The following is a 57,671-nucleotide window of genomic DNA, read 5'->3' on the forward strand; positions in this document are numbered from 1 at the left end:
TATAGTCACATATACAGCCTTTTCTTTGAGTTTTTCCACAACTTCATCCAAGCCATCATAGTTAAACTTTGTCAAATGAGTGTGTTCTTCTGCCCAAAGAAATTCTTCTCTATCTCCTGAACGAATACCAAACTGATATATTCTTCCGTCTCCCAAAAAGTCCCAAGTTCTTCTCAATACATTTGCATGGGAAAGCTTTTCTCCAAAAAAAGTATCTCTAAGATCTGTGTGAGCATCAAAGTGAAGCACATATATATCTTTATGTTTTTCATATACCGCTTCAATAGCTGGATATGAAACCAAATGGTCTCCTCCTATCATCATAGGAATCTTTCCATCTTCTACTATCTCTTTGGCAAATTCTTTTATGACTTCCATGCTCTTTTCTGTATTCCCTATAGGTAAAACTAAATCTCCTACATCGCAAATTTTGGTGTCTTTTAAATCTTTATCTAAATAAGGGCTGTACATTTCAAGACCATAGGACTCATTTCTCATAACCGAAGATGCAAAACGAGTCCCAGGCCTAAAAGATGTTGTACCATCAAAAGGTGCTCCAAAAACTACAATCTTTGCTTCTTCATAATCACTATCAAGCCCTAAAAAAGTGTGAACATTTTTAGCTTTATCCACAATAAACCATCTCCCTATTATATTTTAAAACAATACTAAAGACCTATTTACAACTTTTACTATATTCATATATAATATCCATTGTGAAAGACTTCCAAGTGGTCTTTCTTCCCCGTAAAGAGCGTGCTTTTAGCAAGCTCATTTCCCTATTTTTAAAAATACCGACTGTTAAGGTCGGTATTTTTTCATTCTATAACAACTATCGAGCCATCAGGAACATTGTCATAAATATATTTAGCCACTGCAATAGGAAGTCTTATACAGCCATGGCTAGAAGGTTCTCCTAATTTCTTAGCTTCTTCTTCTATAATCCTTCCATCCTCTGTGAATGGAACTGAATGAAAAAGATATGAACCTTTAAATCCTACCCAGTATTTCATTCCTTGCTGAAATCTAGGTACATAGGCCCATTCCCCTCTTCTATCCTTTTCAATTTCAAAAATTCCTTTAGGTGTAAATGAGTCCCAAATCCCACTGGAACCTTCATTTTCTAGTATAAGTTCTCCTTCATTGTATATGTATATAGTTTGATCCGATTCATCAAATTTTATGAACCAATCTGAAGAATTTTCATCATATTTATGTGGAGGTATGGCTCTGGTTCTTACATACCTAGAATCAGCGTATCCTATTTGTCCATCTTTTAATTTGACTTTAAACCAGCCAAATGGAAGTGTTTCCAATAACTCTAATTTTTCATAATTATCTAGTACAGCAATAGTTCTGCTTTCTTCATCTTTTTCACTGTGGATTTTTATCTTCCCATCTTTTTCTGAAGTATTTAGTGCTTCCCCTTCATATTTTGTTTCTATTTTTCTTTTGATTCTTTCCTCTTTTTCTGAAGATCTATTGGTTGTAATAATAATATCATCTTCCATTTTTGTACTATCTACAGCTGTAGCTTGTTCCTTTTCTCCAAAGTTATATTCTATTAAGACAATACTAGAAATTGTCGTGATTACAGCAAATAAAACGATAACTCCCTTCTTTTTCAAAACATCATCACCTTGTCCTCTGTAGTTTTTACTAATTATATCACAAAAATAAAGTGAAAAAAAGCAGCAAAGCTGCTTTTTATTCTAACAAATGCTTATTTTTCTTTCTTCTCCATCACATATAGTTACTTCAACAGTTTCTGTCAATATATCTGAATAGGTATACGATACTCTCCTAACGCTGTCATATTGATTCGAAATCTTTACGACAAATATACTTGGATATGCACTTTCCAATATTCCCTCCCGTACAGTAGTTTTTTTTCTGCCTTTGTTAGCCTTCAATATGACCTTCTTCCCCACTGAATCTTCTACATCCTTTTTAATCTTAGTCAAAGAATTCTTTTCTAACAAAGTTATCACCTTCCCTAAATTTTTCCCCTCAATAGGGGTTAGAAGGAGTGCAAGGGACACTCATAATTGAAATTATAACATGAGTTGTCCTTTTTGTCAAATAAATTATTATACTACTAATGCATCTACTTGTCAATTGTAAAAAAGCAAAAACTAATATTCAAAATATTCTAAAATGCCCAATGTTATACCATAAGACAACTTTTTTATAAAATTTTCTTCTAAAAAACATTTTTCTTCTTCCAGATTAGATAAGAACCCAAGTTCTATCAGCATGGTATTTACACCTATGCTCTTTAAAAGATAAAAATTTCCTTCCTTCACTCCTCTGTTTACTACGCCAATTTCTTCTAAATTTTTAAGTAGAATTTCCCCCATTTTTCTACCTTCTGCATCTTCCCCAAAACAATATATTTCACAGCCTTTCATATTTGACTTAGGAAAATAATTCATATGAAGTGAAATAAAAAAATCTGGTCGAATTCTATTGGCCATTTCTGATCTCTTGCTCAAAAGCACTTCTTCATCCATTTCCCTCGTAAGATAAACTTCTCCACCCAATGTTTCTAATTCTTCTTTCAATATTTTTGCTACTTCAAGAACAATATCTTTTTCTTTTGAGCCCAATTCTCCCATATGACCAAAGTCCTTTCCACCATGACCCGGATCTATCATTATAGTTTTCCCATAAAGAGGATTTGCTATACCTGGAAGAGAATATTTTTCTATCTTTACTCCAGTATAATAATACTTAAGTATATCTAGAAAAGAATATCCTCTATTGGCAAGCTCGTTCCCACCATATTGACAAAGTCCAAGTCCATCACCTTTTCCCTTTGAAGTAAATCTTAGATATAGGGGAGTCATATAAAATCTTGTCGAATTCAAATGAAGTCCCTCCATTATTTCCTTACCGCTAAAAACTTTTCCTCCTACATTTATACTCAATACTCTATTTTCTTCATCTCTTACAATATCCTCAAAAAACCCCTTTATTTCTCCTTTAGAATAAGGATTGTCTAAATGAAATTTGACTTTTAGTGCATTTTCAATATCTTCAATGGAAAAATCTTTTTCTTCTATTAAATTGGGTGAGTTTTGACAATAAAGACAAAGCACTTTTCTTAGATAATTGACTTCATTTTTTATGACATTTTCTGAATTTTCCGTGCTTCCTCCACAAGTATCATGGTATCTGGCCATTATAGGTTTACCTTCCATAGTTATAACAAGTCCTTTCGTCTCCTCAACAGCCTTTTTTATCTTTTCAATATTTTCAATATATTTCTCACTCCACATTTCTTTAAGTTCCCATTCAGAGTAAAATCTATAAGAACTATAAACAGAATTGGATTTATCAATTTTCAAATACTCTCTAACCATATTAGTCCTTGCGATAACAGCTTGTGCCTTTAGACACTCTATATGAAAATCTATATCAATCTGTGAGGGAAGCAATTTCTCAATTATCTCTTCAAGGGGTTTTTGGAAAACTTCTTGTTTTTCTATATAAAACATAAAATTCCCCCTTTTTAAACCGGTATTAATATATCTTATGAAATTTAGATTGTATAAGTGAATATTGTGGTATAATTATATTGTCACAAAAAGGGGGTATTTTACATGAAGGGTACAATAGTATCTGCTTGGATAAAAACTTGCAGAAATATCTATGGAGATGGGTTGACAGATGAAGCCATGAAAAAATATGGTATGAGTCCAGACAAGATATTTACTCCTATGGAAGATATTGATGACAAAGTTTCTATAGGAATTGTGGACTACATAGCTGAAAAGACTAATAAAACATCTTTTGATGTATGGAAAGAAATGGGCAGAAATAATGTTTTGACTTTTTCCTTGGATTATCCAGCTTTTTTTAGATACAAAAACTTATATTCATTTTTAAGAGCTATGTATGATATCCATGTAGTAGTCACAAAGAGAATTCCAGGAGCAAAACCTCCTATACTACATGTTGAACCAATAGAAAGTAAAAAGGCTTTAATGACATATTCTTCACCTAGAGGAATGTTTGGATACTTTGAAGGAATGCTCACAGGTGCCAGCGAATTCTACAATGAAAAAATAGAGATAGAAACCATAGAAAAAACTGAAGATTTTATGAAGATACATATAACTTTTCCTGAAGAAATTTACGAGCACAAAGACTATAAGTTAAACAAAGCTTTATCTTTTGGCTTTGTTAAAAACGTGGAAACAAAAATAGGAATAGCATCACTACTTTTGATAGGTATACCTTATGTAATACTATCAAAATTTGTAGAAGAAAATATCCTATTGCCAACAACCTTAGCTTTATCATTTTTAGTTCCTTTTTTAATAAGTAAAGGACTATTCGCTCCGATAAAAAGTATTTATAAGACCCTTGATGAAATGGAAAATAGAGATATTTCAATTGAAAATACAATTTCTACAAAGGATTTCTTTGAAAATATAAATTCAAAACTCAATAATATAAAAGCAAATATAAAATCGGATTTTGTCGGATATAAGGGAACTACTGATGAGTTAAATGTATTTTCAGATAAATTCAATGATATCTCTACAAATATGGGCTATACTTCTAGAGAAATATCTAATGTTGTGGAACAAGTAGCAGAAGGTGCTGTAAGTCAAGCAGAGGAAACTGAAATGACTGCAGGACTTTTAAATGATAGCATGAATTCATTAAACGATATAACAGAAAAAGAAAACGTGGGAAAGGAAGATTTAGAAACAGCAGTTTTGAAACTAAATAAAGGCTATGAAAATTTACAAGACACTTCTAAAAGTCTTAACAATATCCTAGGTGAATTTTTACAAGTAAAAGAAAATGGTATCAAACTTCAAAATAGAGCAAAGGATGTAACTAAAATAGTGGAAACTGTTGAAAACATTTCTGATAAAACCAATTTACTTGCCTTAAATGCCAGTATTGAAGCTTCTAGAGCTGGTGAATATGGACAAGGCTTCACTGTAGTTGCTATGGAAATAAGAAAGCTCGCTGAAGGCTCTAAAGAAGCTGTAAAAAACATTAATGACAATTTAGTCACCTTTATAAATGAAATTGATGGCTTTGTAGAACAAATTGAAGAACAATATACTACTCTTGAAAAAGAAAACAATAGTCTTTCAGGTATTGCCAATGAAAATTATACTACTGTAACATCTATACAAAATGTATCTAACTTGATAATTGATTTGATTGAGAATTTGAACAATGAAACAAAATCTTTAAATACTATATCTTCAAATATTGAATCTCTTGCTGCTATTGCAGAAGAAAACTCTGCTTCTTCAGAAGAAGTAAGTGCAAATGTAGTCACTTATACGGAAGAGTTAAGCAAAATGATTGAAAATATAAAAGAATTCAAGAAAGTTTCCGAACAATTTGGAGAGGATTTAGAAAGATATATTGTGTAAACTCATAAATTCACAAAAAGTGCTAGGTTTTTATTGACCTAGCACTTTTATATAGTCTACTTCTGGATCTTCTGTTCCTTGAAGTGAACTATTTTGTTTTTTGAGCATAACTATATAATCTATCATATCTTTTGAAATACGTTCTCCAGGTATGACAATTGGTATCCCCGGTGGATAAACCATTATGGACTCTCCACTTATTTCACCTTCTGCTTCTTCTAATTTAACTATCTTTTTCCTGCTATAAAAGGCTTGCCTTGGAGACACGATAAGTTCTGGATTTTCCAATACAGAAATTTTGTCAAAACGTATTTTGAAATTATCTTTTCTGTATTTTTTAGAAATATCTTTTAAGGCTTCTACCAAAGCATTTACAGATTCATCACTATCTCCAAAACTTATAAGAGCCAATATATTGAATACATCCCCCATTTCAACCTGAATATTGTATTCATCTCTCAATATATTGTACACTTCAAATCCTGTAAGACCCAATTCTGATACATTTATGCCCAATTTGGTTTCATCAAAGTTAAATACTCCTGGAGTTCCTATAAGTTCTTTTCCAAAAGCATATAATCCGTCTATTTCATTTATCTTTTCTCTTGCTTTTCTTGCAAGCCTCAAGGTCTCAGAAAGAAGTTCCTGACCATGAATAGCTAAAGTTTTTCTAGCTATATCTAAACTGGCCATGAGAAGGTATGAGGCACTAGTGGTTTGAGTTAAGCTGAGTACAGTTCTAACAGTTTTTTCATCTACTAGACCTTCTTTTATGAGAAGCAATGAACTTTGAGTAAGGGAGCCTCCAGTTTTATGCATACTTACAGCACACATATCTGCTCCCAATTCAATAGCATCATAGGGAAGTTCATCATTGAATCTAAAATGAGCTCCATGAGCTTCATCTACAAGAACTGCCATACCATATTTGTGGGCAATTTTAACTATGCTCTTTATATCAGAAGTAGCTCCATAGTAAGTAGGATTTATCAAAAATATAGCTTTTGCATCAAAATTTCTCGCTATGGCTTTTTCTACATCTTCAATAGAAACTCCCATGGCTATTCCAAGCCTTTCATTTATTTCTGGCTGAATATATACTGGAATAGCACCACTTAATATCAGCCCATTTATAGCAGATTTGTGAGCATTCCTAGGCATTATTATTTTATCTCCTGGCTCGCAAACACTCATGATCATAGCTTGTACTCCAGATGTCGTCCCATTGACTAGGAAAAATGAATGGTCTGCCCAATAAGCTTCAGCTGCTAAATCCTCCGCTTCCTTTATAACTCCTATGGGATTATTTAAATTGTCTAATGGTTTCATAGAATTTACATCTATTTGCAATACCTTGTTTCCTACAAATTCCCCAAATTCCTTGAGTCCCACTCCATGTTTATGCCCAGGAACATCAAAAGGTATGACATTTCTCTCTTGATATGCTTTTAGTGCATCAAACAATGGGGTTTTGTTTTGATTAGATACCACTTGCCACTCCTCCAGTGTGAAATAAATTTAAATATGCAAAATCAATGAAGCTATAGTGAAATAAACTGTTAGACTCAATGCATCCACTATAGTTGTAATAAGTGGACTTGCCATTATAGCTGGATCTATTTTTAATTTTTTGGCTGCAATAGGAAGTATACCACCTATTACTTTTGAAGCTATGACAGTGAAAAATAAAGTCACAGATACTGTCAAGGCGATATAAATATTAACTTTTTCTATATAATATATTCTCAAAAAATTCACCAAAGCTAGTACTATTCCTACTATGATACTTATCCTGAATTCTTTCCATACGACTTTCCCTATATCTTTAGGATGCACTTCACCCAAAGCTAAACCTCTAATCACCAATGTAGAAGATTGACTTCCTGCATTTCCTCCAGTATCCATGAGCATAGGTATAAAAGAAGCCAAGAGTACTGTAGACTGAAGTACATCTTCAAATCTTGTTATAATTCTCTGAGTAAAAGTAGCTGATATCATTAAAAATAACAACCATATTATTCTATGTTTGGCTAAGCTAAAAACATCAGTATCTAAATATTCATCTTCTGATGGAGACATGGCAGCCATTTTTTGAAAGTCTTCTGTGTTTTCCTTGTCTATAACATCCATTATATCATCAACAGTTATAATGCCAGTAAGTCTATTTTCTTTATCTACTACTGGAAGGGCTATAAAACCATATTTTCTGAAGAGTGCAGCTACAGTTTCTTGATCGTCATGAGTATTTACATATATGACATCTCTGTTCATGATATTTTTTATACTCTCATTTTCTTCATTGACTACAAGCTTTCTTAGAGAAACTATTCCTTCTAATTTTCTATTGGAATCTGTTACATAGCATGTATACACTGTTTCTTTAGAAAGACCCGTTTCTTTTATATGAGCTAATGCCTCTCCAACTGTCATTTCTTTCTTTAAGTCTACATACTCAATAGTCATAAGACTTCCAGCTGAATCTTGTGGGTAGTTTAAAAATTGATTTATACGCTTTCGTTCTTCTTGATTTGAATTTAGCAATATCTTCTTCACAACATTTGCTGGCATTTCCTCAAGTAAGTCAATCATATCATCAAAGTACAATTCATCTATAATATACTCCAATTCTTTATCCGTGATACAACCAACTATTTCCTTTTGTTTATCTACTGGAAAATACGAAAACACATCTACTGCTACATTCTTAGGCAACATTCTAAACAACATAAGTGCTATAGCTATATCCAATTCTTCCAATATTTCTTCTATGTCTATTGGATTCATCTGAATAAGCTCTTCTCTCAACTCGCGATACTTCTTTTGTTCTAATAGCATTTCAATTTTTCTTTCACCCATTAAAAATCCCCCCTTGGAAAAACCATAAACAAAAGTGATGAATATGGTTCTTCCCTTTTAGTATTAAGTTTTCTACTCGGACTACCAGATAAGGGCCCAGAATCCATTTTCATCACCTCCAATTTAATTCTTCCATAGGTGTGGATATATTATACTATATTTATAGACTATTCTATTATAGTAGATTTTTCAACATTTTTTTTAAATATCCTCAATTATTTTTTCTCCAATAGCTTTGTATATTTTACCAACTGGAGAGTTTAAATCTACTACTGGTGAAATACCTTTATCACTTCCCTCTCTAATTTCTTTAAGTAATGGAATCTCACCTAAAAAGCTTACATCTAATTCTCTACTTAATTTTTCTCCCTCTCCGGAGCCAAATATATAGTGTTTTTCACCACATTTATCGCATTGGAAATAAGACATATTTTCTATAACTCCAATTATATCGGTATTGGTCTTTTGAGCCATAATACCCAATCTCTTTGCTACACCCTTAGCCGTAATCTGTGGAGTTGTCACTATTAAAAACCTGGCATCTTTTACTTCTTGCATGATGCTAAGTGGTATATCTCCAGTTCCTGGAGGCAAATCCAAGAGCAAGAAATCTAATTCACCCCAATATACTTCATTCATAAACTGTTCAAGCACTCCTGAAAGAACTGGTCCCCTCCAAATAAGTGCTTCATCTTCTTCTACTAGATTGCCCATAGACATGATTTTTACTCCATGAGTTTCTATAGGAAGGATAGCTTGCTCTCCAATGGCCACTGGTCTCACACCTTTTATGCCCATTATCTGAGGTATGCTGTATCCTAATATATCTGCATCTATCAGCCCTACTTTATATCCCATATTTGCCAATGTTATAGCTAAATTGGCTGTAACAGTAGATTTTCCTACTCCACCTTTTCCACTTCCAATAGCTAGTATAGTGGTATTTTCAAAAGAATTTAAAGAATTTTTTTTCTTCCCAAATAGGGCTTCTTTTTCCTTATCTGACATTTCACCAAATTGAACTTTTACGCTTTTGACTCCTTCTATTTTTCCTACTTCATTTAGAATATCTTCTTTCATCTTATTTTTCAGCGGACATCCTATAGTAGTCAATGCAACTACAACTTCAACATTTCCGTTATCTATCGAAACATCCTTAATCATATTTAGTTCTACTAAATTTCTATTGAGTTCAGGATCATATACATTTTGAAGTGCAGCATATATTTGATTTTTGTCCATTTTCTAACCTCCTCATCTAATGTTTACGGTTTTGCGACAGCGAGAACCGTCCCCGCTGTCGCAGCAGTTAGTAACACCTTAACTCTATTATATCCAATACAATAGAAAAAAGATAGGCAAATACCTATCTTTTTAGCAATATGAACCTCCGCGTCCTGCTGTGACTTGGAAACCTCTTCTCAACCAGTTGTTTGAATAATCAATATTGAATTCATCAAAATTGTTGACTATATCTTGATCTAGCACAAATGTGAAATCATCTACTTTAACTATGCTATCATCATCTTTTTGCTCATCCAGAGCTAATCCAAAAGTTGGACCACCTCAGCCAAGACCCGCAACATAAACCCTTAGAGGTTTATTTAAATTATTTTTTGATTCTAAATATTTTCTCAATTCTTCTCTTGCTATCTGAGTCAATTCTATATTCATAGTTTTCCTCCTTTTGATTTTCTATACTATATATACCCCCTGTGGGTATCTTTAATCATATTATATATTATATTTTTTAAGCTGTCAAACACAAATAAACCCTCCAGCTAAAAATTTAGCTGGAGGGTTTTCACTACATGGCTCTTCCGGGAATAATAGCATCTAAAATACCTATGATTAAAGCTCCTATTATGGCTCCCCATACGGATATGTTAAATCCAGGAACTATAAATTTTGTAACATATAATATGATTGCTGAAATGATAAAACCTGTAATTCCTCTCCCAAAAGGCGAGGCATCTACTCCTGCAATCTTTTGTATAAAGTAATCAAGAAGAGCAATCACAATAGATGCTATAATGAGACTCCATATTCCATTTATTGAAAATCCCGGAGTAAGTAGTGCTGCTACTCCCACTATTATGGCAGTGATAAGAATTCTTAAAAGTACTTCTCCTACACTAGTATTTTTAGTGTCTTTGGTTCTGTTGTTGTTGTCATTATTATCCATATAAACACCTCCTGTTATAAATAATCTCCACATTAATTTTTTTTATGCAAAAAAAATTAAATATTTTTAAAAATATGTGGAATGATAAAATTGGGGGTATAAACAGTATATGAAATATGTTAATATATAATATAGTTTTATAAGATTTTAAAGGAGGCCAAAAAAATGGAAATAACAAAAGATATGTTGATAGGCGAAATAGTTCGCAATAAACCAGAAGCTATTGAAACTCTTTTGAGATTTGGTATGGGTTGCATAGGTTGCCCATCAAGCCAAATGGAATCACTAGAAGAAGCAGCTATGGTTCATGGTATAGATCTTGAAGAACTTCTAAGAGCTTTAAATCAATAAATGCAATGAAAAAAAAGAGCTATTGAAAATTTTCAAATAGCTCTTTTTGTTAAAATAATCTTTTGGTAAAACCAAAAGGTTATTTTCCATAATATGCTTTTAGCATGAATTTTTCAGCATCTTCATAAGTAGGTACTTTTGCCGCAAATTGTAATCCCCCAGAATTTATAGAAGTTTCTATATCTTCCTTCATAGCTTCCAAATATTCTTTTTCACCTATTCCCATTTCACTAAAACTTGGTGGTATTCCTACAGATTTATTTAATTCAATTATTTTTTGGGCTAAAAATCTAGCATACCCTTTTTCTTCTTTATATCCTAAAACTTTGGCCAATTCAAGATAAAATGGATGTTCTTCTGTGAATTCAATTGTATAAGGAAGAAGTATTGCACAAGTAAGTCCATGGGGAATATTTAATTTGGGTCCTACTTGATCAAAAATATGAGCTAAACCTGTTCCTGCATTGTTTATTGCTATTCCCGCTAAATAAGATGCTATATGAATTTTTTCTCTTGCTTCTTTAAATTCTTTTGAATCTTTAGCTCCATTTATTGATGTTGGCAAATACTTGAATATATCTAAAAGTGTTACTAAAGATATTCTTTGAACTATTGAATTATTCATATTACTTGTTGCTGATTCTAATGCATGAGTGAAGGCATCCATCCCGCTATTAGCTGCTACATGTTTAGGCATAGTACACGCCAGTTGTGTATCTAATATGGCTAATGTTGGTAAAATATTTTGGCTTATTATTAATTTTTTCTCCATTTTTTTCTTATCTACTACTACAGCACAGCTACTGGTTTCAGAACCTGTTCCACTGGTTGTAGGAATAGCTATGAGTATAGCTTTATTTCCCAATTTAGGCACTGGATTTGGAAGTATTACATCATCCCATTTAAGATTTGGATATTCATAAAATATCCAAATAGCCTTGGCACTGTCCATTACAGAACCACCACCTATGGCTAATATGCAATCTGGTTTAAAATCTATTACCTCTTTTAATGGCTTTTCAATATCTTCCATATGAGGTTCTCTTTTTATATTTCCAACTATTCGCCATTCTTTGCCTAATTTATCAAATTTGTCTGTTATAGCATCTACCACAGACTGTTGACTTTTCCCTCCCATTAAGATAGCTATATGGTTTTTTTCTATCTTTTGCAAATGTTCTATAGTACCTTCTCCAAAAATAGCATTAACACTATAAAAATTTTTCAAATTCATGTATTCACCCCATTGCCAAATATTTTTATTCTATTAAAATATATATAGGTGTTTTTTTATATATTGTGAGATTATATGATTTAATCATATAATCTCACAATTCTTTTTATTTTTGAGTAACAATAACTCTATAAGAATCAGGTTTAACTGCTAATTCAAAAGCAGCCTGAGCCTCTTCTATTGGATATTTAGCTGTAATTAATTTTTCAGGCACTATCAATCTCTTTGACAACAATATTGATGAAGTTTGGAAAGATTTGATAGTAGGGCTTACTGCACCAGTAATTTCTACTTGTTTGCTATGAAGCCATTGAGGGCTAACTTCTATTGGTTTGTCTGGATGTATTGAACTATACATTACTACTCTTCCCAATTTCCCAACTGCATTTATTGCTTGTTGTGCTACTGCTGCAATAGGTGTAGTATTGAATACTACATTTGCACCTTTTCCTTCAGTCAAACTCTTAACTTTCTCTACAAGATCTTCTTTTGTTGGGTCAAAAGTTGCATCTGCTCCTAATTCTTCAGCTATTTTTCTTCTTTCAACACTTGGTTCACTCAATATAACTCTAGCTCCTCTAAGTTTACATACCATTACATGAAGTAAACCCATGATACCTGCACCTATTACCACTACATCTTCTCCCAATTCAACTTTCCCTTGTTCTACACTATTTACTACACATGCCAAAGGTTCAGTTAAAGCACCATATTCAAAAGGTAAATCATTAGGAAGTTTGAATATTTCTTTTGGGGTCACTACTAAATATTCTCCCAATCCACCAGGCCCCCAAATTTCTTTGTGTTTGTCAACTACTGGTTTACCTGCTTCTATACACATATTTTCTTTGCCTTGTCTACAATAATAGCAACTTCCACAAGAATATAGAGTTCTTAATGATACTTTTTGTCCTATTGGATATTGTTCTAAATTTATTCCTTCTCCTACTTCTTCAATAACTCCACTCATTTCATGACCACCTAAAAATGGTAGAGGCATTTTTAATACTCCTGAAAAAGTTCTTTGTTCCCAAGTACATAGAGCACAAGCTTTTATATTAACTAATATTTCTCCTTCTCCTGGAGTTGGTTTTTTCACATCTAACAATTCTACTTTATTTACTTCTGTTATGACTGCTGCCTTCATTTTTTGGTTCATACTATTACCTCCTATATTTAAAGAAGTTTCAAAGCTTCTTCTACTTCTGCATTTTCATGAACTATAGCATTTATTGCTGCACATACTTTTCCTGGGTCAGGACGTCTCCATATATTTCTACCAATGATAACACCTCTTGCTCCTGCATCCATAGAATCCTTAATCATTTGCAATAAATCCCTATCTTCTTTTGCCTTACTTCCTCCGAGAACTAATACAGGTTTATAGCAACCTTCTACAACTTTTTTGAAAGATTCCTTATCTCCTGTATAATCAGTTTTAATAAAATCTGCACCTATTTCTGCACCTAATCTACAAGCAAAAGCAACATTTTCAGGTGTTCTTGAATCTTCAGCTGGTTCAAATCCTCTTGGTAGCATTTCTGCACCTATAGGCATATTCCATTCATTTGCTTCTGCTACAAGTCTTGCTAACCCCTTTAATGTTGTATCTTCGTTGCTTGCTCCTGGAAATCCCATACAAAGCATTCCATCAGCACCAATTCTTAAAGCAGTTTCTACTGAATAAAGAACTTCTACACTTTTGTCTCTAGTCTTTGCAAGTTGTGAAACTCCACCATCTGCTCTCAAGATAATGCCTAAATCACCTATTTCTTTTTGATAACTTGTTACTATTCCATAGGTAGTCAATATTGCATCTATGCCACTTTCTTTACATTTTTCTATTATTTCTCCTGTATTATTTAGCTCTGGCAACACATTGAAAGCACCACCATGATCTATTGCTAAAACTATCGATTTGCCATCACTTTTAAAAATATTGTTTAATCTTCTTTTCATATTTGCAACCTCCTAATATATAAATTTATTTATTACACTAAAATATTTTCAAGATACTTCCTACAGCACCTATAGCCATAATATAAAGCATTACTTTTACAGGGCTTTTGCCTTTTTCAAGTTGTTTATATGTCCAAAGAGTCAACAATAAAGGCAATAAGCCTGGCATAACCATATCAAATAAATCTGCTTGTAGCCCTACTGCTGTCTCTCCTATCTTTATTTCTATAGGAGTAGTTATGTTGACAAATTTACCAGTCAAAGCACCGATGACTGTACAGCCAAGAATACCCGCAGCTTGAATTACATCATTAAATACTCCACCGCCTAGTATTTGTTCAACAGCACTTCTACCTAATTTATAGCCTTTCATCCATAAAGAGTAGCTTAACCAGATAATCACAACTGAAATAAGAACCATATATAATATAGGTCCCATCAAATTTCCTTCTTTACCCAATCCAACTCCAAATGCTAGCAATATTGGAGTGATAACCCCTTGGGTCAATGTATCACCTATACCTGCCAAAGGCCCCATTAAACCTGTTTTTATAGAATTGATAGCATCATCAGATATTTCTGCTCCATTTGCTTTTTCTTCTTCCATAGCTATAGTTATTCCATGAGTCAAAGTACCTATAGTAGGATTGGTATTGAAAAAAGTTAAATGTCTTTTTAATGCCTGTGCTTTTTCTTCTTTTGTATCATATAATTTATCTATTATAGGACACATAGAGTGTGCAAATCCACTAGCTTGCATTCTTTCGTAGTTGAATGATGATTGAGCAAACGTTAGCCATCTGAACCAAGATTTTCTTATATCCTTTTTAGTTAATTTCTTTTTTCTTTCAACTTCTTTCACTTCATTATTAGCTGGCAACTTCATTTCCCCCTTTCTTTAATCTCATATGAATATAAGCAAATACTGCTCCAAAAAGTCCTATGGCTACAATATCTAATTTTAAATAAACAGTTAATAAAAATCCTAAGAAGTAATATGCCTTATTATCACCTTTAAATATTGATTTCAAGTTCATTGCAATGCCAAGAGCCGGCATCATTCCTCCAATAACTATTAGGCAATGCAGCACATTTTGTCCTAAAAAATCTAACAATGACTTTATAGCAGTTGGTCCATATAATGCTGCGAAAAATACTGGGAAAAATGAAACAATAAATAAAAACAATTGTGATGGAACCACATCCATAAATGCAACTCCTTTTACATTTCCTTCTTCTGCATATTTGTCAGATTTGTGAAGGAAGAACGCATTTACAGTCATTTTTGCAAACCATATTATAGTACCTAGCATACCTACAGGCACAGCCAATGCAAGAGCCGCTTCAGCTTCAATACCAGATGCTATAGCTATAGCAGTCCCTAAAGTACCTGCTAAACAAGGATCTCCAGGTAAAGATGCACCCGCTGAAATAAACCCTAAATACATCAAGTTAACAGTGGCTCCAATTATAGTTCCTTGTACTGGATCTCCTAATACTAGCCCCACTAAGAAACCATTAACCAAAGGCCTATATACAGTGTAGAAACCTACTCCAAACAACCAAGTAGACGTTCCTAGATAATATATAAGTCCTATCAATATTGCCTGTAATACAGAAATCTTCACTGTCTTTCCCTCCTTATTTTAATTATTTGAGACATTTTTCTATTGGCTGCGGACGATCATCTGGAACAATATGAATATTTACTTCTACGCCCTTGTCAATAATGTTTAATAAAGATTGTCTTTCTTCTTCAGATATGGATATATTTTTGTAAAGTCTCTTTCTTCCAGGAGCAGCTCCTATTCCTCCAACTATCATTTCTTTCAAATCTACTCCATTGTTTAGTAACCCTTCTACTGTCTTTGGTACTTTTACAAGTATTAGTATTCTTTCATTTTCTGGTGAAGGTTGCTTAAGAACCTCTGATGCTTGATTTACATCATAAACTTCAACTGTTATTCCTGGAGGTGCTGCCATCGTAAGAACCGTTTTCATAAAATCGTCCTTTGCAACTGTATCATCTACAATTATTATTTTTGTAGCTTTTGTGTGTTTAACCCAAGCAGTCATTACTTGTCCATGTATTAGACGGTCATCAATTCTCGTAAGTACAATATTTGCCATAATATCACTCCTTTTGTATTTTTCTAATTTGCATTTGCTAATATTTCATTTAAATCTTTAATGCCTTCTTTTCCAGCTTTAAAGGCTTTTTCTGCTAAATCATTTAAATCAAGCTCATCCCTCATACAGAAAAGTTCTAAAAGCATGGGTAAGTTCACCCCTGTAATGGCCCTAAAGTTTAAATCCTTCATATTTATTATGGTTGCATTTGTAGGACTACCTCCAAACACATCAGTTAGCACCAATACTCCATCTCCATCGTCCAACTCTTTTATATTTTTGTTTATTTCTTTTTTTAAATCTTCTACATTGTCTCCATAATTGAGAGTTAGAGTATTTACATATTCTTGCTTTCCAACTATCAACTCAGCACTTTTAAGTAGTTCTACGCTTAATTTCCCATGAGTTACTATTAACACTCCTACCATGTCTTCCCGCCTTTCCATTGTTGTATTTTTTTATTTCGACTATCATTATTAATTGCAAATCTAATGCCAACTTTTGTGTCATAAAAAAAAGCCCTGCTTTTACAGCAAGACTTCCTATTTCAACCTATCTGTGTCATTCCATATTTATGTGTGTTAAATAAATCTATTATATATCCTATTTCTGTGTCAGGTACATATATGCTAAAAGATTGTTCTATTATCTCCATAGCTTTTTTTATAGTATTATAAAGTTCTACTTCTTTCTCAATCAAAATATCAATTTCCTTATAATACAAAGATTCTTCTAAAAAAATCCTCTCTATCATGCAACTACAATGAACAACATAACTTACCTTAAGACAATCATCAATTGGAATGTTTTCCTTATTGACTATATAATCAAAAGTTGCCTTAATTATAGTATAGGTTTTTATAGGATTTAAAAATACCAATACTCTTTCCAACATCTCTATGTACATATTTTCTTCGTCTTCAACGAATATTTTTTCTTCACTAAAATAATTATGACTTTTAACATTATCTCTATTAAATTCTTCTTCAAATATTATATTATTTAGTTTTTCCAATCCCTTGCCTAAAACAATTTCATCTACTGATATAAAAGGAATTTCTACTTTAGGATTCATTGAACCTACTATAGCCAATATTTTTTTCGAATTCTCTTTAAGTTTATCTATTCCATCATTGACTTCATTCATATTTAAAGGCACTAGTTCTATTTTTTTATCTTTGATTGTAGGAAGATTATTTTCTACTAGATTAGCTATCTTAATAGCTGAACCTTGCCCTGTTATACAAACTGTCACAATTACTAATTCTTCTGTATTTAACTCTTCTACCATATTATCTATTACATTTCTTCCTATATAAGGGCATATTATATCTAGTTCTTTAGTCAACTTTTTCAATGTCATTTCAGGAAGCATGCACTTTCTCACAACTTCAAGAACTAAAGGTGTAGAAACCATCTCAATAGAGTAAGTTTCTATCCCAGTTTTTTGGGTTATTATTTCTGAAAAAGCAGTCAAGCTTCCCATATCCACAAGCAATATTACCCCTTTCCCTTCATCTACTGCTTTAACCATTTGAGTAGTTTTTTCTAGTACATCTTGTACTCTTGCATCTAAAGGCATATCTACTGCTTTACAAAAATTTGTTCCTAAGAGTTCATTAACCACAGCCGCCATACTGGTTGCAGTACTATTCCCATGAGATAGCACTATACACCCAATTCTTTTATTGCTGTTATTTCCTTGAGAAAGAGCAGTTAAGAACATAGTTAAAAAACCAACCTCTTCTAAAGGTATAGATAAACCCAATTCTTCCTCCACTATCTTCATCATCAGCCTTGCTACCTTAAATTCTTCTGGATTATTTAATACTATTTGATTTATTTCTTCACTATAATTTAATTTTCCTTCACTAAGTCTTTCTATTAGGGCACCAAAATGAAGTGTTAATCCTATCACCATATTGTCATTAAACTTCTTATTTAACTTTTTTTCTGCAGCATCTACAGCCATTACAGCAGCATTATAAATTCTAGGACTCACTATTTTAAACAGTTCTTCTTTTTCCGGAAAACCTTTTTCTGTGTTGGATTTTTTTAGCAAGTTTTTTAAATATCGCTCTATTTCGCAACTTATTATTTCGTTTATCTCTTTAAGAGAATAGCCATTTTTTAAATAATCATTATATTTTTCTGTTATTTCTCGGTAAAGATTATCGGATATCTTATAATTATCTATGGATACAATTTTTTCTTTATCATAATCAGTAAATAAATAAAAGTCCTCTATACTAAATCTCATCAAATGAATTATTTCATTTCTCCTTCTTTCAATATCTAAAAGGCCACTATATATATAATCTGGAAGAAGTGGTGTATCAATTTCTATCTCTTCTTTATTGAAAGTCTTAAATTCTAGAAAGCCTCTGGCACATAAAAGCTGAATATCAGCTTTTAATTGTCCTATATTTCCTTGACAATCATAAAGCAAAAGAGCTTCCATCACATTTTTATATACTTTTATTGGCACCTTTACATTACCTACTTCATCCTTGAAAAATTGCACAATTAATTCAAAACGCTCCGTTATAGGTCTCTTATATAAAGAAGGCAATTTTATAACTACAGGGATCCTTCTTAAGAATGTCCTCAACAAAGTAGACCCTATATCTTCAGTAGTAGCTCCTATGATTAAAACATTTGCTTTCCTGAAACTTTCCGTTTCCCCTAATCTTCTGTACTTGTTCTTATCCATCAATAAAAAGAGCATCTCTTGCCCTTCTGGTGACAATCTATGTATCTCATCTAATAAAATTATTCCTCCATCTGCTTTTTCTATTAGTCCTGCCTTATCTTTATCAGCTCCAGTAAAGGCTCCCTTCATATGCCCAAACAATTGAGACAAAATAAGTTGAGGATTTTCTGCATATTCTGAACAATTAAATATTACCAATTCTGCATTCTTCTTTATTCTTCCATTCAGTAAAGCATATTTGTACATCAGCTCTGCAAAAGTAGTTTTACCTACACCCGTAGGACCAGTAATTAAAGTATGAAGTCCTCTTGGCGGATAAAGTATAGCAGCCTTTGCTTGTTTAATAGATAATTCAAGGCTTCCTTTTGCTCCTATTATCTTTTTAAAAGGATCTTGTCCAATTTTGTCATTATCTTTATCTTTTTCGTTATATTTTTCTTCATTCAGAATTGTTCCTAGTTCCTCAAAGGACTCAAATACACATTTTTCATCGAATTTCTTTTTTGTAATTTCCTCTAATATTTCCTTATCAACAAAATATACAGGTCTGCCTAATATTTTTATTACTTTCTCTTCTTTAACTAAATTGTTTAATTCTCTACTCACATTTGCCCTTTCTATCTTAGTTAGGTCGGAAATTTCCATAGCTTCAAAACCAAAAAAACCTTTTTCTATATCTTCAAAAGAAATGTCTTTTGAAATTCGCTTTAGAGTTTCATATACTATTTCTTTTCGTGTCATTTTAGATATCCATCCTTCCAAGGACAAAATTTATTTATTATATACTATATTAGCACATTTTTCGACAAAACAAAAAGAGGGAGTCATTCACTCCCTCTTTTTGTTTTCTTTTTCAATTTTATTTGTTAAGTAATTGTTCTAGTCTATCTCTGTCAAATCCAACTACTTCTTCACCATCTACAAATATTACCGGTACTCCCATATGCCCCATACTCATTAGTTCTTTTCTAGCTTGCATATCGGTTTGAACATTTTTTTCAGTATAACTTATACCCTTTTGAGCAAAATATTCCTTTGCTGCCACGCAATGTGGACATGTATTTGTTGAATATATAACAACATCTGCCATTTTAATTCCTCCTTAAATTTTTCTCTATATACAATATACCCCCTACAGGTATATTTGTCAAGTGGAATCATCCAAGAGCTCTATCTATTTTTTGCTTGTCAAAGCCAACTATCTCCCGCTTATTTATTACTATTACAGGAACGGTACGATATCCCATGGCTAGTAACTCTTGTTTTGCTTGAAAATCTTTGTGCACATTTTTTTCATTGTACTCTATGCCCTTTTCTGAAAGGTATTTTTTAGCCTTTATGCAATAAGGACAAGTATCTGTAGTATATATTGTTACATCTCTCATAAAAAAGACCCCTTTCAGTATTACTAATCATTTTTATAGTACCCCATAATAGAAGTTTTTAATCAAATGCAATAGAACTAAAGTATTATATTATATGATAAAAGGGTATTATTGTGATATAATGGTATGATGAGAAATATGAAAAGGGTTGATTTAAATGATAAAAAACTATATGGAGATAATAGTTTCTGAAGTATTGGATGAAGTAATTAAAAATTATGATATTTGCAAATGTGAAGACTGCATAGATGATATAAAATCTATTGCCCTTAATAATTTATCGCCGGTATATTTTCTCGCTTCTGATGATGAAGGCGAAAAAAAAGCTTTTTTATTAGATAGGCAAAGAAGAATATCAGTTTTAGCTAAAGTAGCAGAAGCAGCAGAAATAGTCATAAATAATGATCATAACAAAAATAAAAATGAGGGCTAATTTTTACCTCATTTTTATTGATGCTTGACATGATCTAATCCTTGATTGAACAATTCCAATACATGATCATCATCAAGAGAATAGATGACCATTTTCCCTTCTTTTCTGAATTTCACCAATTTTAAATTTCTGAGTATTCTTAAATGATGAGATATAGCTGATTGAGTCATGTCCAAAAGTTGAGCTATATCACATACACACAATGGTGTTTTAGAAAGTACATATATTATATTAAGCCTTGTAGGGTCGGACAAGGCCTTAAATGTCTCTGAAAGCCGAGTTATTTTTTCTTCCTCTAGTAAACTTGATTTGATTTCATTGAAACTATCCACATCTATAGCACTAACATCACATATTTCTTTTTCTTCATTGGTTTTTTTCAATTTTGTCGTTGCAATATATGCAACTGGCCTCCCTTCAAAAGACTTTATATAATTATATCATATTTTTTCAATAATATGGAGTCATAGGGTTTATTGGAAAAATGACTTTGCCTGTCATAGAATTTATATACAATACCCAATAGCCTATGCCATCTGCAGATTCAAACCAAGTATTAAATCCAGTAACTCCTCTATAGGGATGTTCTAAAGAAGTAAATGTTCCAGGTATTCCATACATATAATACTTTATATCATTATTTTCTCTATATAATCCAAATAAATAATGGTTATATTTAGCTATAAGTTCTTGGCAAGTAGTAGCATTGGGCATGAAAGGATAGACATTGTACATATTTGAAAGATAATTGTAGTATGGCAAAAATCCCCTATGTATATCCGCTCCATCATATTCTATTCTCCACCAATCATATCCTTCTAAATTGGCATTAAAAGGCTTTACATAGGGAAAAAACCTCAATATGTTTAAAACATAGTTTGACATTTGATTTTTATAACTTAATTGTTTTATATACTCAATATCTAAATCTTCTCCATATTCAAATTTTGTTTCTACATTTTGAAATGTTTCCTCTGGAACTTCTTCGTTTTCTATTTCTGTATTTTCAACTATTTCCTCTACTGCTTTTTCATCTCTCAATAATTCTTCTTTTGCTACTTCTTCGATTTCTTGAATTTCTCCTACTTCTTCTACCTTTTCTTCTACTTCTTCTATTATCTCTTTTATTATTTCTTCTTCTACTTCTTCTAATACCCGTGGCTCCGGCAATTCTTCTGCTGGCCCTACTTTTTCTTCTTGATAAACTTCTCTGCTATACGAATTCTCATCTATTTGTGAAATGTATTTTGATAAAAATTTATTCTTTTCATCAATGTATCCAGTGAGTAATACATTTTTGTCCTTTCTAAGAACTATAGCACTATATTTGTCAATAGAATATTCGTCATCGCCTACATTTTTGGGATTAAAAAGTATTTCTAAATTTCCTTTTCCTCTGTCATCTGTAAAAATTCTCCCTATTTCTTTCTCTATAAAATCCTGATCATTTACTCCCACTAAATAAACTTTATAAAAATTTTCTTTCTCGCTTCTGTCTATATTTATGGACATCTTTCCCTTGTTCTCTCTAATTTCCAATAGTGCATGACCCTTAGGTTTTAAACCAAGTATGCTACTTAAATCATCTCTTAGAATAACAAATTTTCTAGTATATATGAATTCCAAAAAAATCCCCCCTTTTAAATCTTATTATTAATATATGAAAGAAGGGGGGATTAGTGAACTAATCTTTGCAAAATCTTCAATATTTAAATTTTCTGCCCTTTGTCTAGGGTCCACATCACACTTAAGCAGTATATCCTTTAATTCTTCTTTTTCCATTCCAAGACCAGCTGAAAGGGAATTTAATATAGTCTTTCTCCTCTGTGAAAATGAAGCCTTTACAGTTTTAAAAAAAGTTTCTTTATCTTTTAATTGAATTCTTTCACCTCTAACTTTAAGACGAATGACAGCAGAATCTACATTGGGTTTAGGCATAAATACCGTTTTGGGAACATTTAAGACTATTTCTGCTTCTGTATAATAATTTACAAATACAGACAACGAACCATAATCTTTGCTCCCTGATCTTGCACTCATTCTTTCTGCTACTTCCTTTTGAACCATGACCAATATACTATCAATATCTATCTCTTCTTCTAAGAGTCTTGTGATAATAGGAGTAGTGATATAATAAGGGAGATTTGCTACAATCTTTATGCTCCCACCATCAAATTTTTCTTTAAACAATTTAGACAAATCAATTTTAAGTATGTCTCCATGAACTATTTCTATGTTTTCATACTGACTTAAAGTGTCATCAAGTATAGGCAAAAGATTTTTATCCAATTCTACTGCTACTACCTTTTTTGCTCTAATACCTAGTTCTTCTGTCAATGTACCTATTCCAGGGCCTATTTCCAACACATTGTCTGTGGAATCTATATTTCCTTCTTCACATATTTTCCTAACTATATTCCCATCTATAAGAAAATTTTGCCCAAGGCTTTTAGAAAAACCAAAACCATATTTATTTATTATCTCTTTTACATAGCTAGGGGAATACAATCTTTTGTCATTCATTCTTTACTTCCATCCTCTCCAGTGCTTCTATGAATTCTTCTCTCGAAACTCCATAGTTGTTTAATCTATTTAAAAATTGTTTGGAATTTGCATAGCCTATACCAAGTATTCTACCCAATTCTTCTCTTTTCTTTCTTGAATCTTCTCCCCCTGCCAATCCACATATGATCATGTCTTCTTTGGAAAATTCATTTCTCTTTTCCGTCATAACAGGTCTAGCTTTTTCAAGAGCCTCAAGAATATCTTCACTATTTGCATTTTCTACTCCAATATCGCCTTTTTTCATGGCCTTTCCCTTTGGCAAAAATGCATGTTTGCAATTTTTAAGTTCTTTTGATATTTCTCGTCTTATTTTATCTCCTGCAAAATCTGGATCAGTAAGTATTATAACTCCTCTTTTTTCTGCTATAGTTTTCAAATTTTTTAAAAACTCCTTATTAAAACCATATCCTCCGGTAGCTATGACTTCCGCATCTACTGCGGCTTTTACAGCTTGAATATCATCTTTTCCTTCTACTACGATGACTTCCTTTATCAAAACAATCTCCCCTCACAATTTCATTTGATATTAAACAATCTCTTCGCATTTTCACTACTTGCTTTAGCTATTTCCTCAAAACCCACACCTTTTAGTTCCGCTATCATACCTGCTACATACCTTACATACAAGGGCTCATTTCGCTTTCCTCTGTGAGGTTCTGGAGTCAAATATGGAGAATCAGTTTCTATAAGTAATCTATCTAAAGGCACGTTTTTTGCCACTTCTTTAGGAACTTTTGAATTTTTAAAAGTAACAGGACCTGCAAAAGAAATATAAAATCCAAGTTTTATATACTCTTGAGCCATTTCTAAACTTCCTGAATAGCAATGCAATACTCCTCTTAAATTGTCAAAAGCTTCAGATTTTATTATGTCATAAGTATCTTTAATAGCATCTCTTGAGTGAACAATAATGGGCAAATCCATTTCCTTAGCCAATTGGATTTGTCTTTTAAACCATTTCCTCTGAATATCTCTAGGAGAATTGTCATAATAGTAGTCAAGGCCTATCTCTCCTATAGCTACTACCTTTTCTCTATTTCCCAAAGCTCTTAATGCTTCTATAGTACTTTCATCCATTTCTTCTGCTGAGTGGGGATGAACCCCCACTGCAGCATATATATTTTCATATTCCTCAGCCAATTTAACTGCTTTTATACTACTTGAAAGATCATCACCCGGGTCTATTATAAGAGATATATTATTTTCCTTTAAAGATTTTATAACTTCTTCTCTATCCTTGTCAAATCTTTCATCATTTAAATGAGCATGACTATCTATAAGCATATTTTCAACTCCCATTAACTTATTGTAGCTCCAGATGGTATATCTTCTAAGGTACTCACCAATGTAAGTACTCCATCTTTTTCTGCCGCCAATACCATTCCATAAGACTCTACTCCCCTAAGTTTCACAGGTTTTAAGTTTGACACAAGTACTACTTTTTTACCTACTAAATCTTCAGGGCTATAGTATTTTCTTATACCTGATACTACTTGCCTTGTTTCTTCTCCTACCTTCAATTGTAATACCAAAAGTTTATCTGCATTTGGATGTTTTTCTGCACTCAAAACTTCTGCTACCTTTAATTCTATTTTATCAAAATCGTCAATAGTTATATAGTTTTCTTCCACTTCTGTTTCTACTCCTTTTTGTTTACCTTTTTTGACATTTCTTTCTTCTATGAGTTTTGAATTGGCTTCATCTAATCTTTCTAGTTCTTTCTTTATATCTAGCCTTGGGAATATTGGATTCCCTCTGTTGACTTTTTGTCCTACTGATATTTGTCCCCATACTTTTCCATCGTCCCAAGAAATATTTTTATCTGAAAATCCCAATTGTCTTCTTATCTCATCTGAAGTTCTTTCCATAAAAGGCCTTATAAGTATAGATGTAATCCTTAAACTTTCACATAGATTGTAAAGAACTGTATTTAATCTTTCACTATCTCCTTCTTTTGCAAGAACCCATGGAGTAGTTTCATCTATATACTTATTTGTCCTTCTTATAAGTTTCCAAATTTCTTCTAATGCTCCACTAAAATCCAACTTATCCATATGCTCTTCAACTTTTTCTGGTATATTTATTGCCAATTCTTTAAGTTCATCATCAAATTCTCCAGATTTTAGAGCCTCTGGAATAAGCCCATAATTGTATTTTTCCACCATAGTCACAGTTCTGCTGACTAAATTTCCTAAATCATTGGCCAAATCTGAATTTAATCTAGTCAAAAATTTTTCTCTTGAAAATGAACCATCTTGACCAAAGGAAAATTCCCTTAGCAAGAAATATCTAAAAGAGTCTATTCCATATAATTCAATGATTGGCTCTGGATATATGACATTGCCTTTAGACTTTGACATCTTGTCATTTTCAAACAATATCCAACCATGGCCAAAAACTTTCTTTGGCAATTCTATATCCAATGCCATGAGTACTGCTGGCCAAATAATAGTATGGAATCTAACTATTTCTTTACCCACTAGATGAACATCACAAGGCCAATACTTTTTAAATTTTTCATCATCCTCTGTGCCATATCCCAATGCAGTTAAATAGCAAAGCAATGCATCTAGCCATACATATACAACATGTTTATCATCAAAAGGAACTTTTACTCCCCAATCAAAAGTAGTTCTGGATACGCAAAGGTCTTCCAATCCTGCATTTAAAAAATTGTTAAGCATTTCATTTTTTCTAGATTCAGGTTGTAAAAATTCTGGATTTTCTTCAAACAATTTTATGAGATCATCTCTATATTTTGAAAGTTTGAAAAAATAAGCTTCTTCTTTGGTCTTGTGAACTTCTCTTCCACAGTCAGGACATTTTCCATCTACAAGTTGGCTTTCTGTCCAGAAAGATTCACAAGGTGTACAATACAATCCCTCATAATATGATTTGTAAATGTCCCCCTTATTGTATAGCTTTTCAAATATTTTTTGTACTGCCTTTTCATGTTCAATATCTGTAGTCCTTGTAAAAGCATCATAAGATATATCTAACATTGCCCAAAGTTCTTTGATATCTTTCACTATTCCGTCTACATATTCTTTTGGAGATACTCCATTTTCTTTTGCCTTTTCTTGTATTTTTTGTCCATGCTCATCAGAACCAGTAACTAACATTACATCATATCCCATAAGCTTTTTATATCTCTTTAAAGTATCGGCAGCTACAGTAGTATAAGTATGCCCTATATGAAGATTGTCACTTGGATAATATATAGGTGTAGTAATATAATAATTCTTCATTTTCTAACCTCCTTATTTTTTCTAAACAAAAAACCTCCATCTCTAAATCAATAGAGACGAAGGTATTCTTCGCGGTACCACTCCAATTCATTTAAACTTCACAGTTTAAATCTCTATAGGTTACAATCATAACCTTGCAATCTTAACGGTTGCAAACCCGTCATAGCCTACTTTTTTCAGCTATACAGTTTAGGGGCCATATTCGGCAAGACTTTGAACGCTGGCTTTCACCTTTCCCAGCTCTCTAGTGTTCAAAATACAGACCTACTCTTCCCTGCATTACCTTTATTTTATAATACTCTATTTATTTAAATAATATACAAGATTAATGATAAAATGTCAAGGATAAAAAGATAGTAAAGATTTCACGGGTCTTTGACAATTTAAAAAATTGATCCTTGACTCAATATGACATCTATTACTCCAAATGAAATACCATAAGCAATGATACTCATATATGATAAATAAACAAAAGAGCCTTTCATACGGAGATTATATAATATAGCTTCCATAGTTAAAAATATCCACGTAAATACAACAGATGCCGTTATAATCCATGATGCCGTCTCTAAAAGAATATAAATACCAAAAATTACACCAAACAATACAACTGCTATCTTATATAAATCCCCAAGTCGAAACATGATTTTTTTAAAGTTTGTACGCTCATATCTAACAGTTATGCTTTTTCCCATACTACTTCTTGCCATCTTGTTCCAAACAATATAATCATACAATTCAGCTATATAATAAATCAGAAAACTCAGAAGAAACGCTGTTCCAATTATAAAAGCAAATGAATTTATAAAAAATTCCTTTGAAAATACCGTAAAATCATATTTCTTCATAATTACAATATATAGGTGACATAAAAACACAGCGATTAGTGCAAACAAAAATCCCACAAGCAGAACTTTCTTTCGTCTGATATTTCGTATCATTTCATATTTTTCCCGTTCAGAAACTTGGTCATTATTTTTTCTAAACTGCATAATCGTTCTAAATATGATTAGATAACCATTCTGACATACAAACTCCCAGCCATCCCGTTTCATGTTTTCTATCATTTCATTTATGTTTCGTCCTATATTATAAATTACCTTATAACTGTATTTACCTTTTTCTTCTGAAAGACGTGAAAACATGAGAAAATTACCTTTCATTCCTGAAAAAATATATCCCTCTTCCTCCATATCTATTAGATAATGTTCTACTTCATCTGTTTCATAATATTGAAAATTATGATAAATTAACTTATCCACTTAATGCCCTCCTATATCACATTGTAAAAATGTGTCCATGCAGATTGTACCAGCCATATGAAAATTCATTATTGCTTTATCAACTTCTAACTCGCCAACAAATAAAAATAAACTTTTGTACTCATTTTTAATTATATCGTAATAATGTTCCATCGAATCATTGTCACAAGAGCAACTTGTCCCGATCATACTTTATCAGGTAAATGCTTTTTCACAAAATCATTTGAAACCCCCTGCTCTTTAAAATTTATAAGCAGGGGGCTCTTTGTAGATCTCTATTGTAAAATACTATTCTAGTTTATTATATATTATTTTATAAAAAGTTCAACTTTTATGATATGGACATGTTCATAAATAGAATTGTCAACAATTAAGACTTCTACCCTTTCTTCAACTGTTGTGAAATTTATTACAGCTACAATACTTTCAGCCACAAGAATAAGAATTTTCCAATATAATAGAAAGCTTTCTTTCTTTAATTATATCAATCTTATTTACTTATGCAATAAAAAAAAACTATCATATTTCGACTCGTGTCTCGGGTATTTGACAGTTCTATAAGAGATAATTTTTACTGCCAAAGCTGAAATGTCAAGGATAAAAAGATAGTAGCCAGTATTTATTAAGTACATATAATGATATTAGCTAAAATTATAAAAGGAGTTGATTTTTTTATGTATTCACCTATGAACCAAGACCCATATATGCCTGACCCTTACATGCCTGCAGTTCCACCACTATATCCTATGGACAATTGTATGCCTGAACCATATATGCCTATATATGAGCCATATATGCCTGAAATGCCTATGTATCCACCAAATAATATGCCTATCATGTGTCCTATGATGGATCCAATGTTTAGACAATGTATGGAAATATGCATGAGACAATGTGGAAGATATAATAGTCCTATGGAAATAAATGATATTAAAAATATTTTTCCTGCAGAAACAGAAAATTTTTTACCCACAAGTGCTGAAGAAATAGAGGAATAGTGGGTTTTTACCAAAAATAACCTTAAGCTTTTGTGAAATTTTGTGACTAGTGCTTCTGAGCTTTGCCAGTATTTATGCGGCTTGGAGGCACTAAACTTTTTTTCGACAAAATTTGATATTTTCTTAAACATAAGGAATAATTATTTTTAAAATTGGATATAATAGCTATTTATCAAGTGTTTTTCTGAATTTATCTAATTTTCTAACTTTTTATCAAAAAATTTGACAAACAATTTCTTTTTAAATAGAATACAATAAGTCAAACTTGAGGAGGGAAAAACATGGATGAATTTTCAGTAAAACCTAAGCGCTATCTGAAAATTACAACTATCCTCGCTATAGCAGCTATAATTTGTTTAGGCATTTATGAGGAAAAGACTAAAACAGTTACTATTTGCATAGATGATAGCAAAAAGACAGTAAGAACGTTAAAGCCTACTGTAGGTGATGTTCTTCAAAGCGAAGGAATTAAATTAGAGGAAGGAGGATATATAAATTACAAGATTACTGACAAATTAAAGAAAGATACAACTATAACAATAAAAACACCTAAAATTTATAAAATAAAGTTTGGCGAAAAGATATTGGAAGTAAAATCCACAGAAAACACTGTAGAAAATATCTTGAAAGATGTAAATATAGATTTAGGTAAAAATGATTATACCTATCCAACACTAAGCGCAAAAGTGAATCCTATGGACGAAATTGAAATAGTCAATGTAGATGAAATTGTAGAAACAGTTAAGAAGGATATCCCTTTTGAAGAAGTTGTAAGAAAAACCAGCAAATTAGAAAAAGGAACTTCGAAAGTTGTGCAAGAAGGTAAAACAGGACTTAAAGAAATTCAAGTAAAGAAAATATTTAAGAATGGACAATTGGTTTCCGAAAAACTTATATCTGAAAAACTTGTTTCTAATCCCGTACCAAAAGTAATTGAAAAAGGTACTAAGGAAAAAGAAATCTATGTTTCTTCAAGAGGAAATGTAAGATATAAAAAAGTTTTCACAGTAGTGGCAACTGCTTATGACTTATCATATGCAAGTTGTGGAAAAAGACCCGGTGACAGAGGGTATGGGATTACAGCATCAGGTACAAAAGCAAGACCTGGAGTTGTATCAGTAGACCCAAGAGTCATTCCACTGGGAACTAAACTTTATGTTGAATCTCTTGACAATAGAAGTGATTATGGTTTTGCTATAGCAGAGGATACAGGTAGCGCTATAAAAGGTAACAGAATTGATTTGTTCTTTCCAAGTGGGAAAGAAGCCAAAATTTTTGGCAGAAGAAAAGTAAAAGTTTATATATTAGAAGACTAGGGAAATTCCTAGTCTTCTAATTTCAAAGGAATATATTACATACAAATACTGAGGCAAATATAGAAGCAATATAAGATATCAGAGCCGCCTTCAAAGTATATCTATGATCTCTTATTCCAATAGAGCCAAAATATACAGCCATGGTATAAAATATAGTCTCAGAAGAACCCATCATGATTGAAGCTACTTGCCCAGGAAAAGAATCTGGTCCATAGTTTTCTATGATATCTTTTACTACACCCAACGCTCCACTACCTGAAATAGGTCTCATGATGACCAACGGAAGTACTTCTACAGGAATCCCTACAAATTCCATGATAGGACTTAATATATCCATTAGCATATAAAGAGCATGGGAACCTCTAAATATTCCTATAGAAACAAAAATAGCTATAAGATAGGGCATTATCTTTATAGAAGTTTTTATACCTTCTTTGACTCCTTCAATAAAAGCAGAATATATATCTATCCCTTTTACATATCCATAAATGATTATAGTCAAGGTTATAAATGGAACAAGACCTATAGATATAGCCTTCATAAACAATCACTCTTTTCAAAAAGTTTTACAGCTATTATTCCCACAATAGTAGAAATAGAAGTAGCTATAATACCTGGCCCCACTATCCCAGTTGGATCAGCTGAACCAGTATCATATCTAATTTTAAGTACAGTCAATGGAACCAATTGAACAGAAGACATATTTATGACGAGAAACATACACATGGCATTGGTAGCCCTTTTTTTATCTTTGTTTAATTTGTTTATCTCCTCCATAGCTTTTAATCCAAAAGCTGTAGCTCCATTTCCTACTCCAAACATATTGGCTATGATATTCATGAGTATAAATCCTTCAGCAGGATGATTTTTGGGAATACCCGGAAACAAAAACCTCATTATAGGACTAAAAATTTTTGACAACTTTTCTAAAAATCCAGATTCTTTTGCTATATTCATAATCCCAAGCCAAAAAGACATTATTCCTATAAGACTTATAGCAAAAGTCACTGCCTCTCCTGCTTCTTTTATGATGATATTATTTATTTCTTCTAGTGTACCAGCAAATATAGAATATACTATTCCTATAGCTATGAGCAAAAACCACATGGTGCTCATCATAAAAAAATCTCCCCTTCCATTAGAATATATGAAAAGAGGAGAACTATAAGAACTTTTATTTATACATATCTCCAAAAGGAGTAGCTACTTTTTCGATTTTTTCACTTTCCACTAGCTTTTCCATTTTTTCTTTGAGTTGATCCATGTTGATGGCTTCTCCATATTCTTTTTCAACTTCCCCCAATATGGATAAAAATTGAGATTCATTTATAGGAAGTTTATCTTTTATGATTCTATAAAACTTTTCTTCTTCTTCCTTGCTATATTTTTTAAGTTCATCAAAAGGATTTAATGTGTGAGGACTTCTAGTCTTTGAAGCTCGTATTCTCACATATATAGTACGTCCCATAGTAGCAGAAGATATAAATACATCTCCAGATTTTAGATAGGGAAGTCTCCTTGCCTCTTCTTCTTTTATATCTGTTTCTTCTCTTATGGTCTGTATATCTGATGATCTGACAGTTCTAAATATAAACTTTGTATTTAATTGAGCTGTAATAGTTTCTTCCAAAAGAGTAGGTCTTTGAGTAGCCAATATCAAAAATACTCCATATTTTCTTCCCTCTTGGGATATTTCCTTTAATACAGCTTTGGAAGGACATTCATAGCCCTTTGGAGCAAAATTGTGTGATTCATCTGTAACTATAAAAAATGGTGGAAAATAGTCACTAGTTGTGTGTTTGTAAAGTGCATCTTTAAAATCTCTTCTCTTGTGATAGAGATTATTTAGTAAATAAGTACTAAATACCTGTAGCATTCTAGTGCTTCCTTGAACAACTATGAGTTTCCCAAGTTTCAGCCCTTCTTCTATCTCATGAATATCATTTGAAAATATTCCTTCATTATAGAGCTTCCTAAGTCTCCAAAATATTCCCTTTACAGAACTATATGGACAAGTTTTGTCATAAGAATCATATAATTCCTTTCTTTTTTTCCAAGCTTCTGTTTCTGCAGTAGTCGTAGCCTCTTCTATCCTTCTCTTTATTTTTTCTTGAGAACCCTCTTCTTGGGCTTCAGAAAGCATCTTGAGCCTGTCATGAAAACTTTGATAGGAATCTTTTCGCTTGTACAATATATCTACTACATTGTTCATGGCATCTGTCAGTGTACTAGAAGCATCTAATAGATTTTTTAAATCTTGAGGACTCAAATCCTCAAATTTAACTCCCACATCATAGCCGACTTGAAGACATTTAAATTTTCCGCTGAAATCTTCCTTTTCATCATCAGGAAGATATTCCTGCATTTCAGAAAAATCCATTTCAAAATGAGGATCTAGAACTATTGTAGGTATATTTAATTTCATAAGTTCCTCTAAAACTACTCTAAGTCCAAAGGATTTTCCAGAGCCAGAACCTCCAAATACTCCTATATGAGGATATTGATGCATAGACTTTAAATCAAGTATATAAGGTATACCCTTTTGAGGTTGGAGCTTATCATCTTCAAATGTATACAATATATTTTTAAGTTCCTCATCCATATCTTCTTCCATTTGATCTGTGTTTCTTATGAGACCTAAAACCAGCCCTTCTTCTTTATTTGCTTTGACCATAAAATCTTTTACTTCATAAAATTTAGGTACCCTTACATCAGAGCCAGTTTCTACTGGATATTGAGCCTCATTTATAAGTCTTACTTTGGCAATATATATAGTATCTTCATCTATATTGTATCCTATAGCTCTTAGGGACTCCAATACACTGGAGTCTACCAAATCTCCATTTATATTTAGCGGTATGTATCTATTGTAAGTATTGGCCTCTACTACCTCTCCCATTAAGTCGCCTTGAGCTTCATCCATTATAATTAAAAACTCATTTATCCTAAAGTTTCTATCTTTAGACCCTATATATACTTCTTGTTGAGTAGTAATTCCTACAACCTTCATCAAAAATCCCCCCTAAAGTGTTCTTTTATCTCTTTCAGATATAAAAAGTTTTTCAAGTATTTCTCTATCTAAATAAGTTTCCAAGATACTGTGCATCATCTTGTCCGATATTTTCACTTCACTATCTACTATATCAAGCCATAGTGGCACACCCCTGCTATTTTTAGGCGTGAGAGTAAATACAAGCTTTGCCATTTCTTCTATATACTCTCTTTGAGTATCTAGTATATCCATTCCAATGACGCTAGGAGCATTGGAGCTTCTCATAAATATAGAAGTAAATCCTTCCTTAGGTTTCTTTGCTACTTCATCTTTTATTTTAACCATCTCTCCATATTTAAGAAGTCCATATAGTAATTCTCTATCATATAAATTTTCGGCTGTATCTAAAATCTTATCTTTAGCTAATTTTTCTCCAACAATAGAAGTTTTTATATCCTTTATGACACCTATAAGTATGATTCCCCTGTTTTCACATTCCCTTCGAAGTTCTATCCACTTTTCAAAACACTCTATATCATATCTTATAAGAGAACCATCCATCATAATAGCATAGGGATTGTACTTTTTGACCCCTTCCAAAGCTACATCTACTTCTATACCAGACAATTTATAGTTTTTAATAGCCTCTTCATTGCCATCAAGTCTTTCAATAAGCTCACTTTCTTCTTCCGTATATAGTGGAGTATAAAAATCTGCTTTATAAATCGGAGTATCATCATATATAGAACTTTTAGCTAATCCCTGATAAATTTCTAAATAGTGAGGATATGCCCCACCAATTCTATTTTTAGAACCGTCAACTCCAATTATCCCACCATTTTTTAAATATTTTTCAATTTCACTTTTATCCATTTTTTCTATTTGGACTATTTCTCCTATGTTCTCATCTACATAATTTTTCAATTCACCACTATCCATTTTAAGAAGTTTGTTGTACTTGTTGCACAAATTGGAATTTAAACGTATAACTTTTTCTTTCAATTCATCACTCAATCCGTACAAAATATCACCCCTTCATACTTCTATATATAAGTATAATACAATATTTAGTTTGAGGAAAACTTGTTTAAATTTTTATCTTGTTTTTTTGTGAAATATTTTTAAAAAACAGGTTGACTTAAAATGGTATATATGGTACAATTTAAATTGTAGAAAAAAGTCGATACATATTAAATAATTAGGAGGTATTTCAAAATGAAATCAACTGGTATTGTAAGAAAAGTAGACGAGCTAGGTAGAGTAGTTATACCTATAGAGCTTAGAAGGACTTTGGAAATTGCTGAGAAGGATGCTTTGGAAATTTACGTTGATGGAGAACAAATCATACTTAAAAAGTATGCTCCAGCTTGTATTTTCTGTGGACAAGCTAAAGACGTTCAAGTATTCAAAGGCAAAAATATTTGTCCAGCTTGTCTTGAAGAACTTAAAAAGTAATACTCTTTCCCATCCATTTTGGATGGGATTTTTATTCATAGATCTATGCTCTCCTTATATACTTGGTTTTTAGGTATATCTCTATCTTTGGATACTTTTTTTATTGCTTCTTTTTTGGAAAATCCATTTTCCATATACAATTTTATATGTTCTTTTATAGGAATATCTAGGAGAGGAACTTCCTTTTCCGCTTTTCCACCTTCTACTACAATGACAAATTCTCCTTTTCTATTTTCTCTGTATTTCTCTATTCCTTCTTCTATAGTACCTCTAAAAGTTTCTTCATGAATTTTAGTCAATTCTCTTGAAATAGAAATGCGTCTATTCCCTAATACTTCACACATATCTTTTAAAAGATCCATAAGCCTATGAGGAGCTTCGTAGAGTATAATGGTTCTTTCTTCGTTTTTTAATCTTTCTAACTCTTTTTTCCTATCCTTTTTGTTGGAGGGCAGAAATCCTTCAAATACAAATTTACCTGTAGGAAATCCCGACAACAAAAGGGCTGTAATAGATGCTGTGGAACCTGGAAGAACTATTACTTCTATTTTTTTTAAAATAGCTTCTCTTATAAGATCTTCCCCAGGATCTGATATACCTGGCATTCCAGCATCTGATACCAACGCAATATTTTCTCCCGCTTCAAGTTTTTCCAATAAAAATTTTCCCTTTTCCCATTTGTTATGTTCGTGATAACTTGTAAGGGGTTTTTTTATCTCATAATGATTTAATAGCTTTATGGTATGTCTTGTATCTTCTGCAGCTATTAAATCCACTTTATTTAACACATTTAAAGTCCTAATAGTTATATCTTCTAAATTTCCTATGGGAGTAGGACAAATATAAAGGGTTCCATTAGCCATTTTTATTTTCCACATCCATTCCATAAATTTTATATATTTCATCTGTATAAGTACCATCATGATTGTACACATACAAGGGTTTTTGAAATTTTAACTCTGATTTTCCACCCTTCATGCTCATAATAAGTAAAATATTAGGCTTTTCATCATATTTCGGGTGAACAAATTGAATAGACTTGGGTTCCAAATTATATTTTCTTAAAAGCCAAATTATATCTACAAGTCTATGGGGTCTATGAACCATGAAAAACTTCCCGCCTTGACACAATAAATAACTTGCAGTCCTCACTATATCTTCAAGACTACAGGCTATTTCATGTCTTGATATGGCAAAATTGTCCCTTTCATTTACAATCCCACCTCCCCCTTTCATATAGGGTGGGTTAGAGGTGACAAATTGAAATTGGCCGCTTTTAAATATTTCGGGTAGATTTTTTAAATCCATATTTAGTATTTCTATTTGTTCTCCTAAATTGTTCATCTTCACACTTCTACTAGCCATATCTGCCACTTCTTCTTGTATCTCGATGCCGTAAACTTTTTTAGGACTATATCTGGAACATAAAAATAGCGGAATTATACCTGTTCCCGTTCCTAAATCTAAACCCGTAGAATCTATTTTAATTTTTGAAAAATTGGAAAGAAGTATAGCATCTGTTCCATAAGAAAATTTCCCTCTATTTTGAATAATTTTGTAATTGCTTCCTGGAATAATATCTATTTTTTCTCCATCTCTCAATATTGTTTCCATAATATACTCCTTTAGTCTTTTGATGATTATAGCAAAAAAGACCCTTAAGGGTCTTTTTCTATGGACAAATTAGTCTTGCTTTGGAGCATCTACTGGGCATACATTTGCACATGCACCACATTCAATACATTTTTCTGGATCTATAACGTATCTATCATCTCCTGCGCTAATAGCTTCTACTGGACATTCAGCTGCACATGCACCACAGCTGATACAAGCATCTGTAATTTTATAAGCCATCTAGTTCACCCCCTTAGTCAACTTGTCTTATAACTGCTAATATTTTATCATTATTTTGCTAATAATAAAAGTGTATTAAATATATTTAATTGTTATTTTGATTGATTTCCTTTAATTTTCCTGTAAATCCCTATGTTTATTACAACATTCTTCAACTTCACAAGGACAATTTTCTTCAGGGATTATATATTCTGGGTCTATATCTTCAGTTATCTCTATATCATTTATGTTATATACAATCAAATCCTCTGTATCATCGCTTAAAGTAACCTTTACTTTAACATTTTCCATAATAGTATAGCTTTCTATTACTGTACCTCTTCCAAGAGGAGTGACAACTATAGTACCTATACTTGGCATTCTTTCAAGTATCTCCTCATACACATGATGCTCATATTTTAAGCAACACATAAGCCTTCCGCAAAGACCTGATATCTTTGTAGGATTTAATGATAAATCTTGTTCTTTGGCCATCTTTATTGAAACAGGCTCAAATTCCCCTAAAAAGGCAGTACAGCATACTGGCTTACCACAAGGACCTAGTCCACCTATCATCTTTGCCTCATCTCTAACTCCTATTTGTCTTAACTCTATTCTAGTCCTAAATATAGCAGCTAAATCTTTGACAAGCTCCCTGAAATCCACTCTGCCATCTGCTGTAAAATAAAATATGACTTTGTTGTTATCAAAAGTATATTCTACATCTACCAATTTCATCTGAAGACCATGTTCTTCTATCTTTTCTAAACATATGATGAAAGCTTCTTGAGCTTTTTCTTTGTTTTCTTCATGTATTTGACAATCTTCTTGTGTTGCTATTCTTAATACTTTTTTTAATGGTGGCACTATTTCCTCTTCAGTAACTTCCTTTGGACCAACTACTACGTGACCAAATTCTATACCTCTAGCCGTCTCTACTATAACACAATCATCTCTATTTATTTCTAGCTCATCTGGATCAAAATAATATATTTTACCTGCTTTTTTAAATCTGACTCCTACTACTTTTATCATTTTTAAACCTCCTGCATTTTCAAAAGCATTGTCTCTATTGAGAGTTGATAATTTAATCTTAAATCTATATTTCTTTTGGTCACCATAATATATTCCATTATATCATTTATTTTATCTTTTGATAAAAATTTTTGGCTCGATAGGATTTCCATTTTATCCCTGTTTATGATCAGATCAGTGCTATTTGTCTCTTTATATATAAATAAATCCCTGAACCAATAGAGAATTATATCTAATATCTCATCAATAGAATTTTTATTTGCCTCAAAAAAGCTTATATCGCTAAAAACCTTGAGCCTATCACCTTTAACTATTTCGTCTATAGTTTCTATAGTTTTCTCTCTTAAATTGAAGAATTCTTCATTTCTACAAAGTTCTATAGCCCTTCCTATACTTCCTCTAGAAAAAGAAGAAATAAATTCTGCTTCTTCTGTTTTCTTTCCATATTTCTCAATCAATACTTTGACTATTTTTTCCTTTTCAACTGGAATAAAATTTATTACTTCACATCTAGAAAGAATAGTCGGCAAGATATTTTCACTACTAGTACTTATGAGAATAATATTTACATAGCTGGGTGGCTCTTCCAATGTCTTTAGAAAAGCATTTTGTGCTTCTTTTCTCAGTTTGAAACTATCGTCTATAATATATATTTTTCTATTTCCCTCTAGTGGTTTCAACATCATGGACTTTATAGCTTCTTCTATTTGGCTCTTTTTTATTGTGTTTTTTTCAGCTTCAACAAGATAAAAATCTGGATGATTTGAAGAATCAAATTTAATACAAGAACTACATTCATTGCAAGGCTCTAATCCTCTTCTTTTACATAAAAGAGTTTTAGCAAACTCATAAGCTACTTTCTTTTTTCCTATAGCTTCAGGCCCTTGAAATAAATAGCTATGACTTATCTTGTCATTTTCTATAGCTCTTTTTAAACTTTGTATTATCTTCTCATGACCTACTATATCCATATTTAAATCCTCTTGAAATCGTCTATATCCATGATAAATATTGTTGCTCCGCCAATATTTATTTCTTGATTTCCTTTTTTTATGGCTCTTGAACTACATATTTCTTCTATGATGCTTAAAACATCATCTATTTGATTTTCTTCTACTCCTATTAAAAGAGTTGTGTTGCCTGATTTTAAAAATCCTCCTGTACTAGCCAATTTTGTCACTCTGAATTTGTTGCTCATCAATGCCTTTACAAGCTTTGGTGTATCTGCATCCTGAACAATAGCTATAAGTAACTTCATCTTCAAACCCCCTCACTATAATCTTATATATTTTTCTACATCTAAAATAAATATTGTAGCTCCACCAACCTTTACATCTAGTGGATATGGAATATAGGTATCTCCTGGCATAGTTACAGTCAAAAGAGATGTAGTTATTTCTCTAGTCTTGCAAGTATGTTCTATAATATCCAATACCTTTTCTACGCTTTCATCTTCCACACCTATCAAAAGAGTTGTATTGCCTGATTTTAAAAATCCTCCTGTACTAGCTAATTTAGTTATCCTAAATTCTTCTTCTGTCAGCTCCTCTACAAGATTGGAAGCATCCTGATCTTGAACTATGGCAATTATAAGTTTCATTTTAATGGCCCTCCTTTTTTAAATATTTTATCCAATTCATTCTTTACTTCTTCAAAGGTCTCCTCTACAGATTTAGAAGCATCTATTACTTTTATATTTTCTGGATACATAGAAATGAGTTTGAGATATCCATTATATACTTCTCTATGAAAGTTTATTCCTTCCATCTCCAACCTATCCCCACTATTTTCTCCTGTTTTTCTACTTAAAGCCTCGACTGGATCTATATCAAAAAACAATATTAAATCTGGATTTACTCCTTCTATTCCAAAATCATTTATAGCTTTTACATCAGAAACTCCAAGTTCTCTACCTATTCCTTGATATACCAAACTTGAAAGTACGAATCTTTCAGAAAGAACTACTTTTCCCTCTTCCAATGCAGGCCTTATTTTTTCATATACATGTTGACTTCTAGATGCTGCATATAGAAGTGCTTCTGTTCGTGGAGACATATTTGTATTTTTTTTATCTAATATTATATTTCTAATATCTTCTCCTATACTTGTTCCTCCTGGTTCTCTTGTCACAATAAAATCTATGTTTAAGTCTTTGAGATATTCCACAATAAGTTCTGTTATAGTACTTTTCCCTGAACCATCTGGTCCTTCCAATGTTATAAATATTCCACTCATCTATTGCTCAGTCCTTTCTCATTTAACAAGCCTAATCTTTCCTCTATTATAATCTAGTGGCCCAATTATTTCCACACCATTTTGGCTTAAATTAAGTACTTCCTTATATATTTCATAAGTTATTACTTCTCCTGGAATCACTATGGGAATTCCAGGGGGATAAGGTATGATATAATCAGCTGAAATTTTTCCTATGGCCTTTTCTAATTCTACAACTTGTTTTTCTCTATAAAAAGCTTCTCCTATTGGAAGTTCAACAACAGGTTCGATCATGCCAAAATCGATTTGTCTCATATCCTCATATGACTCTAAACTCACTATTTCCTCTATAGCCTTCTTAAATAAGTCTAAATCCCCCTTTGTATTCATAAGAGTTGTCAAAAGTAAACCATAGTAGTAATCAGACATTTCAAGCTGTATATGATATTTATTCCTCAATATTTTTTCTAATGTAGTTCCTCTGATTCCCTTTATGTTTATAAGTACTTTGGTCATATCAAAATCTTCTATAGTACAGTCTTCCTCGTCTCCCGTAAAGATAGATACCCTGTCTATTTCTTTTAAATCCTTGACAATCTCGTTTAAATTTTCTATATGTTCCCTTAGTTTATCTACTCCTTCTCTTTCCATATAAGCTCTAACTATATCTAATGAAGCCATGAACATATAAGAAGGACTAGTGGTCTGATAAAGATTTAGCATACTTTTAAGTTTTTCTATATCCACTCTATCAGAAACTACATGAATCATAGAAGTTTGAGTGAAACTAGGCAAGGTCTTATGAGTACTTTGAACTACAATATCAGCTCCTGCTTCTATAGAAGATATAGGGAGCTTTTCTGAAAACATCAAGTGACTACCATGAGCTTCATCTACCAGCAATATCCTATTATATCTATGTACTATTTCAGCTATACTCTTTACCGGACTACATACTCCATAATATGATGGATAAGTAATGACTACCGCTTTTATGTCCTTATCCCTCTTCAATATAGTTTCTACATCATGAGGGTTTATTCCTGTAACAATTTTATTTTTTTTATTATAATTAGGATAAATATATCTAGGTATAAGTCTATTTAGAATGATACCATTGTAGACAGATTTATGAGAATTTCTTTGGATGAGAACTTTATCTCCTGGATTAGTTATTGCTCCAAGAGCTATATATATACTTCCAGTAGTGCCATTTACAGAATAGAATGTTGCCTTTGATTTAAAAGTATCAGAAGCCAATTTTTGACTTTCTAAAATAATTCCATCAGGATCTTGCAAATTGTCAAGACCCTCCACTTCCGTCAAATCTATCCGAGGAATGTATTGACCCCAATCTATAAGAGTATTTTTCCCTTTGTGTCCTGGAGTATGAAAAGATATATTGCCTTCTTCTACATACTTCTTGAGTCCATCAAATATAGGTGTATCCATTTTCTACTCCTTTCAAATAACTGCATATGATTATTATACCAAAAAATTAAAAAGTGTCAGTAGTTTGTCTGACACTCTTTAAGTATATTTTTAATAGTATACATATAGTATTCATATTCCGCATCTTCTACTCTTGTTTTTGTAATAGCATTTAAACAGTCTTTACAAATATGTGCATTTAGAAACTTAATTCCTTCTTTTTTGTTTTCCCTACAAACTGAGCAGTACAAAAAACCATCCCCTTAATCCTATTTCCCATAATTATTGCCACTATAATATATCTTATTCACATTTGTGAAAATAGTGCCTGTCAATGGAAAGCTAATTTGTACTTATTTTTCTATTTACTTCACTTACAAAGCTTTGGCTAGGCCTAAAAAGGAAAAGATATTCCTTTCCTTTTCTATGATATCTTCCTACATGACAATTTTCAAAAGATTTGTCAAATACAAATTTATAATTGAAATTATATTTTTCATTCCCACTATAAGGCTTTATAGAGGAAAGTTCATCTAATTTTATACTGAGCATTTTAAAATTTCTTTTCCCAATAAGCCTATGAAATATCAATTCATCATCTTCCAACGTGTAGCTATATTTTGAAAAATATTTTATAAGAATTCCGCTGCATGCAAACGTTACCATGAGTATTACGATTATATTAGTCATATAGGGATATTTAGCTGTATATTTATTCGCCAAAAATATCACAAAATCTACAAGAATTGCAGTAACTATAATAGATAAAAAAACTTTTAAAAAAGATTTTTCTTTTTTTTCAACAATTTCATTCATTTTTCTTTCCCCCTTCAACTCTATTTTAAGCAAAATGCATAAAAATATCAAATTATTTCGAAAAAAATACCCTTGAAAATTCAAGGGTATTTTTAGTCATCATTTAACTTTATAATACATATTGTTTGCTCGTATTCCTGTGGAACCTCTACTCTTTTTCTTTTCCTTTGAATATTTACAATCATCCATCACATCACCAAGAGCATAAAATACAAAAGTAATAAAGCACATTAGCAGAAATGCAGAAATAACATATTTCATTTTTATCCCACCACCAACAATTATTCCTACTTTTCTACATTATATCAAATGCTAATGTTTATTTCCACATAAAAATACAATTTATTCTTCTGTATCTTCTTTTTCTCCTATCACTTCAACTTCTGGGGTTTCTTCTGTGTCTTCTTCACTCTCTTGTTGCCTTGTTGGCTCAGTAAGTATTGCTATTGCATCTTTGGGATCTCTAAAAATAGTTATGTCTTCATTTTTATAGATTTCTAAATCTTCAACAAAGAATGGAGTATTTAAATCTATGTTTGAAACATCTGCTACTACTGATTGAGGAATGTCTTTTGGCAAACATTCTATTTCAATTTCATCAAGTTGTTGAACCAATATAGTTGATGGAGTGTCTACCTTTTCCCTTCCTACAATAGTGATTGGTAAAGTCATCTTAACTAATTCATCCATACGAAGTTTTTGAAAGTCTACATGAATTAAGTTTCCTTTAACTGGATCATTCTGCATTTCCTTAATTATAACTGGAACTGTCTCTCCCGCAATCTCCAAATCTATTAATGCTGATGAACCATGGGTTCTAAGCATCTTGTGAAAATCTCTTTCCTCAACTTTGATATTCTTTGTTTCTTCACTTCTTCCATATATTACTGCAGGTATAAAATTGTTGTCCCTCAAGTGTTTTACATGATTTTTACCTATTTCTTGTCTTACTTCTGCTTTCAATTTAGCATCTGCCATATCCGATTGCTCCTTTCATGAATTTCATTGTATTAATATAGTTATACCAAAAAACTAAAATATTTGCAAATTTGAAATGAATACTTTTACAAAACTTTCTGTAAAATTAAAATCAATGCTACCCCCGGCAGACCCAATATCCCCGTTATGACTGCATTTACAGGATTTATAGCTATAGAAAAACCTACAAATTTTCCTATGATATTTATCAAGAACAATGCCACTCCACCCAATATTCCATTTATGATAAGCTTTCCAATCCACTTTAGTGGAACAACTAAAAGCATTCCAATAATATATAAAATCAATAGTCCAAACGCATAAGCAAGTATTACTTCAAAGTTCATATCATCACCCCTATTAAAATTTACTCTATTATATAATAAGGGACTAGTTCCGTAAATATTCATTTTAACGATAGATCTTTTTCTCTAGCTTTTTTCAAAAAATAAGTATATTTTATTTTAGAAGCTTCTATCTCATATATAGCTAAATCCACCAAATCTGGTTCACATACACATTGAAAATATATTTCTTTACTTTTCCATTCGTTGAAAGCACTTCTCAAATTATCTAACAGCTCTTTTTCTTCACAACTCAAAGTAGAAACTTTCTGACCTTTCACTTTTTCTATGAGCTTTTGTGAAAAAGCTTCTGATAGCTCTATTATTTTTCTTGCCCTTTCCCTATAATTAATTTTATTCATCACAATACCCCCAATTTTTTATTTATCTATATCTTTGACAAAAAATTAGGGATCTATACAGGTGGCAAGGGGACGTTTTGTTTGCCACGGTGGCAAACAAAACGTCCCCTTGCCACCCTTCATCTATTTGACATCATAGGTATCTATATATTTCTTTATACCTTCACTTATAGCAATTGCAATACGTTTTTGATATTCACTGTCCTTTATAAGCCTGTTATCTTCGGGATTTGTTATAAATCCTACTTCTACTAACACTCCAGTGTTTTCTGTTTCTCTTAATACAAAATAATCTTCACCAATAGCTTCAGTTCTTATAGAATTGTCCTTCAAAAAATCTTTGTACACAATATCATCCACTGACTTGCAAATACATTTAGCCAATTTTTCCCCATTAGTTGATGTAGGATAATAATAAACTTTAACACCTCTAGCTGAAGTTTTTTTGCTGGAATTCACATGAATACTTACAAAAACTATAGGTTTATTTTCATCTATTATAGTTTTTCTTGCATTTAAATCCCTCTTATACCTGGAAGCATTTATATGGCTGTATTCCTCCAAAGATTCATCCTTTTCTCTAGTCATAATCACTCTAAACCCATCTTTTTTAAGTTCTTTTTTCAACTTCAAAGCTACATCTAAATTTATATCTTTTTCGAGAAACCCTGCCTTGTCACTTGTACCTCCATCAATACCTCCATGTCCTGGATCTACTACAATTCTATTATTCTCTCCATTGCTTATAGTATTAAGTACCACGTTTTTCAAAAAAAACATAGCTACAATAGCCAATATTATAATAGCAACTAAAATCAATATCCTTCTATTGAGTTTTATTACATAAAATCTAGCTTTTCTTTTCATTTCTTCTTCCTTTTTACTATAATCTTAAGATAATATTTATTCAAGAAACAATGAATAAAGAACCAAAAAAACAAGGCTCATATCAATTTTATCATCGACATGAGCCTTGATGCAAATATTATTCATTGCAATAACAATTTGCTATCTTCTTCTACATACCATTTCTTTTTTGTTTCTTCGTCTAATAGATCTAAATCCATAATAAAATCCCAATTATATTTATAACAGCCTAATCTGACAATTTCCCTACTATTTCATTTTCAGCAAAAAGTGCAGTCGTTCCCCCAGTATGCCAAAAGATTACATTGCTATTTTGCGGTATGATACCCTTCTTTACATAATCTAAAAGCCCTGCCATAGCTTTTCCTGTATATACAGGATCTAAAAATATACCTTCTTTCCTAGCAAAATATTTTATAGCATTTGAAGCTTCTTTTGATGGAATTTCATAGCCTTTCCCAGCATAACTATCGTCTACAACAAAACCTTCTTTTTCAACCTTTTTGCTATTATCAAGTAAACTTAATCCTTCATTGGCCAAAGAAATTACCCTTTTGACATAATTTTCATCCTTTGGGCTCACACCCATTCCTATTACTTTACAATCACAATTAGCTATAGCTCTTCCTGCCAAAATTCCTGCCAATGTTCCTCCACTTCCTGCAGTAGCAAAAATATAGTCAATTTTCCCTATTTCTTGTTCTTCAACTTGACCAACTAATTCTAAAAACCCTTTTGCAAATCCTAAACTGCCAATATTGGTTGAACCACCACCAGGAATTTCATAGGCCTTTTTCCCTTCTTTCAATAACTCTTTTTCCCTCTCTTCAGCCATCTTTATTCCTATCTCTTCTCCGTCATCATCAGTCATTCCTGATTCTAGATCAATAATATGTATTTCCGCATCTAATATACTATCTAAAAAAAGATTACTTCTCAAGTCTCCTTCATTATATACTAATGCTGAAAGATAAAGAATAGGTTTTAAACCCAAAATATTCGATGCAATAGCAGTCTGCATAGCATGATTTGATTGAGTAGCCCCGTATGTAATTATGTGAGTAGCTCCTTTTTTTATAGCATCTCCCAATAAAAATTCTAATTTCCTTATTTTATTTCCCCCAAACACGCTAGGTCCTGTAATATCATCACGTTTCAAATATAAATTAATACCCAATTCTTCAGAAATTCTTTCCGCTTTATATAGAGGAGTGGGGAAAAAACCCAAATTTACACGAGGTATTCCATTAAATAAATTTTCTATTTCCTCTTTATTCATATACTAAAACATCCTTTCATTATAAATTATACTTTCACTTATTATAATTATAAACTAATCTTAAAATAAATGACATGCAACAAAATGATTTTTTTGAATTTCTCTGAATTGTGGAATTTTTTGATAGCAAATTGGTTTAGCCAATTTGCACCGAGATACAAATCTGCAACCCGGTTCTGGATTTATAGGACTTGGAACTTCCCCTTCCAATTTGATTCTTTTTTTATTGGTTTTATTCCATGCATTCATACCAGGTATTGCCGACAACAATGCTTGAGTATATGGATGGAGTGGTTTCTTATACAATTCTTCACTAGAAGCAAGCTCTACCAAATTCCCCAAATACATGACACCTACTCTATCTGATATATGCTTAACCATAGAAAGATCATGAGCTATAAATAAATAGGTCAAATTAAATTCCTTTTGGAGTTTAATGAGCAAATTAATTATTTGAGCCTGTATAGACACATCAAGAGCAGAAATAGGTTCATCACATACTATGAATTCTGGTTCAACAGCAAGTGCCCTTGCTATTCCTATTCTTTGCCTTTGTCCACCAGAAAACTCATGTGGAAATCTTGAAACATGTTCTTCATTTAACCCAACCAAATTTAAAAGTTCATATATTCTATTTGTTTTCTGTTTCCCTATATATATTTTATGTGCATCAATACCCTCTCCAATAATATCGCCTGCTGTCATTCTTGGATTTAATGATGCATATGGATCTTGAAGTATTATTTGTGCTCTTTTTTTTATTTCTTTTTTCTTCTTACCCTTTATTTTATGAACATCCATATTATCAAAAATTACACTTCCGTCTGTTGCATCATAAAGTCCTATGATTGTCCTTCCACAAGTAGTTTTACCACAACCAGATTCTCCAACAAGCCCTAAGGTTTCCCCTCTATATATATTAAAAGTTACATCATCAACAGCTTTAAGGATCTCCCTTCTCCCAACTTTGAAATATTTTTTCAAATTTTCAACTTTAATTAAAATTTCTTTTTCTTGCATTTCTTAGCCCTCCATTCTTAAAACCTCAGAAATCTCAACTTCAGGTGCTAATGGATGTTTAAGCCAACAAGCCACTTCTTGAGTATCACTTATTTTAGTAAATTGAGGTTTTAGCCTCTTACATACTTTCATGCAATATTCACATCTTGCAGCAAATGGACAACCTGTCGGAGGTTCCAACAAATCTGGTGGAGTTCCGTCTAGAGAATATAAAGTACTTTTATTTTGAGCATCTGGTTTAGGTATTGATTGAAGGAGAGCCCATGTATATGGATGCTGCGGATTTAAAAAAATTTCTTCTTTGGTTCCTGTTTCAATTATCTCTCCAGCGTACATAACTTGAATTCTATCAGCAACTTCAAAAGCTACACCAAGATCATGGGTTATCAATAGTATTGAAGTTTTTAATTTACTCTGCAATTCATTTATCAATTCCATAATATCAGCTTGAATTGTCACATCTAAAGCTGTTGTTGGTTCATCAGCTATAAGTATCTTTGGTCTACATAAAAGAGCCATAGCAATCATTGTTCTTTGTCTCATTCCTCCTGAAAACTCATGGGGATATTGTTTGATTCTTCTTTCCGGGTTGGGTATATTAACCATTCTAAGTATTTTTATAGTCTCTTCCAATGCTTGTTGTTTTTTAATTTTTCCGTTATGTATAATCAAACTTTCTGCTATTTGTTCTCCTATTGTCATTGTTGGATTGAGAAAAGTCATAGGATCTTGAAATATCATAGAAATCTCAAGGCCTCTCAGCTTTTCTAATTCCTTTTCTGACATATCCAATATATTTTTTTTATCAAATATTATTTCTGACTCTTGCCCAATTTCCGTAATCAGCTCTGGAAGAAGCTTTATTATTGATTTTGCCATAACTGTTTTGCCACATCCAGACTCACCTACCATGACAAGAGTCTCACCTTTATTCAAGTAGAAATTTACTTTCCTCACTGCATTTATTTTTCCTGCATAAGTATTAAATGAAATACTCAAATCTTTTACTTCAAGTATCTTTTCCATAATATTTCCTCCTACTACTGTCTCAATTTTGGATCTAAGGCATCTCTCAATCCATCCCCAAGAAGCTGAAATGATAGCATAGTCAAACTTATCATCAATGCTGGAAAAAACAATTGATAAGGGTAAAACACCATATATTGTTGAGCATCTGAAGCCAGTGCTCCCCAACTAGTATTAGGAGATTGAATTCCCAAGCCAATATAGCTCAAAAAGGCCTCACCAAAAATAAAAGATGGAATATCAAATGTAACAGCAACTATCATTATACCTATTGTATTTGGAATAAGATGTTTCATTATTATTTTTAAAGGACTTGTTCCCAATGCTCTTGCAGCAAGTATATAATCTTGTCCTTTAATTTGCAATATTTGTCCTCTAACAAGTCTGGCCATATAACACCAGCCCGTTATAGTCATAGCTATTATCAAAGATCCTACACCTTTCCCAACTATCAAAGACACAAGAATAACAACTATCAAATAAGGTATACTTGCCAATATTTCAACTATCCTCATCATTATGTCATCCACAATTCCACCAAAATATGCTGAAATACTACCATAAATCAGCCCTATAAATATGTCAATAAAAGCTCCAATAATTCCTATAATTATAGAAACTCTTCCTCCTACCCAAACCCTCGTAAAAATATCCCTTCCTAATTTATCTGTTCCAAACCAATGTTGTGAAGACGGAAGCTGATTGGTTTCAGACGTATCCCCAATATCAAATTCCCAAGGCGTTAAATGTGGTCCAATAATCGTCATCAAAATAATAATTCCTAAAACAAATAGTGCAAGCATTGCTATTTTATTTTGTTTAAGCCTTCTCCAAGCATCTTGCCAATATGTCATACTGGGCCTTAATATTTTTTCTGCATCATCGCCTGAATTATCAGCTTTTTGAAAATCTTCACTAGTCAACTCAATATTTTCGTAACTAATCTGTTCCACTATTTATTTCTACCTCCTATATTCTTTATGTGATAATCTAATTCTAGGGTCGATTAATCCATATAAAATATCTACTACAACAAGAGAAACTATATATAAAAAAGCAATAAATATTGTCTGCCCCAACACCATGGTGCAATCTCTGTCAGAAACAGATGATACAAAATATGAACCTAAACCAGGTATAGCAAATATTTTTTCTATAACAAAAGAGCCTTCAAAAACCGTAGCTATTTGCGGCGCTAACAAAGTAATTATTGGCAACATAGCATTTCTCAAAATATGTTTTTTTATCAAACGAGATTTAGAAGCCCCCTTAGCTTTAGCTGTTAGTATGTAATCTTGATTTATAACATCAAGACAATTGGCCCTCATATATCTAGCATATTTGGCTATTGAAGCAAAAGATAATGCTATTGAAGGCAATATTGTATATTTAAAACCTTCCCATCCTGTGGTTGGCAATATTTGTCGCTTGATTGTAAAAGAATATTGCAATAGAGAAGCAACAACAAAGCTAGGTATGGATACTCCCAATATAGCTATGAACATAACGACATAATCTGGCCACTTGTTTCTATTTAAAGCCGCAACTATTCCTAGTATCAAGCCTATGCTGATGCCAATCACAATTGCCTGAATTCCTAACCTGCCTGAAACAGGTGCAAAAGTTTTTATGATATCATTAACTTTTCTACCACGATAAGCCAATGATTCGCCCAAATCGCCTTCGACTAACAAATTTCTCCAGAATTGCTTGTATTGAACGATAATAGGCTTATCCAATCCATATTTAGCATAATAATTTTGTCTTATTTGCTCGGGTAATCTCTCCAGCATTGTCTCCATAGGCTTCCCAGGAATAGCCCTTATCAATATAAAAGTTATCGTACTAATTATAAAAAGAGTTATAATAGCATAGACCAACCTTTTCATTATAAACTTGAGCATCTTTACACCTCCAAATTTTTCATGTATACTTCTTTATTTTTGCATTTAAGCGAATTTTATGTTAACATAGAGCTTTTTCAATGTCAATTTCATACATATTGAAAATGTATTTTCTCCAAAATTCAATATATTCTATGAATAATGAATATTGAAGGTTTGCCCATTGAATATTTTAAAATATCTTTTAAAATGTAATGTTTATATATAAAAATCATAAATTTTAGAATTATTCTTAATATATAATTCATCTTTTAATAATGCCTCACTTTTTAGAAATTTGATACTATTATTTATTATAATTAGCCATCTCCTTTCTATAGAATTTTGCTATTTGAATATAGGAAAAAGTGATGATATACTCCATTTGATATGTCTTTTGTTGTCATAATATGATATATTACGACAATTTTTGCTTTAATAAAAATACAATAAAAAGGGAGGAAAACCAAATGAACAAAAGAAAAATATTTTTACTTTTTTTAGTTCTAACTTTAGTCCTAAGTTCTATTCTAACAGGATGTGGCAAAAATAATAAACTTGATGAATCTAAAGCCGATACTAATGAACACGAAGAAAAATTTAATGATGTAGAACAATATTTAAAGGTCATTTTAGATGATGAACCAAGTTCTTTAGACGTTGCAAAAGGATCAGATGGAAATTCTGGTTGCATATTAGCTGAAGTAATGGAATCACTCACAAGACTTGAACAAGATGAAAATGGCAATGATATTATACAAAAAGCAGGTGCTGAATCTTGGGAAACAAGTGAAGATGGATTGGTATGGACTTTCCATTTAAGGGATTTTAACTGGACAGATGGAAAACCTGTAACTGCTGAAGATTATGTTTATGGTGTAAAAAGGACATTAGATCCAAATACAGCTTCTCCTTGTGCTGATCTCTTAATGCCAATAAAAAATGCTGAAGCAATTCTAAATGGCACAGTTGAAGCTGAAAAAGCTGGAATTGAAGCTGTGGATGATAAAACACTTAAAGTTACTCTTGAATATCCATGTGCTTATTTCTTAAGTTTAACTTATTCTAGGGTAATGCAACCACAAAGAAAAGATATAATTGAACAGCATGGTGATACATATGGTACTGAACCTGAAACAATGGTTTTCTGTGGGCCATTTATTATAAAGGAATGGGTACATAACAGTAAAGTAATATTAGCCAAAAATGATTCCTACTGGGACAAAGATTCAGTGAAACTGGATAAAATAGAAATGAAAATAATAGACGATGAAAATGCAACTATGGGCGAATTGTTGAATGGTTCATTGGATATAGCTGGAGTATACAGTGCTGAATGGATTGAAAAACTAGATGAATCTGGTAAGTTCAATACATCATCAGGTTTTGAACCTACAACAACTTATATGTTCTTTAATCAAGAAGACAAATTATTTTCAAATGCAAATGTAAGAAGGGCTTTTTCCGTAGCTTTAGATAGAGAAAAAATACAAAAAGATATATTTAATGATACCAGAATTGCTGCCTATGGTTGGATAGCACCACCAGTATATATAGATGGAGAAAACTTCAGAGAAAAATGTGGAGATCCTATAAAGGAATTGCTTGAAGAAAACAAAGATCCTAAAGAATTGTTGATAAAAGGTTTGAAGGAACTAGGCATGGATGAAGACCCAAGCAAAATCACAATCACTGTATTGCAGCCATCTGATTCAAATGGTGGAAAAATATTTGGTGAATATCTACAACAAGAACTTAAACAAAAACTTGGTATAAATGTTGAGCTTGAACGTGTTGAATGGCCAGTATTCCAAGATAGAACCAGAGATTTAGATTATCAAGTAGCATATAAATCTTGGGGTGGTGGATATAATGATCCTATGTCCTTCTTAGAACTATGGGTAAGTGGTTGTACGATAGTTAGAACCGGTTGGTCCAATGAAAAATATGATAACTTAATAAAACTTGCTTCCACTAGTATAGATAGTAAAGAAAGACTTGAAGCTTTTAAAGAAGCTGAACGTATTTTAATAAAAGATGAATCAACTATAATTCCTTATGCATACTGGACAAAAAATACCTATATGCATAAGAATGTTAAAGGAGTAATGTGTCCCGCATTTGGAGATATGGAATTGAAATATGCATATATAGAATAAAAAGCTATAAGGAGGTTATGACCGATAAATTATCAATCATAACCTCCTTATTTTACATTAGTATCCATTTGTAAAAGGTATTTCTCCCTTGCCAGCTCTTATAAATGAATCCGTCCATCCAGGCATATCTGGCTTGTTGTTCTCCTTTATTAGCTTTTGCCATTTTTCATCAGTAAGTCTCTCATTTGATATAAACTCATGATAGCTAAATACTGCCCCTCTTGTCAAATATAGTTTATCCTTTATTGGCACTACAACATATATCTCATATGCAGGGCCAACTCCTGCTTCCATGTATCCACCTTCGCTATACTCATTTGGAGCAATAGTATGGAAATCCGCTATAACTGCCATATTCTTATCTGTTTCTGATGTTATTTCAAACCAACGCATTCCTTCTCCAGCAAATGAACTAGTCAAATATTCTAATGTCCCTCCATATACAACTATCTCATAATATTCTTCTTCCGTTAGTTCTTCGTTTTTGAGCTCTTTTACAGAACATCTAATCAAAAACTCGAGAAGTTCTTCGAAATTTTCCATCTTGTTGTCTATATTTTCTACCAACAAATCTCTCTGTTTCAAATTTTCCCTCGAATATTTAGTAAGCCACAATAGTTTTTCATATACCTTTATATTTGGCTCTACATATCCCAAGGATTCCCCATATCCACCACCACATTCTGCTGCACTTTGCTTTCCATACAATATGGTGTCATGTTTAAGTTCTGACCAACTTCCAAGGGCTGTGTTTAAGTTTTTATCAATCCAAGCTTCATTGGTCATAAAAGAAGGATATCCCTCTCCATAGGGTTCAAGCAATCCTTTCAAAGTCCACAACCATCCTTGATACATATTAGATTTCCATTCACTTTCTTCTATTTTCCCAAACTTATTTTTCATTTTTTCAAACATCTTTGGATACTCATCCCAGCCTTGATTTTCTGCCTTTCCCATTTGAATTTCCTTTGCTCTGTCAGAACCTAGCACGCCCATCACATCAAGTCCAGATGGTATAGGTCGTACAATTGGTTCTACTAACTCTTGAAGGATTTCAGCATCCAAAACATATCTTTGCCCCATAAACCTAAACTGTTTTCCAGCTGGAGTAGTCACAGAAGTATATTTAGGGCTTATCTTTGGCTCTGGAAGTTTGTCAGCTTCCTTGTAGAACTTATCTAATTTTTTCTTGTCATTTAATTTGTCTAAATCTGGGTTTTCCCCATATATCTTAAATAGTAGATCTCCGTATTGATAGATACCTAAATCATCTGAACTTCCAACAAAGAAATTTGTTGGCTCATATATTTGCTCCCACATTTTATAGCTCTCTTCATTTGAATACAAACTATATGTCATAAGCAAGGCTTGAAGGGTTCCCTCAATATTTTTTTCTTTTCCCTTAGAATATAGAGGAAATGGGGCCTGACCATACCACATCATAGCCTTGAAATATCTTTCAAAATCCTCACTTCTAGTATAATGCCCCCTCGGTACATATTGACTATAGTCTAATTCATAGGGGAATAAACTAGAGTTTTGATATCCTGCGTGTTCTTCTATTTTTTCAAATTCAACCATTGCTAAATCCTTTGCTTCTTTAGGCACTTCATCCGGTATCTCCTTTTCAAGGCAAAGTTCTGCAATAGAAAAATATGCGATGTTTTTCAATTGTATATCTTTCATTTCCTTGTCTTTCATTTCTTTGTAAACAGAAATTGAGTCTTTTAGCATATTGTCTGTCAGCTCTTCAAGTAATTCTATAAGCTTTTGATCTTCTACAGTTCTTAAAGTATAGTCATAAAATATGTGATAAACTTGCAATACTGAATCTGCAGTAATAAATGAAGGTATATCTTTATATTCATTGTCTTCATAGATGTAAAATAATTGTTCTTCTTTAGTAGGATTGACTACAAAATTGTTCTTCTCCAAAAGTTCTACTTGTTCTTTTGAAAATTCTCCAAACTTATTTATGTTTTCGACATTTGACAATTGAGAATCCACTTTGTATGGCTTTACTTTTGCTTCATATTTTGTCTGTTCATATGGAACTGAAATATCTTTTCTACGGGACTTGTCTGCAATTCCCTCATTTTTATTTGTACATCCAGTCATTATGATAGCTAATATCAAAGTCAAAGAAACAACAGAAAATAAATCTTTTTTCAATTTATTCACCTCTCCACTTTTATATTATTTTCTTCTATTTTTACCTTTCCTAGATACCACCCCTCCTTATCTTTGATTTCTACATAAGCCAAACCATCTACAGTCTTTAATCTTCTTATATCTCTAAAACTCTGGCTTTGCAAAAACCCTTGAAAGCCAAATCCTTCCCATTTATAAGTATTTATCACTTTTTCTTTGTTTTCAAGTACTTCAATAGCTAAAATTTCATCTACTCCGTCTCCATCTATGTCACAGAAATCATAATCTGTAAAAGGTTTCGACAGTCTTGAACCTCTCCATTTTGGTCTGAGTACATTGTCCTCATAGGAATATATAAATGGTCTTTTAGCCATTACCTGATGAAAAGGTGTTTTTTTATATACACCTACAGATATTTCACAACTCCCATCTCCATCTATATCTCCTAATACAATTTTCCACGGGTTTAGTTTTGAAAAATCTTCTCTGTATATTTCAACTATTTTCCCTTTCAGTGAAAAGATAACTACATTTTTTCCATATTTGCTAAATCTTCTACCCGTCAACAGTACTAACTCATCTTTATCATCACCATCTATGTCGCCTATAGAATATGCTTTGATGCTTTCTTTTAGTGTATAAATATCAATTTTTTCTCCACTTTCATTATAAAGAGTTATTTTATTTTTATGTATTTTAAAATTTGTATCATATACAGTAGCTTGACTAGATATAAAATTATAAACAACAGCAATGACAACAATAAGCATAATTATAAAAAGGAACTTCACTTTTTGCCTTTCCACATATCTCACTCCACTTTTGGTATTAGATTACGCAACAGCAGGCGACAGCGGGGACGGCAGGTTGCGTAAAAACGGATGAAACTTCCATTGACTTTCTTAAAAGTGGGGCTGGTACACATACCCAATTGAATTTCTGCGCTGTCTGACGGTTCTCGCTGTCGCAATGAGAAGCTGAAGATAATTTTAAACTGCCTATTTAGAATTGTTTTAACTTTTCGAGAATTTCTTTATATTCTTCATCAAGAGCCCTAATATCATCTTTTGATGAAGCTACGGAAATCTTGCCTAATATTTCTGTCATTCTATGCTCCAATATTGCCCTTTTTTCTTTATTTTCCTTTGCCTCTTGAGCATCTTGCCTATTTTTACTTCTTATATACTCTTTATAGTTTCCATCATAATTGTGAATTTTATAATCTTCTATATACATAATAGTATCAGCTACTTGTTCCAAAAACCTCTTATCGTGAGAAACAAATAATATTGTACCATTGTAGCTCTTTATAGCATTTTCCATAGCCTCTACAGAATATATATCTAAATAATTAGTTGGTTCATCCAAAATCAGTATATTGAAATTGCTCAAAAATATCTTTGCAAAAGATACCTTAACTCTTTCTCCCCCACTTAAAATACTTACCTTTTTATATACATCATCTTTCTTAATAAGCAACCTAGATAATATAGTTCTACAAACCCCCTCATCACTCATAGTCAATTCCATTACATTTTCCAAAATAGTTTTATCTTCTTTAAGTATGTTTAAGTCTTGGGCAAAATAGCCAATATCTGCAGCTTTTGAAATCCTTATACCCTTTTCTCCGTTCAATATTATTTTCAATAGAGTAGTTTTCCCACAGCCATTTGGCCCAATCAATGCTACTTTTGAACCATTATATATTTGGAATTCTCCATTTTTAAATATAATTTTCTCTCCAAAAGATTTATTTATATTCTTTCCTTCAATTACAATTTTGCTGTGTATATCTTTGACACCTACCATATCAAAATCAATCTCTTCTATTTCTTTAACTTTCTCCTTAACTTCTAGTTTCTCCAACCTAGTTTCCATGGCTTTAAACGAATTATCTAAATTCTTTTTAGCATTTTGATTCCCCATTTTATGAAGTCTAGCTTCTGAGTTTCCCATACGTTTAGGAGCTTTTTTTGTAGTTCTAGATTTATTGCTAATGTGAACTATTGCCCTTTCTAATTCTTCCTTCTTTTGTATATATTTTTCATATTCAGTTTCTTTGTTCTTTTGTTCAACTAATTTTTGCTCTTCATATTCTGAATAATTCCCATTATATATCCTTAGCTCTCCATCCTGTATTTCTATTATCTTGTTACAAACTGTATCCAACAAATCCCTATCATGTGAAACAAGAACTATGGCATTTTGATAATTTAATAATCTATCTATTAGAAATTGAATGCCTTCAAGATCAAGATTAGAAGTAGGCTCATCCGCTAAAAGTATATCGCTATAAACACTTAATGACTTAGCAATCTTCATCCTAGTTATTTCACCGCCACTCATAACCTTTTGATCTTTACCTTTTAGACCAAGCTGGCTTAAATACTTTCCATCTATTTTACTTCCTTTTTCATATTCTAACTGCTTTATATAGGATATCTTCCCGTAGGTTTTAATATAACCTTGGTCGGGTTTTATTTGATTGGATATTAAATTTAATAAAGTGGTTTTCCCACTACCATTTAAACCTACTACTCCTATTTTATCTTCTGAATAAATTTTTAAATCTTTAATATCTAAAATTAATCTATTTCCAAAGTACATTTTTACATCATTAGCCTTAAAACATAACATAAAAAATCCTCCTAATTAAACTGGAGGAATTACTTACTAATCATATTTGAATGGCATAAACTTCCATATAGAACAACATCATTTACCATATATTAAAATACCTAATAAATTTAGAAATTGTAATCCCTTCCAGAATGTTTAAATATAACAACAGCACCTATAAAACAGGTCTTTAAGTTGAATATTAAAATTAATATATTCTTATAAAAGGATTACATTCTCATTTTTCTTAATACCTACCTTTCTTTTATGTTAACTATATTCTAACATAATTATCTCAGTAAGTGAACCTATTTAATGTGACATGTGACGGTGAGGATAGCTCACTGTCGCATAATACTTTGCCTGTGTACTCCAAAGTAAATTGTATATACCTTCCTGCGCAATTAATTCTTCATGAGTTCCACGCTCTACAAGACTCCCGTTATCCATCACAATTATATCATCACAGTCCTTACAACTACTCATTCGATGTGAGATAAATATTACAGCATTATTTTTAGTTTCACCTAGAATTCTTTTATAAATCTCAGCTTCACTTAAAGAATCAAGAGCCGCTGTTGGTTCATCTGCTATAAAACACAAAGAATCTTTATATAATCCCCTTGCAATAGCAATTTTCTGCATTTCACCACCACGCATAAATCATCACAATATCCATATGTTTTTGCCTTAAAGATTAGTGATAGTAAAACATTGTATAAATGCATATTCAAATGTTTTGTATTTTTATTTAACAATATTGCTTTTATTGAATCCTTAATATCTTCTCTCATATGTTGTTTAGGTATATTCATATCACATTTAAGTTCGTCATTCATTGTAAGAACTTTGCTAACAGTAGCTTTAACTTCTAATTTTTCAAAAAAATCAGTTATATCCCCTCTTGAATACCCATAATTTTCATGTACCTTAGTATACGTAGCTGATGCTTCTAATCTTGAATATTCAATTTTTTTGCCATCAATAATGCATTCATAGCCAAATCATATGTACCATTTCCGAATCCTTTATACTCGAAAATTCCCATCCTGTAAACATCTCCCCCGAATGTTTATAAAATTCATTTTGTACTTCCAATGCACAAGGTGCAATCACTATAAGTTTAACAATCGCATCATAAGGTCCAATTTTAGGCTTTTCTTT

The 57,671-nt window shown here is 32.0% G+C and carries 65 protein-coding genes and 1 other annotated feature (2 of these 66 running past the window's edge); of the genes, 7 read left to right on the forward strand and 58 right to left on the reverse strand.

The window, feature by feature from the left end; translation table 11 throughout:
* From speB to BUA21_RS04630, 4 genes are all read right to left on the reverse strand, one after another.
* A protein-coding gene (speB, locus tag BUA21_RS04615) for an agmatinase (protein ID WP_072743569.1) crosses the window boundary here: on the reverse strand, positions 1 to 633 show its 5' portion. Its footprint begins 225 nt before the window's first position; the window shows 633 of its 858 coding nt (coding positions 1-633); the start codon lies at positions 631 to 633; its stop codon lies beyond the left edge, outside the window.
* A 185-nt stretch (positions 634 to 818) separates the two neighbouring features.
* Positions 819 to 1,628 carry a L,D-transpeptidase family protein gene (locus tag BUA21_RS04620; RefSeq protein WP_072743571.1) on the reverse strand — a complete coding sequence of 270 codons (810 nt, stop codon included), beginning with the start codon at positions 1,626 to 1,628 and terminating at the stop codon, positions 819 to 821.
* Between the two features lie 84 nt (positions 1,629 to 1,712).
* Positions 1,713 to 1,982, reverse strand: a complete 270-nt coding sequence (locus tag BUA21_RS04625) for a Veg family protein (RefSeq protein WP_072743573.1) — start codon at positions 1,980 to 1,982, stop codon at positions 1,713 to 1,715.
* Positions 1,983 to 2,135: 153 nt separating this feature from the next.
* On the reverse strand, positions 2,136 to 3,500 hold the full coding sequence (locus BUA21_RS04630) for an N-acetylmuramoyl-L-alanine amidase (protein ID WP_072743575.1): 1,365 nt from the start codon (positions 3,498 to 3,500) through the stop codon (positions 2,136 to 2,138).
* Positions 3,501 to 3,605: 105 nt separating this feature from the next.
* On the opposite strand from BUA21_RS04630, the gene BUA21_RS04635 reads away from it, so the two are divergent.
* Complete coding sequence (locus tag BUA21_RS04635; RefSeq protein ID WP_072743577.1) at positions 3,606 to 5,408, forward strand: heme NO-binding domain-containing protein; 1,803 nt, start codon at positions 3,606 to 3,608, stop codon at positions 5,406 to 5,408.
* Positions 5,409 to 5,438: 30 nt separating this feature from the next.
* On the opposite strand, the gene BUA21_RS14520 is transcribed toward BUA21_RS04635, so the two are convergent.
* The 5 genes from BUA21_RS14520 to BUA21_RS04650 form a co-directional block, all read right to left on the reverse strand.
* The gene (locus BUA21_RS14520; protein ID WP_132994869.1) at positions 5,439 to 6,899 is read right to left on the reverse strand and encodes an aminotransferase class I/II-fold pyridoxal phosphate-dependent enzyme; all 1,461 of its coding nucleotides are present in this window, start codon (positions 6,897 to 6,899) and stop codon (positions 5,439 to 5,441) included.
* Between the two features lie 27 nt (positions 6,900 to 6,926).
* On the reverse strand, positions 6,927 to 8,264 hold the full coding sequence (gene mgtE, locus BUA21_RS14525) for a magnesium transporter (protein ID WP_132994871.1): 1,338 nt from the start codon (positions 8,262 to 8,264) through the stop codon (positions 6,927 to 6,929).
* A gap of 201 nt (positions 8,265 to 8,465) precedes the next feature.
* Complete coding sequence (locus BUA21_RS04645) at positions 8,466 to 9,506, reverse strand: Mrp/NBP35 family ATP-binding protein (RefSeq protein ID WP_072743578.1); 1,041 nt, start codon at positions 9,504 to 9,506, stop codon at positions 8,466 to 8,468.
* Between the two features lie 132 nt (positions 9,507 to 9,638).
* Positions 9,639 to 9,938 (reverse strand): HesB-like protein, encoded by a 300-nt coding sequence (locus BUA21_RS15325; RefSeq protein ID WP_408641318.1) that lies wholly within the window; start codon positions 9,936 to 9,938, stop codon positions 9,639 to 9,641.
* Between the two features lie 133 nt (positions 9,939 to 10,071).
* A complete protein-coding gene (locus BUA21_RS04650; RefSeq protein WP_072743580.1) occupies positions 10,072 to 10,449 on the reverse strand; it encodes a phage holin family protein in 378 nt (125 codons plus the stop codon).
* A 165-nt stretch (positions 10,450 to 10,614) separates the two neighbouring features.
* Here BUA21_RS04650 and BUA21_RS04655 point away from each other — a divergent pair, with 165 nt between their 5' ends.
* Complete coding sequence (locus tag BUA21_RS04655) at positions 10,615 to 10,800, forward strand: DUF1858 domain-containing protein (protein ID WP_072743582.1); 186 nt, start codon at positions 10,615 to 10,617, stop codon at positions 10,798 to 10,800.
* A 79-nt stretch (positions 10,801 to 10,879) separates the two neighbouring features.
* Here BUA21_RS04655 and BUA21_RS04660 read toward each other — a convergent pair whose 3' ends face one another.
* The 10 genes from BUA21_RS04660 to BUA21_RS04705 all read right to left on the reverse strand — a co-directional run bounded on the left by BUA21_RS04660 (position 10,880) and on the right by BUA21_RS04705 (position 20,221).
* Entirely contained in the window at positions 10,880 to 12,034 is a 1,155-nt protein-coding gene (locus BUA21_RS04660) for an iron-containing alcohol dehydrogenase (RefSeq protein WP_072743584.1), read from the reverse strand.
* Between the two features lie 106 nt (positions 12,035 to 12,140).
* Complete coding sequence (locus BUA21_RS04665; RefSeq protein ID WP_072743586.1) at positions 12,141 to 13,193, reverse strand: zinc-dependent alcohol dehydrogenase; 1,053 nt, start codon at positions 13,191 to 13,193, stop codon at positions 12,141 to 12,143.
* A 17-nt stretch (positions 13,194 to 13,210) separates the two neighbouring features.
* Positions 13,211 to 13,993, reverse strand: a complete 783-nt coding sequence (locus BUA21_RS04670) for a class I fructose-bisphosphate aldolase (protein ID WP_072743588.1) — start codon at positions 13,991 to 13,993, stop codon at positions 13,211 to 13,213.
* Between the two features lie 37 nt (positions 13,994 to 14,030).
* Positions 14,031 to 14,873, reverse strand: a complete 843-nt coding sequence (locus tag BUA21_RS04675; protein ID WP_199228845.1) for a PTS system mannose/fructose/sorbose family transporter subunit IID — start codon at positions 14,871 to 14,873, stop codon at positions 14,031 to 14,033.
* Positions 14,863 to 15,621, reverse strand: a complete 759-nt coding sequence (locus BUA21_RS04680; protein ID WP_234973674.1) for a PTS mannose/fructose/sorbose/N-acetylgalactosamine transporter subunit IIC — start codon at positions 15,619 to 15,621, stop codon at positions 14,863 to 14,865. The genes BUA21_RS04675 and BUA21_RS04680 overlap by 11 nt, the downstream gene beginning before the upstream one ends.
* A 22-nt stretch (positions 15,622 to 15,643) precedes the next feature.
* Positions 15,644 to 16,123 carry a PTS system mannose/fructose/N-acetylgalactosamine-transporter subunit IIB gene (locus BUA21_RS04685; RefSeq protein ID WP_072743591.1) on the reverse strand — a complete coding sequence of 160 codons (480 nt, stop codon included), beginning with the start codon at positions 16,121 to 16,123 and terminating at the stop codon, positions 15,644 to 15,646.
* A 23-nt stretch (positions 16,124 to 16,146) separates the two neighbouring features.
* Positions 16,147 to 16,551, reverse strand: a complete 405-nt coding sequence (locus tag BUA21_RS04690) for a PTS sugar transporter subunit IIA (RefSeq protein ID WP_072743593.1) — start codon at positions 16,549 to 16,551, stop codon at positions 16,147 to 16,149.
* Positions 16,552 to 16,670: 119 nt separating this feature from the next.
* Positions 16,671 to 19,577: a sigma 54-interacting transcriptional regulator gene (locus BUA21_RS04695; protein ID WP_072743595.1), complete on the reverse strand. Its 2,907-nt coding sequence runs from the start codon at positions 19,575 to 19,577 to the stop codon at positions 16,671 to 16,673.
* Positions 19,578 to 19,695: 118 nt separating this feature from the next.
* On the reverse strand, positions 19,696 to 19,926 hold the full coding sequence (locus BUA21_RS04700; RefSeq protein WP_072743597.1) for a glutaredoxin family protein: 231 nt from the start codon (positions 19,924 to 19,926) through the stop codon (positions 19,696 to 19,698).
* A gap of 67 nt (positions 19,927 to 19,993) precedes the next feature.
* Positions 19,994 to 20,221: a glutaredoxin family protein gene (locus BUA21_RS04705; RefSeq protein ID WP_072743598.1), complete on the reverse strand. Its 228-nt coding sequence runs from the start codon at positions 20,219 to 20,221 to the stop codon at positions 19,994 to 19,996.
* A gap of 157 nt (positions 20,222 to 20,378) precedes the next feature.
* On the opposite strand from BUA21_RS04705, the gene BUA21_RS04710 reads away from it, so the two are divergent.
* Positions 20,379 to 20,654 carry a late competence development ComFB family protein gene (locus BUA21_RS04710; RefSeq protein ID WP_072743599.1) on the forward strand — a complete coding sequence of 92 codons (276 nt, stop codon included), beginning with the start codon at positions 20,379 to 20,381 and terminating at the stop codon, positions 20,652 to 20,654.
* 14 nt (positions 20,655 to 20,668) lie between these two features.
* Here BUA21_RS04710 and BUA21_RS04715 read toward each other — a convergent pair whose 3' ends face one another.
* The 9 genes from BUA21_RS04715 to BUA21_RS15200 form a co-directional block, all read right to left on the reverse strand.
* A complete protein-coding gene (locus tag BUA21_RS04715; protein ID WP_072743600.1) occupies positions 20,669 to 21,037 on the reverse strand; it encodes an ArsR/SmtB family transcription factor in 369 nt (122 codons plus the stop codon).
* Positions 21,038 to 21,104: 67 nt separating this feature from the next.
* Positions 21,105 to 22,280, reverse strand: coding sequence for a hypothetical protein (locus BUA21_RS14530; protein ID WP_143147131.1), 1,176 nt, complete (start codon positions 22,278 to 22,280; stop codon positions 21,105 to 21,107).
* Positions 22,281 to 22,307: 27 nt separating this feature from the next.
* Complete coding sequence (rsmA, locus tag BUA21_RS04725) at positions 22,308 to 23,177, reverse strand: 16S rRNA (adenine(1518)-N(6)/adenine(1519)-N(6))-dimethyltransferase RsmA (protein ID WP_072743601.1); 870 nt, start codon at positions 23,175 to 23,177, stop codon at positions 22,308 to 22,310.
* Positions 23,170 to 23,715, reverse strand: a complete 546-nt coding sequence (gene rnmV, locus BUA21_RS04730) for a ribonuclease M5 (RefSeq protein ID WP_072743602.1) — start codon at positions 23,713 to 23,715, stop codon at positions 23,170 to 23,172. The genes rsmA and rnmV overlap by 8 nt, the downstream gene beginning before the upstream one ends.
* A gap of 20 nt (positions 23,716 to 23,735) precedes the next feature.
* Positions 23,736 to 24,503, reverse strand: coding sequence for a TatD family hydrolase (locus BUA21_RS04735; protein ID WP_072743819.1), 768 nt, complete (start codon positions 24,501 to 24,503; stop codon positions 23,736 to 23,738).
* Positions 24,504 to 24,517: 14 nt separating this feature from the next.
* Entirely contained in the window at positions 24,518 to 26,467 is a 1,950-nt protein-coding gene (gene metG / locus BUA21_RS04740; protein WP_072743603.1) for a methionine--tRNA ligase, read from the reverse strand.
* A 49-nt stretch (positions 26,468 to 26,516) separates the two neighbouring features.
* Positions 26,517 to 26,756, reverse strand: a binding site (T-box leader).
* Between the two features lie 94 nt (positions 26,757 to 26,850).
* Complete coding sequence (locus tag BUA21_RS04745; protein ID WP_072743604.1) at positions 26,851 to 27,729, reverse strand: DUF2812 domain-containing protein; 879 nt, start codon at positions 27,727 to 27,729, stop codon at positions 26,851 to 26,853.
* A complete protein-coding gene (locus tag BUA21_RS14670) occupies positions 27,730 to 27,918 on the reverse strand; it encodes a hypothetical protein (RefSeq protein ID WP_234973675.1) in 189 nt (62 codons plus the stop codon).
* A gap of 119 nt (positions 27,919 to 28,037) precedes the next feature.
* Entirely contained in the window at positions 28,038 to 28,163 is a 126-nt protein-coding gene (locus tag BUA21_RS15200; RefSeq protein WP_268801889.1) for a hypothetical protein, read from the reverse strand.
* A gap of 201 nt (positions 28,164 to 28,364) precedes the next feature.
* On the opposite strand from BUA21_RS15200, the gene BUA21_RS04750 reads away from it, so the two are divergent.
* Together BUA21_RS04750 and BUA21_RS04755 are read left to right on the forward strand one after the other, a co-directional pair.
* A complete protein-coding gene (locus tag BUA21_RS04750) occupies positions 28,365 to 28,727 on the forward strand; it encodes a hypothetical protein (RefSeq protein WP_234973676.1) in 363 nt (120 codons plus the stop codon).
* Between the two features lie 281 nt (positions 28,728 to 29,008).
* Entirely contained in the window at positions 29,009 to 30,043 is a 1,035-nt protein-coding gene (locus tag BUA21_RS04755) for a 3D domain-containing protein (RefSeq protein WP_072743606.1), read from the forward strand.
* A 22-nt stretch (positions 30,044 to 30,065) separates the two neighbouring features.
* On the opposite strand, the gene BUA21_RS04760 is transcribed toward BUA21_RS04755, so the two are convergent.
* From BUA21_RS04760 to BUA21_RS04775, 4 genes are read right to left on the reverse strand one after another with little or no spacing between them, the layout of a single operon-like run.
* A complete protein-coding gene (locus BUA21_RS04760) occupies positions 30,066 to 30,584 on the reverse strand; it encodes a spore maturation protein (protein WP_072743607.1) in 519 nt (172 codons plus the stop codon).
* Positions 30,581 to 31,162: a nucleoside recognition domain-containing protein gene (locus BUA21_RS04765; protein WP_072743820.1), complete on the reverse strand. Its 582-nt coding sequence runs from the start codon at positions 31,160 to 31,162 to the stop codon at positions 30,581 to 30,583. The genes BUA21_RS04760 and BUA21_RS04765 overlap by 4 nt, the downstream gene beginning before the upstream one ends.
* A 55-nt stretch (positions 31,163 to 31,217) precedes the next feature.
* Complete coding sequence (locus tag BUA21_RS04770) at positions 31,218 to 33,053, reverse strand: ATP-binding protein (RefSeq protein ID WP_072743608.1); 1,836 nt, start codon at positions 33,051 to 33,053, stop codon at positions 31,218 to 31,220.
* A 12-nt stretch (positions 33,054 to 33,065) separates the two neighbouring features.
* Positions 33,066 to 34,058: a DNA double-strand break repair nuclease NurA gene (locus BUA21_RS04775; RefSeq protein WP_234973677.1), complete on the reverse strand. Its 993-nt coding sequence runs from the start codon at positions 34,056 to 34,058 to the stop codon at positions 33,066 to 33,068.
* A gap of 192 nt (positions 34,059 to 34,250) precedes the next feature.
* Between BUA21_RS04775 and BUA21_RS04780 the strand changes: the two genes are divergently transcribed.
* Positions 34,251 to 34,490 carry an AbrB/MazE/SpoVT family DNA-binding domain-containing protein gene (locus BUA21_RS04780; protein ID WP_072743610.1) on the forward strand — a complete coding sequence of 80 codons (240 nt, stop codon included), beginning with the start codon at positions 34,251 to 34,253 and terminating at the stop codon, positions 34,488 to 34,490.
* Between the two features lie 35 nt (positions 34,491 to 34,525).
* Here the strand turns inward: BUA21_RS04780 and rsmI are convergent, their stop codons facing one another.
* The 21 genes from rsmI to BUA21_RS04880 all read right to left on the reverse strand — a co-directional run bounded on the left by rsmI (position 34,526) and on the right by BUA21_RS04880 (position 49,599).
* Complete coding sequence (rsmI, locus tag BUA21_RS04785) at positions 34,526 to 35,377, reverse strand: 16S rRNA (cytidine(1402)-2'-O)-methyltransferase (protein ID WP_234973678.1); 852 nt, start codon at positions 35,375 to 35,377, stop codon at positions 34,526 to 34,528.
* Entirely contained in the window at positions 35,346 to 36,104 is a 759-nt protein-coding gene (locus BUA21_RS04790; protein WP_072743612.1) for a tRNA1(Val) (adenine(37)-N6)-methyltransferase, read from the reverse strand. The genes rsmI and BUA21_RS04790 overlap by 32 nt, the downstream gene beginning before the upstream one ends.
* 69 nt (positions 36,105 to 36,173) lie before the next feature.
* Positions 36,174 to 36,344, reverse strand: coding sequence for a 4Fe-4S binding protein (locus BUA21_RS04795; protein WP_072743614.1), 171 nt, complete (start codon positions 36,342 to 36,344; stop codon positions 36,174 to 36,176).
* A gap of 111 nt (positions 36,345 to 36,455) precedes the next feature.
* Positions 36,456 to 37,358 carry a PSP1 domain-containing protein gene (locus BUA21_RS04800; RefSeq protein ID WP_072743616.1) on the reverse strand — a complete coding sequence of 301 codons (903 nt, stop codon included), beginning with the start codon at positions 37,356 to 37,358 and terminating at the stop codon, positions 36,456 to 36,458.
* Between the two features lie 2 nt (positions 37,359 to 37,360).
* Entirely contained in the window at positions 37,361 to 38,329 is a 969-nt protein-coding gene (gene holB / locus BUA21_RS04805; RefSeq protein WP_072743618.1) for a DNA polymerase III subunit delta', read from the reverse strand.
* Between the two features lie 2 nt (positions 38,330 to 38,331).
* Entirely contained in the window at positions 38,332 to 38,616 is a 285-nt protein-coding gene (locus BUA21_RS04810; RefSeq protein WP_072743619.1) for a cyclic-di-AMP receptor, read from the reverse strand.
* Between the two features lie 15 nt (positions 38,617 to 38,631).
* Entirely contained in the window at positions 38,632 to 38,958 is a 327-nt protein-coding gene (locus BUA21_RS04815) for a cyclic-di-AMP receptor (RefSeq protein WP_072743621.1), read from the reverse strand.
* A complete protein-coding gene (gene tmk / locus BUA21_RS04820) occupies positions 38,955 to 39,593 on the reverse strand; it encodes a dTMP kinase (protein WP_084604152.1) in 639 nt (212 codons plus the stop codon). The genes BUA21_RS04815 and tmk overlap by 4 nt, the downstream gene beginning before the upstream one ends.
* A gap of 18 nt (positions 39,594 to 39,611) precedes the next feature.
* Positions 39,612 to 41,024, reverse strand: a complete 1,413-nt coding sequence (locus BUA21_RS04825; protein WP_072743623.1) for an aminotransferase class I/II-fold pyridoxal phosphate-dependent enzyme — start codon at positions 41,022 to 41,024, stop codon at positions 39,612 to 39,614.
* 56 nt (positions 41,025 to 41,080) lie between these two features.
* Positions 41,081 to 41,254 carry a sigma factor G inhibitor Gin gene (locus BUA21_RS04830; protein ID WP_084604153.1) on the reverse strand — a complete coding sequence of 58 codons (174 nt, stop codon included), beginning with the start codon at positions 41,252 to 41,254 and terminating at the stop codon, positions 41,081 to 41,083.
* A gap of 91 nt (positions 41,255 to 41,345) precedes the next feature.
* Entirely contained in the window at positions 41,346 to 41,819 is a 474-nt protein-coding gene (locus BUA21_RS04835; protein WP_072743624.1) for a hypothetical protein, read from the reverse strand.
* Between the two features lie 99 nt (positions 41,820 to 41,918).
* Positions 41,919 to 42,080, reverse strand: coding sequence for a hypothetical protein (locus tag BUA21_RS14675; protein ID WP_158281596.1), 162 nt, complete (start codon positions 42,078 to 42,080; stop codon positions 41,919 to 41,921).
* Between the two features lie 81 nt (positions 42,081 to 42,161).
* Positions 42,162 to 42,797, reverse strand: a complete 636-nt coding sequence (locus BUA21_RS04840; protein WP_072743626.1) for a 50S ribosomal protein L25 — start codon at positions 42,795 to 42,797, stop codon at positions 42,162 to 42,164.
* Positions 42,798 to 42,883: 86 nt separating this feature from the next.
* The gene (locus BUA21_RS04845) at positions 42,884 to 43,144 is read right to left on the reverse strand and encodes a pro-sigmaK processing inhibitor BofA family protein (protein WP_072743628.1); all 261 of its coding nucleotides are present in this window, start codon (positions 43,142 to 43,144) and stop codon (positions 42,884 to 42,886) included.
* Between the two features lie 59 nt (positions 43,145 to 43,203).
* Entirely contained in the window at positions 43,204 to 43,503 is a 300-nt protein-coding gene (locus tag BUA21_RS04850) for a DUF2508 family protein (RefSeq protein WP_084604154.1), read from the reverse strand.
* A gap of 123 nt (positions 43,504 to 43,626) precedes the next feature.
* The gene (locus BUA21_RS04855) at positions 43,627 to 44,370 is read right to left on the reverse strand and encodes an N-acetylmuramoyl-L-alanine amidase family protein (RefSeq protein ID WP_072743631.1); all 744 of its coding nucleotides are present in this window, start codon (positions 44,368 to 44,370) and stop codon (positions 43,627 to 43,629) included.
* Positions 44,371 to 44,599: 229 nt separating this feature from the next.
* Complete coding sequence (locus BUA21_RS04860) at positions 44,600 to 45,649, reverse strand: 1-aminocyclopropane-1-carboxylate deaminase/D-cysteine desulfhydrase (RefSeq protein ID WP_072743633.1); 1,050 nt, start codon at positions 45,647 to 45,649, stop codon at positions 44,600 to 44,602.
* A 60-nt stretch (positions 45,650 to 45,709) separates the two neighbouring features.
* A complete protein-coding gene (locus BUA21_RS14535) occupies positions 45,710 to 46,669 on the reverse strand; it encodes an ABC transporter ATP-binding protein (RefSeq protein WP_072743635.1) in 960 nt (319 codons plus the stop codon).
* 3 nt (positions 46,670 to 46,672) lie between these two features.
* Positions 46,673 to 47,695, reverse strand: a complete 1,023-nt coding sequence (locus tag BUA21_RS14540; RefSeq protein ID WP_072743637.1) for an ABC transporter ATP-binding protein — start codon at positions 47,693 to 47,695, stop codon at positions 46,673 to 46,675.
* A gap of 14 nt (positions 47,696 to 47,709) precedes the next feature.
* The gene (locus tag BUA21_RS04875; protein WP_233242539.1) at positions 47,710 to 48,648 is read right to left on the reverse strand and encodes an ABC transporter permease; all 939 of its coding nucleotides are present in this window, start codon (positions 48,646 to 48,648) and stop codon (positions 47,710 to 47,712) included.
* A 9-nt stretch (positions 48,649 to 48,657) separates the two neighbouring features.
* On the reverse strand, positions 48,658 to 49,599 hold the full coding sequence (locus BUA21_RS04880) for an ABC transporter permease (RefSeq protein WP_072743638.1): 942 nt from the start codon (positions 49,597 to 49,599) through the stop codon (positions 48,658 to 48,660).
* Between the two features lie 449 nt (positions 49,600 to 50,048).
* Between BUA21_RS04880 and BUA21_RS04885 the strand changes: the two genes are divergently transcribed.
* On the forward strand, positions 50,049 to 51,737 hold the full coding sequence (locus BUA21_RS04885) for a peptide ABC transporter substrate-binding protein (protein WP_072743640.1): 1,689 nt from the start codon (positions 50,049 to 50,051) through the stop codon (positions 51,735 to 51,737).
* Between the two features lie 57 nt (positions 51,738 to 51,794).
* Here the strand turns inward: BUA21_RS04885 and BUA21_RS04890 are convergent, their stop codons facing one another.
* From BUA21_RS04890 to BUA21_RS04910, 5 genes are all read right to left on the reverse strand, one after another.
* Entirely contained in the window at positions 51,795 to 53,909 is a 2,115-nt protein-coding gene (locus tag BUA21_RS04890) for a DUF3160 domain-containing protein (RefSeq protein WP_084604155.1), read from the reverse strand.
* 5 nt (positions 53,910 to 53,914) lie between these two features.
* Positions 53,915 to 54,694 (reverse strand): hypothetical protein, encoded by a 780-nt coding sequence (locus BUA21_RS04895; RefSeq protein ID WP_072743642.1) that lies wholly within the window; start codon positions 54,692 to 54,694, stop codon positions 53,915 to 53,917.
* 196 nt (positions 54,695 to 54,890) lie between these two features.
* On the reverse strand, positions 54,891 to 56,525 hold the full coding sequence (abc-f, locus tag BUA21_RS04900) for a ribosomal protection-like ABC-F family protein (RefSeq protein WP_072743644.1): 1,635 nt from the start codon (positions 56,523 to 56,525) through the stop codon (positions 54,891 to 54,893).
* Positions 56,526 to 56,819: 294 nt separating this feature from the next.
* Positions 56,820 to 57,167 carry a hypothetical protein gene (locus tag BUA21_RS04905; protein WP_143147132.1) on the reverse strand — a complete coding sequence of 116 codons (348 nt, stop codon included), beginning with the start codon at positions 57,165 to 57,167 and terminating at the stop codon, positions 56,820 to 56,822.
* 333 nt (positions 57,168 to 57,500) lie between these two features.
* Positions 57,501 to 57,671, reverse strand: partial view of a hypothetical protein gene (locus BUA21_RS04910; RefSeq protein WP_072743648.1) — the 3' portion only. 33 nt of this gene lie beyond the right edge of the window; the window shows 171 of its 204 coding nt (coding positions 34-204); the start codon falls outside the window, past its right edge; the stop codon is at positions 57,501 to 57,503.

This window comes from Sporanaerobacter acetigenes DSM 13106 (assembly GCF_900130025.1).
GTDB classification, from domain to species: Bacteria; Bacillota; Clostridia; order Tissierellales; family Sporanaerobacteraceae; genus Sporanaerobacter; species Sporanaerobacter acetigenes.

Excerpts from the sequence above, each read along its gene's own strand:
- BUA21_RS04630 (WP_072743575.1), bottom strand. The coding sequence starts at position 3,500 with ATGTTTTATATAGAAAAACAAGAAGTTTTCCAAAAACCCCTTGAAGAG.
- BUA21_RS04635 (WP_072743577.1), top strand. The coding sequence starts at position 3,606 with ATGAAGGGTACAATAGTATCTGCTTGGATAAAAACTTGCAGAAATATC.
- mgtE (WP_132994871.1), bottom strand. The coding sequence starts at position 8,264 with ATGGGTGAAAGAAAAATTGAAATGCTATTAGAACAAAAGAAGTATCGC.
- BUA21_RS04645 (WP_072743578.1), bottom strand. The coding sequence starts at position 9,506 with ATGGACAAAAATCAAATATATGCTGCACTTCAAAATGTATATGATCCT.
- BUA21_RS04650 (WP_072743580.1), bottom strand. The coding sequence starts at position 10,449 with ATGGATAATAATGACAACAACAACAGAACCAAAGACACTAAAAATACT.
- BUA21_RS04655 (WP_072743582.1), top strand. The coding sequence starts at position 10,615 with ATGGAAATAACAAAAGATATGTTGATAGGCGAAATAGTTCGCAATAAA.
- BUA21_RS04660 (WP_072743584.1), bottom strand. The coding sequence starts at position 12,034 with ATGAATTTGAAAAATTTTTATAGTGTTAATGCTATTTTTGGAGAAGGT.
- BUA21_RS04665 (WP_072743586.1), bottom strand. The coding sequence starts at position 13,193 with ATGAACCAAAAAATGAAGGCAGCAGTCATAACAGAAGTAAATAAAGTA.
- BUA21_RS04670 (WP_072743588.1), bottom strand. The coding sequence starts at position 13,993 with ATGAAAAGAAGATTAAACAATATTTTTAAAAGTGATGGCAAATCGATA.
- BUA21_RS04685 (WP_072743591.1), bottom strand. The coding sequence starts at position 16,123 with ATGGCAAATATTGTACTTACGAGAATTGATGACCGTCTAATACATGGA.
- BUA21_RS04690 (WP_072743593.1), bottom strand. The coding sequence starts at position 16,551 with ATGGTAGGAGTGTTAATAGTAACTCATGGGAAATTAAGCGTAGAACTA.
- BUA21_RS04695 (WP_072743595.1), bottom strand. The coding sequence starts at position 19,577 with ATGACACGAAAAGAAATAGTATATGAAACTCTAAAGCGAATTTCAAAA.
- BUA21_RS04700 (WP_072743597.1), bottom strand. The coding sequence starts at position 19,926 with ATGGCAGATGTTGTTATATATTCAACAAATACATGTCCACATTGCGTG.
- BUA21_RS04705 (WP_072743598.1), bottom strand. The coding sequence starts at position 20,221 with ATGAGAGATGTAACAATATATACTACAGATACTTGTCCTTATTGCATA.
- BUA21_RS04710 (WP_072743599.1), top strand. The coding sequence starts at position 20,379 with ATGATAAAAAACTATATGGAGATAATAGTTTCTGAAGTATTGGATGAA.
- rsmA (WP_072743601.1), bottom strand. The coding sequence starts at position 23,177 with ATGAATGACAAAAGATTGTATTCCCCTAGCTATGTAAAAGAGATAATA.
- BUA21_RS04735 (WP_072743819.1), bottom strand. The coding sequence starts at position 24,503 with ATGCTTATAGATAGTCATGCTCATTTAAATGATGAAAGATTTGACAAG.
- metG (WP_072743603.1), bottom strand. The coding sequence starts at position 26,467 with ATGAAGAATTATTATATTACTACACCTATATATTATCCAAGTGACAAT.
- BUA21_RS14670 (WP_234973675.1), bottom strand. The coding sequence starts at position 27,918 with ATGATCGGGACAAGTTGCTCTTGTGACAATGATTCGATGGAACATTAT.
- BUA21_RS04750 (WP_234973676.1), top strand. The coding sequence starts at position 28,365 with ATGATATTAGCTAAAATTATAAAAGGAGTTGATTTTTTTATGTATTCA.
- BUA21_RS04755 (WP_072743606.1), top strand. The coding sequence starts at position 29,009 with ATGGATGAATTTTCAGTAAAACCTAAGCGCTATCTGAAAATTACAACT.
- BUA21_RS04760 (WP_072743607.1), bottom strand. The coding sequence starts at position 30,584 with ATGAAGGCTATATCTATAGGTCTTGTTCCATTTATAACCTTGACTATA.
- BUA21_RS04765 (WP_072743820.1), bottom strand. The coding sequence starts at position 31,162 with ATGATGAGCACCATGTGGTTTTTGCTCATAGCTATAGGAATAGTATAT.
- BUA21_RS04770 (WP_072743608.1), bottom strand. The coding sequence starts at position 33,053 with ATGAAGGTTGTAGGAATTACTACTCAACAAGAAGTATATATAGGGTCT.
- BUA21_RS04780 (WP_072743610.1), top strand. The coding sequence starts at position 34,251 with ATGAAATCAACTGGTATTGTAAGAAAAGTAGACGAGCTAGGTAGAGTA.
- rsmI (WP_234973678.1), bottom strand. The coding sequence starts at position 35,377 with ATGGAATGGATGTGGAAAATAAAAATGGCTAATGGAACCCTTTATATT.
- BUA21_RS04790 (WP_072743612.1), bottom strand. The coding sequence starts at position 36,104 with ATGGAAACAATATTGAGAGATGGAGAAAAAATAGATATTATTCCAGGA.
- BUA21_RS04795 (WP_072743614.1), bottom strand. The coding sequence starts at position 36,344 with ATGGCTTATAAAATTACAGATGCTTGTATCAGCTGTGGTGCATGTGCA.
- BUA21_RS04800 (WP_072743616.1), bottom strand. The coding sequence starts at position 37,358 with ATGATAAAAGTAGTAGGAGTCAGATTTAAAAAAGCAGGTAAAATATAT.
- holB (WP_072743618.1), bottom strand. The coding sequence starts at position 38,329 with ATGGATATAGTAGGTCATGAGAAGATAATACAAAGTTTAAAAAGAGCT.
- BUA21_RS04810 (WP_072743619.1), bottom strand. The coding sequence starts at position 38,616 with ATGAAGTTACTTATAGCTATTGTTCAGGATGCAGATACACCAAAGCTT.
- BUA21_RS04815 (WP_072743621.1), bottom strand. The coding sequence starts at position 38,958 with ATGAAACTTATAATTGCCATAGTTCAAGATCAGGATGCTTCCAATCTT.
- tmk (WP_084604152.1), bottom strand. The coding sequence starts at position 39,593 with ATGAGTGGAATATTTATAACATTGGAAGGACCAGATGGTTCAGGGAAA.
- BUA21_RS04825 (WP_072743623.1), bottom strand. The coding sequence starts at position 41,024 with ATGGATACACCTATATTTGATGGACTCAAGAAGTATGTAGAAGAAGGC.
- BUA21_RS04835 (WP_072743624.1), bottom strand. The coding sequence starts at position 41,819 with ATGAATGAAATTGTTGAAAAAAAAGAAAAATCTTTTTTAAAAGTTTTT.
- BUA21_RS14675 (WP_158281596.1), bottom strand. The coding sequence starts at position 42,080 with ATGAAATATGTTATTTCTGCATTTCTGCTAATGTGCTTTATTACTTTT.
- BUA21_RS04840 (WP_072743626.1), bottom strand. The coding sequence starts at position 42,797 with ATGGCAGATGCTAAATTGAAAGCAGAAGTAAGACAAGAAATAGGTAAA.
- BUA21_RS04845 (WP_072743628.1), bottom strand. The coding sequence starts at position 43,144 with ATGAACTTTGAAGTAATACTTGCTTATGCGTTTGGACTATTGATTTTA.
- BUA21_RS04850 (WP_084604154.1), bottom strand. The coding sequence starts at position 43,503 with ATGAATAAAATTAATTATAGGGAAAGGGCAAGAAAAATAATAGAGCTA.
- BUA21_RS04855 (WP_072743631.1), bottom strand. The coding sequence starts at position 44,370 with ATGAAAAGAAAAGCTAGATTTTATGTAATAAAACTCAATAGAAGGATA.
- BUA21_RS04860 (WP_072743633.1), bottom strand. The coding sequence starts at position 45,649 with ATGAATAAAGAGGAAATAGAAAATTTATTTAATGGAATACCTCGTGTA.
- BUA21_RS14535 (WP_072743635.1), bottom strand. The coding sequence starts at position 46,669 with ATGCAAGAAAAAGAAATTTTAATTAAAGTTGAAAATTTGAAAAAATAT.
- BUA21_RS14540 (WP_072743637.1), bottom strand. The coding sequence starts at position 47,695 with ATGGAAAAGATACTTGAAGTAAAAGATTTGAGTATTTCATTTAATACT.
- BUA21_RS04880 (WP_072743638.1), bottom strand. The coding sequence starts at position 49,599 with ATGCTCAAGTTTATAATGAAAAGGTTGGTCTATGCTATTATAACTCTT.
- BUA21_RS04885 (WP_072743640.1), top strand. The coding sequence starts at position 50,049 with ATGAACAAAAGAAAAATATTTTTACTTTTTTTAGTTCTAACTTTAGTC.
- abc-f (WP_072743644.1), bottom strand. The coding sequence starts at position 56,525 with ATGTTATGTTTTAAGGCTAATGATGTAAAAATGTACTTTGGAAATAGA.
- BUA21_RS04905 (WP_143147132.1), bottom strand. The coding sequence starts at position 57,167 with ATGCGTGGTGGTGAAATGCAGAAAATTGCTATTGCAAGGGGATTATAT.